This is a genomic window from Streptomyces sp. NPDC054796, from assembly GCF_053611545.1.
This window is the reverse complement of record NZ_JBSHAO010000003.1, coordinates 56,295-112,310: the sequence shown is the minus strand read 5'-3', so window position 1 is coordinate 112,310 and position 56,016 is coordinate 56,295. Positions and strand designations below refer to the sequence as shown.

At 70.9% G+C, this 56,016-nt stretch carries 52 protein-coding genes and 4 pseudogenes (2 of these 56 running past the window's edge); 31 read left to right on the top strand and 25 right to left on the bottom strand.

What is annotated here, in order from left to right; genetic code table 11:
• Positions 1–7, top strand: the final stretch of a protein-coding gene (locus ACWGJ2_RS03755; RefSeq protein ID WP_453344471.1) for an N-acetyltransferase family protein. Its footprint begins 431 nt before the window's first position; the window shows 7 of its 438 coding nt (coding positions 432–438); the start codon falls outside the window, past its left edge; the stop codon is at positions 5–7.
• Positions 8–83: 76 nt separating this feature from the next.
• Positions 84–383, top strand: a complete 300-nt coding sequence (locus ACWGJ2_RS03750) for a ribosomal protein L7/L12 (protein ID WP_453344304.1) — start codon at positions 84–86, stop codon at positions 381–383.
• A 51-nt stretch (positions 384–434) separates the two neighbouring features.
• On the opposite strand, the gene ACWGJ2_RS03745 is transcribed toward ACWGJ2_RS03750, so the two are convergent.
• Complete coding sequence (locus tag ACWGJ2_RS03745; RefSeq protein WP_453344303.1) at positions 435–1,031, bottom strand: winged helix-turn-helix domain-containing protein; 597 nt, start codon at positions 1,029–1,031, stop codon at positions 435–437.
• A gap of 96 nt (positions 1,032–1,127) precedes the next feature.
• Here ACWGJ2_RS03745 and def point away from each other — a divergent pair, with 96 nt between their 5' ends.
• Positions 1,128–1,790, top strand: coding sequence for a peptide deformylase (gene def / locus ACWGJ2_RS03740; protein ID WP_453344302.1), 663 nt, complete (start codon positions 1,128–1,130; stop codon positions 1,788–1,790).
• A gap of 139 nt (positions 1,791–1,929) precedes the next feature.
• The gene (locus ACWGJ2_RS03735; protein ID WP_453344301.1) at positions 1,930–2,943 is read left to right on the top strand and encodes a zinc-binding dehydrogenase; all 1,014 of its coding nucleotides are present in this window, start codon (positions 1,930–1,932) and stop codon (positions 2,941–2,943) included.
• 57 nt (positions 2,944–3,000) lie between these two features.
• Here the strand turns inward: ACWGJ2_RS03735 and ACWGJ2_RS03730 are convergent, their stop codons facing one another.
• Complete coding sequence (locus tag ACWGJ2_RS03730) at positions 3,001–3,486, bottom strand: carboxymuconolactone decarboxylase family protein (protein WP_453344300.1); 486 nt, start codon at positions 3,484–3,486, stop codon at positions 3,001–3,003.
• 185 nt (positions 3,487–3,671) lie between these two features.
• Between ACWGJ2_RS03730 and ACWGJ2_RS03725 the strand changes: the two genes are divergently transcribed.
• Complete coding sequence (locus tag ACWGJ2_RS03725) at positions 3,672–4,649, top strand: RNA polymerase sigma-70 factor (RefSeq protein ID WP_453344299.1); 978 nt, start codon at positions 3,672–3,674, stop codon at positions 4,647–4,649.
• A gap of 15 nt (positions 4,650–4,664) precedes the next feature.
• On the opposite strand, the gene ACWGJ2_RS03720 is transcribed toward ACWGJ2_RS03725, so the two are convergent.
• Positions 4,665–5,165, bottom strand: a complete 501-nt coding sequence (locus ACWGJ2_RS03720) for a DUF2000 domain-containing protein (RefSeq protein WP_453344298.1) — start codon at positions 5,163–5,165, stop codon at positions 4,665–4,667.
• A 68-nt stretch (positions 5,166–5,233) separates the two neighbouring features.
• Here ACWGJ2_RS03720 and ACWGJ2_RS03715 point away from each other — a divergent pair, with 68 nt between their 5' ends.
• A complete protein-coding gene (locus ACWGJ2_RS03715) occupies positions 5,234–5,791 on the top strand; it encodes an Lrp/AsnC family transcriptional regulator (protein ID WP_453344297.1) in 558 nt (185 codons plus the stop codon).
• Between the two features lie 49 nt (positions 5,792–5,840).
• Positions 5,841–6,590: a dienelactone hydrolase family protein gene (locus ACWGJ2_RS03710; RefSeq protein ID WP_453344296.1), complete on the top strand. Its 750-nt coding sequence runs from the start codon at positions 5,841–5,843 to the stop codon at positions 6,588–6,590.
• 44 nt (positions 6,591–6,634) lie between these two features.
• Here ACWGJ2_RS03710 and ACWGJ2_RS03705 read toward each other — a convergent pair whose 3' ends face one another.
• Positions 6,635–7,444 (bottom strand): SDR family NAD(P)-dependent oxidoreductase, encoded by an 810-nt coding sequence (locus ACWGJ2_RS03705; protein ID WP_453344295.1) that lies wholly within the window; start codon positions 7,442–7,444, stop codon positions 6,635–6,637.
• The gene (locus ACWGJ2_RS03700) at positions 7,441–7,758 is read right to left on the bottom strand and encodes a hypothetical protein (protein WP_453344294.1); all 318 of its coding nucleotides are present in this window, start codon (positions 7,756–7,758) and stop codon (positions 7,441–7,443) included. Before ACWGJ2_RS03700 ends, ACWGJ2_RS03705 begins: the two co-directional genes overlap by 4 nt.
• A gap of 70 nt (positions 7,759–7,828) precedes the next feature.
• Here ACWGJ2_RS03700 and ACWGJ2_RS03695 point away from each other — a divergent pair, with 70 nt between their 5' ends.
• Positions 7,829–8,701, top strand: coding sequence for a LysR family transcriptional regulator (locus ACWGJ2_RS03695; protein WP_453344293.1), 873 nt, complete (start codon positions 7,829–7,831; stop codon positions 8,699–8,701).
• A 65-nt stretch (positions 8,702–8,766) separates the two neighbouring features.
• Here ACWGJ2_RS03695 and ACWGJ2_RS03690 read toward each other — a convergent pair.
• A pseudogene (locus ACWGJ2_RS03690) lies at positions 8,767–8,895 on the bottom strand (AraC family transcriptional regulator); the annotation flags it as partial.
• Between ACWGJ2_RS03690 and ACWGJ2_RS03685 the strand changes: the two are divergent.
• The 4 genes and pseudogenes from ACWGJ2_RS03685 to ACWGJ2_RS03670 form a co-directional block, all read left to right on the top strand.
• Positions 8,885–9,271 (top strand): annotated as a pseudogene (locus ACWGJ2_RS03685) (alpha/beta fold hydrolase); the annotation flags it as partial. The pseudogenes ACWGJ2_RS03690 and ACWGJ2_RS03685 sit on opposite strands and share 11 nt — an antisense overlap.
• 171 nt (positions 9,272–9,442) lie before the next feature.
• On the top strand, positions 9,443–10,195 hold the full coding sequence (locus ACWGJ2_RS03680; protein ID WP_453344292.1) for an SDR family NAD(P)-dependent oxidoreductase: 753 nt from the start codon (positions 9,443–9,445) through the stop codon (positions 10,193–10,195).
• A 68-nt stretch (positions 10,196–10,263) separates the two neighbouring features.
• The gene (locus ACWGJ2_RS03675; protein ID WP_453344291.1) at positions 10,264–11,025 is read left to right on the top strand and encodes an SDR family NAD(P)-dependent oxidoreductase; all 762 of its coding nucleotides are present in this window, start codon (positions 10,264–10,266) and stop codon (positions 11,023–11,025) included.
• 101 nt (positions 11,026–11,126) lie between these two features.
• Positions 11,127–11,861: a dienelactone hydrolase family protein gene (locus ACWGJ2_RS03670; RefSeq protein ID WP_453344290.1), complete on the top strand. Its 735-nt coding sequence runs from the start codon at positions 11,127–11,129 to the stop codon at positions 11,859–11,861.
• A 117-nt stretch (positions 11,862–11,978) separates the two neighbouring features.
• Here the strand turns inward: ACWGJ2_RS03670 and ACWGJ2_RS03665 are convergent, their stop codons facing one another.
• Positions 11,979–12,440 (bottom strand): hypothetical protein, encoded by a 462-nt coding sequence (locus ACWGJ2_RS03665; protein ID WP_453344479.1) that lies wholly within the window; start codon positions 12,438–12,440, stop codon positions 11,979–11,981.
• Between ACWGJ2_RS03665 and ACWGJ2_RS03660 the strand changes: the two genes are divergently transcribed.
• Positions 12,327–12,722, top strand: a complete 396-nt coding sequence (locus ACWGJ2_RS03660) for a MarR family winged helix-turn-helix transcriptional regulator (protein ID WP_453344289.1) — start codon at positions 12,327–12,329, stop codon at positions 12,720–12,722. The genes ACWGJ2_RS03665 and ACWGJ2_RS03660 overlap by 114 nt on opposite strands.
• A 115-nt stretch (positions 12,723–12,837) precedes the next feature.
• Positions 12,838–13,401, top strand: a complete 564-nt coding sequence (locus ACWGJ2_RS03655) for a dihydrofolate reductase family protein (RefSeq protein ID WP_453344288.1) — start codon at positions 12,838–12,840, stop codon at positions 13,399–13,401.
• A gap of 92 nt (positions 13,402–13,493) precedes the next feature.
• Here ACWGJ2_RS03655 and ACWGJ2_RS03650 read toward each other — a convergent pair whose 3' ends face one another.
• Positions 13,494–14,078 (bottom strand): CGNR zinc finger domain-containing protein, encoded by a 585-nt coding sequence (locus ACWGJ2_RS03650; RefSeq protein WP_453344287.1) that lies wholly within the window; start codon positions 14,076–14,078, stop codon positions 13,494–13,496.
• A 51-nt stretch (positions 14,079–14,129) separates the two neighbouring features.
• Here ACWGJ2_RS03650 and ACWGJ2_RS03645 point away from each other — a divergent pair, with 51 nt between their 5' ends.
• Positions 14,130–15,623, top strand: coding sequence for an MFS transporter (locus tag ACWGJ2_RS03645; protein WP_453344286.1), 1,494 nt, complete (start codon positions 14,130–14,132; stop codon positions 15,621–15,623).
• A gap of 52 nt (positions 15,624–15,675) precedes the next feature.
• Entirely contained in the window at positions 15,676–16,797 is a 1,122-nt protein-coding gene (locus tag ACWGJ2_RS03640; protein ID WP_453344285.1) for an epoxide hydrolase family protein, read from the top strand.
• A 90-nt stretch (positions 16,798–16,887) separates the two neighbouring features.
• On the opposite strand, the gene ACWGJ2_RS03635 is transcribed toward ACWGJ2_RS03640, so the two are convergent.
• Entirely contained in the window at positions 16,888–20,565 is a 3,678-nt protein-coding gene (locus ACWGJ2_RS03635) for a replicative DNA helicase (RefSeq protein ID WP_453344470.1), read from the bottom strand.
• A gap of 742 nt (positions 20,566–21,307) precedes the next feature.
• Here ACWGJ2_RS03635 and ACWGJ2_RS03630 point away from each other — a divergent pair.
• Positions 21,308–22,693, top strand: a complete 1,386-nt coding sequence (locus ACWGJ2_RS03630; protein ID WP_453344284.1) for an MATE family efflux transporter — start codon at positions 21,308–21,310, stop codon at positions 22,691–22,693.
• A 139-nt stretch (positions 22,694–22,832) separates the two neighbouring features.
• Here ACWGJ2_RS03630 and rplI read toward each other — a convergent pair whose 3' ends face one another.
• From rplI to rpsF, 4 genes are all read right to left on the bottom strand, one after another.
• Positions 22,833–23,279, bottom strand: a complete 447-nt coding sequence (gene rplI, locus ACWGJ2_RS03625; RefSeq protein WP_453344283.1) for a 50S ribosomal protein L9 — start codon at positions 23,277–23,279, stop codon at positions 22,833–22,835.
• A gap of 19 nt (positions 23,280–23,298) precedes the next feature.
• Positions 23,299–23,535 carry a 30S ribosomal protein S18 gene (rpsR, locus tag ACWGJ2_RS03620; protein WP_003978893.1) on the bottom strand — a complete coding sequence of 79 codons (237 nt, stop codon included), beginning with the start codon at positions 23,533–23,535 and terminating at the stop codon, positions 23,299–23,301.
• Between the two features lie 68 nt (positions 23,536–23,603).
• Positions 23,604–24,179, bottom strand: coding sequence for a single-stranded DNA-binding protein (locus ACWGJ2_RS03615; RefSeq protein WP_453344282.1), 576 nt, complete (start codon positions 24,177–24,179; stop codon positions 23,604–23,606).
• Positions 24,180–24,273: 94 nt separating this feature from the next.
• Complete coding sequence (gene rpsF / locus ACWGJ2_RS03610; RefSeq protein WP_453344281.1) at positions 24,274–24,564, bottom strand: 30S ribosomal protein S6; 291 nt, start codon at positions 24,562–24,564, stop codon at positions 24,274–24,276.
• Between the two features lie 259 nt (positions 24,565–24,823).
• Here rpsF and ACWGJ2_RS03605 point away from each other — a divergent pair, with 259 nt between their 5' ends.
• From ACWGJ2_RS03605 to ACWGJ2_RS03595, 3 genes are all read left to right on the top strand, one after another.
• The gene (locus ACWGJ2_RS03605; RefSeq protein WP_453344280.1) at positions 24,824–25,126 is read left to right on the top strand and encodes a hypothetical protein; all 303 of its coding nucleotides are present in this window, start codon (positions 24,824–24,826) and stop codon (positions 25,124–25,126) included.
• Between the two features lie 211 nt (positions 25,127–25,337).
• Complete coding sequence (locus ACWGJ2_RS03600; protein ID WP_453344279.1) at positions 25,338–26,459, top strand: lipid II:glycine glycyltransferase FemX; 1,122 nt, start codon at positions 25,338–25,340, stop codon at positions 26,457–26,459.
• A gap of 72 nt (positions 26,460–26,531) precedes the next feature.
• Positions 26,532–27,563: an alanine racemase gene (locus ACWGJ2_RS03595; RefSeq protein WP_453344278.1), complete on the top strand. Its 1,032-nt coding sequence runs from the start codon at positions 26,532–26,534 to the stop codon at positions 27,561–27,563.
• Between the two features lie 101 nt (positions 27,564–27,664).
• On the opposite strand, the gene ACWGJ2_RS03590 is transcribed toward ACWGJ2_RS03595, so the two are convergent.
• The gene (locus tag ACWGJ2_RS03590; RefSeq protein ID WP_453344277.1) at positions 27,665–28,747 is read right to left on the bottom strand and encodes an inositol-3-phosphate synthase; all 1,083 of its coding nucleotides are present in this window, start codon (positions 28,745–28,747) and stop codon (positions 27,665–27,667) included.
• A gap of 53 nt (positions 28,748–28,800) precedes the next feature.
• Entirely contained in the window at positions 28,801–29,466 is a 666-nt protein-coding gene (locus ACWGJ2_RS03585; protein ID WP_453344276.1) for a helix-turn-helix transcriptional regulator, read from the bottom strand.
• 394 nt (positions 29,467–29,860) lie between these two features.
• On the opposite strand from ACWGJ2_RS03585, the gene ACWGJ2_RS03580 reads away from it, so the two are divergent.
• The 3 genes from ACWGJ2_RS03580 to ACWGJ2_RS03570 all read left to right on the top strand — a co-directional run bounded on the left by ACWGJ2_RS03580 (position 29,861) and on the right by ACWGJ2_RS03570 (position 35,737).
• Positions 29,861–32,527: a transglycosylase domain-containing protein gene (locus ACWGJ2_RS03580; protein WP_453344275.1), complete on the top strand. Its 2,667-nt coding sequence runs from the start codon at positions 29,861–29,863 to the stop codon at positions 32,525–32,527.
• A gap of 202 nt (positions 32,528–32,729) precedes the next feature.
• Complete coding sequence (locus ACWGJ2_RS03575) at positions 32,730–34,214, top strand: glycosyltransferase family 87 protein (RefSeq protein ID WP_453344274.1); 1,485 nt, start codon at positions 32,730–32,732, stop codon at positions 34,212–34,214.
• A 125-nt stretch (positions 34,215–34,339) separates the two neighbouring features.
• Positions 34,340–35,737 (top strand): MFS transporter, encoded by a 1,398-nt coding sequence (locus ACWGJ2_RS03570; RefSeq protein WP_453344273.1) that lies wholly within the window; start codon positions 34,340–34,342, stop codon positions 35,735–35,737.
• Between the two features lie 95 nt (positions 35,738–35,832).
• Here the strand turns inward: ACWGJ2_RS03570 and ACWGJ2_RS03565 are convergent, their stop codons facing one another.
• Positions 35,833–37,344: a CCA tRNA nucleotidyltransferase gene (locus ACWGJ2_RS03565; protein ID WP_453344272.1), complete on the bottom strand. Its 1,512-nt coding sequence runs from the start codon at positions 37,342–37,344 to the stop codon at positions 35,833–35,835.
• Positions 37,345–37,569: 225 nt separating this feature from the next.
• On the opposite strand from ACWGJ2_RS03565, the gene ACWGJ2_RS03560 reads away from it, so the two are divergent.
• From ACWGJ2_RS03560 to trxA, 7 genes and pseudogenes are all read left to right on the top strand, one after another.
• Positions 37,570–40,116, top strand: coding sequence for a DUF6049 family protein (locus ACWGJ2_RS03560; RefSeq protein WP_453344271.1), 2,547 nt, complete (start codon positions 37,570–37,572; stop codon positions 40,114–40,116).
• 37 nt (positions 40,117–40,153) lie between these two features.
• A complete protein-coding gene (gene murJ, locus ACWGJ2_RS03555; protein ID WP_453344270.1) occupies positions 40,154–42,646 on the top strand; it encodes a murein biosynthesis integral membrane protein MurJ in 2,493 nt (830 codons plus the stop codon).
• Between the two features lie 123 nt (positions 42,647–42,769).
• Positions 42,770–44,875: a hypothetical protein gene (locus ACWGJ2_RS03550; RefSeq protein ID WP_453344269.1), complete on the top strand. Its 2,106-nt coding sequence runs from the start codon at positions 42,770–42,772 to the stop codon at positions 44,873–44,875.
• Positions 44,876–45,177: 302 nt separating this feature from the next.
• Positions 45,178–45,855: pseudogene (gene sigM, locus ACWGJ2_RS03545) on the top strand (RNA polymerase sigma factor SigM); the annotation flags it as partial.
• Positions 45,852–46,937 carry an anti-sigma factor family protein gene (locus tag ACWGJ2_RS03540; RefSeq protein WP_453344268.1) on the top strand — a complete coding sequence of 362 codons (1,086 nt, stop codon included), beginning with the start codon at positions 45,852–45,854 and terminating at the stop codon, positions 46,935–46,937. The pseudogene sigM and the gene ACWGJ2_RS03540, both read left to right, overlap by 4 nt.
• A gap of 142 nt (positions 46,938–47,079) precedes the next feature.
• Positions 47,080–48,081: a thioredoxin-disulfide reductase gene (gene trxB / locus ACWGJ2_RS03535; protein ID WP_453344267.1), complete on the top strand. Its 1,002-nt coding sequence runs from the start codon at positions 47,080–47,082 to the stop codon at positions 48,079–48,081.
• 42 nt (positions 48,082–48,123) lie between these two features.
• A pseudogene (gene trxA, locus ACWGJ2_RS03530) lies at positions 48,124–48,474 on the top strand (thioredoxin); the annotation flags it as partial.
• A gap of 96 nt (positions 48,475–48,570) precedes the next feature.
• Here the strand turns inward: trxA and ACWGJ2_RS03525 are convergent.
• The 9 genes from ACWGJ2_RS03525 to rpmH form a co-directional block, all read right to left on the bottom strand.
• Entirely contained in the window at positions 48,571–49,188 is a 618-nt protein-coding gene (locus tag ACWGJ2_RS03525; protein WP_453344266.1) for a GNAT family N-acetyltransferase, read from the bottom strand.
• A 95-nt stretch (positions 49,189–49,283) separates the two neighbouring features.
• Complete coding sequence (locus ACWGJ2_RS03520; RefSeq protein ID WP_453344265.1) at positions 49,284–50,453, bottom strand: ParB/RepB/Spo0J family partition protein; 1,170 nt, start codon at positions 50,451–50,453, stop codon at positions 49,284–49,286.
• Positions 50,450–51,520 carry a ParA family protein gene (locus ACWGJ2_RS03515; RefSeq protein ID WP_453344264.1) on the bottom strand — a complete coding sequence of 357 codons (1,071 nt, stop codon included), beginning with the start codon at positions 51,518–51,520 and terminating at the stop codon, positions 50,450–50,452. The genes ACWGJ2_RS03520 and ACWGJ2_RS03515 overlap by 4 nt, the downstream gene beginning before the upstream one ends.
• A gap of 285 nt (positions 51,521–51,805) precedes the next feature.
• Positions 51,806–52,555: a 16S rRNA (guanine(527)-N(7))-methyltransferase RsmG gene (gene rsmG, locus ACWGJ2_RS03510; RefSeq protein WP_453344263.1), complete on the bottom strand. Its 750-nt coding sequence runs from the start codon at positions 52,553–52,555 to the stop codon at positions 51,806–51,808.
• Positions 52,552–53,079 carry a Jag family protein gene (locus ACWGJ2_RS03505; RefSeq protein ID WP_453344262.1) on the bottom strand — a complete coding sequence of 176 codons (528 nt, stop codon included), beginning with the start codon at positions 53,077–53,079 and terminating at the stop codon, positions 52,552–52,554. The genes rsmG and ACWGJ2_RS03505 overlap by 4 nt, the downstream gene beginning before the upstream one ends.
• 18 nt (positions 53,080–53,097) lie before the next feature.
• Positions 53,098–54,282, bottom strand: coding sequence for a membrane protein insertase YidC (gene yidC / locus ACWGJ2_RS03500; protein WP_453344261.1), 1,185 nt, complete (start codon positions 54,280–54,282; stop codon positions 53,098–53,100).
• Positions 54,283–54,285: 3 nt separating this feature from the next.
• Positions 54,286–54,576 (bottom strand): membrane protein insertion efficiency factor YidD, encoded by a 291-nt coding sequence (yidD, locus tag ACWGJ2_RS03495; protein ID WP_453344260.1) that lies wholly within the window; start codon positions 54,574–54,576, stop codon positions 54,286–54,288.
• Entirely contained in the window at positions 54,573–54,947 is a 375-nt protein-coding gene (gene rnpA, locus ACWGJ2_RS03490; protein WP_453344259.1) for a ribonuclease P protein component, read from the bottom strand. Before rnpA ends, yidD begins: the two co-directional genes overlap by 4 nt.
• Positions 54,948–54,969: 22 nt before the next feature.
• Positions 54,970–55,107 (bottom strand): 50S ribosomal protein L34, encoded by a 138-nt coding sequence (gene rpmH / locus ACWGJ2_RS03485; protein ID WP_016906158.1) that lies wholly within the window; start codon positions 55,105–55,107, stop codon positions 54,970–54,972.
• A 431-nt stretch (positions 55,108–55,538) separates the two neighbouring features.
• Between rpmH and dnaA the strand changes: the two genes are divergently transcribed.
• A protein-coding gene (gene dnaA, locus ACWGJ2_RS03480; RefSeq protein WP_453344258.1) for a chromosomal replication initiator protein DnaA crosses the window boundary here: on the top strand, positions 55,539–56,016 show its beginning. It continues 1,427 nt past the right edge of the window; only the first 478 of its 1,905 coding nucleotides appear in the window; its start codon is at positions 55,539–55,541; the stop codon falls past the right edge of the window.

Genomic DNA, 56,016 nt, shown 5'->3' with positions numbered 1-56,016 from the left:
GCTCTGAGCGCGCACCACGGCTCCGCCCCGTACGTCACGACACGTCACGTCACGTCACGTCAGCCCGATGAGGATCACGCCCCATGGACAGCACACTCGCGGTCGTACTCGCCATCGCCGTCGTCGGCTTCGGTCTCGTCCTGGGCGGCATGGAGAACCAGCGGCGCCGTACCGACCGCCGCATCGCCCGCACCGAGCGCAGGCTCGACCAGGCGCTGAGCCACCTGGGCATCGACGACTCCGACCCGCGCCTCCAGGAGGTGCGCGAACTGGCGCTGAGCGGGAAGAAGATCAAGGCGATCAAGCGCTACCGCGAGGTGACCGGCGCGGATCTGGTCGAGGCCAAGGAAGCGGTCGAGCGCATCCCCGGCGTCCCCCGCTGACCTTCGGTCAGGGCACCGGGCACGAGAGCCCGCGCTCCCTCGGCCACTCCCTCAGCCCTGGCCCTGCTCAGCCTCGTCCGCCTCGTGCGGCAGCAGCGGGAACAGGCGGCTGATGAGGGCCACGGGTCGGGCGTCCTCGGGCCGGGCCAGGGGGCGGTGTTCGCGGTCCTGGTAGGGGGCGAGCGCCCGTCGTACGGCGTCCGCGACCCGCCCCATCTCCTCGGGCGTCAGATAGGCGACGGCGCTGAACGCCTCGTCGCGACGCCACTCCGGCGGCGCCTCCGCACGCTGCGCGAGCCAGCGCTGCCAGCTCTCGTCCTCCAGCCCCCGCGCCAGATCACCGAGCCCGTCGCCGCCCACACCCGTCGTCGCTGCGCCGCCGTCCCGCCGCCGCAGCCGCCAGGGCCGCGCGCGGCCTCCGTTGTGCGGGGCTTCCTCGATGTACCCGTGCCGCGCGAGCTGGCGCAGGTGGAACGAGCAGAGCCCGGAGCTGTATCCCAGCCGCCCCGCGGCCTCGGTCGCCGTGACGGCGCCGACCTCCGCGAGCAGGTCCAGCAGCGCGGTGCGGACCTCGTGCTCGGGCAGCCCATCGCCGACGCCTGTACCCGTACCGGCCTCGGGAGAGGTGGAGAGGTCGTCTTCAGTCACTTTGCAAAGTCTGCTACTTTGCAAAGCCCTTGGCAAGCCGCCGAGGCACATGAGGCGTATGAGACGTACGAGACATGTACGGAAGGGGAGCCAGCCATGTCCGCTCGTCGAGAGCAACCGCGTCCCGTCGACCGCCGGGTCCGCGTACAGGGCCGCCCCGTCGACGCGTACCCCGCGCTGCCCCCGGAGGCGGAGCGCGGTTCGGTGCGCCGGATCACGGAGGTGGGCGAGGAGGTCCTGAGCCGCCCGTGCCGGGAGGTGACCGCGTTCGGGACCCCGGAGCTGTCGGCGCTGATCGACGACATGTTCCTGACGATGCACGTGGCCGACGGCGCCGGGCTCGCCGCCAACCAAGTGGACGTCGGCCTGCGGCTGTTCGTCTACGACTGCCCGGACGACGACGGGATCCGGCACGTCGGTCACCTCGTCAATCCCGTGCTGGACCCGCCGGAGCCGGGCAGCCGCCGCCTCGTCGACGAGTTCGAGGGCTGCCTGTCCGTGCCCGGCGCGGCCATGACGGTTCCGCGCACGGACCGCACCGTCGTGCGCGGCCTCGACAAGCACGGCGAACCCCTCGTCATCGAGGGGACGGGGTACTTCGCGCGGTGCCTGCAACACGAGGTCGATCACCTCCTCGGCCACACCTACCTCGACCGGCTCTCGAAGCGGGACCGCAAGGACGCGCTGCGGCAGATGTCGGACCGCCGTGACGACGTCTTCGCGCGACGCGCGACCAAGGCGACGGCCCTGGGCCACTGACCCCGGCCGCCGAGAGGACTCCGCTCCGGCCGCTCCGGAATACCCGGCTCCGCGCGGGGGTTCAGGTGAGGCGCCCCCAGGGCCCCTCCCGAGCACGGGCGCGCGAACGAAGACCGCGCGAGCGAAGACCAGGTGAGAGATGAAGTCCGTCGTCCGGACAACGGCCGGTGACCCCGACGTCCTGCGGCTCGTCGAGCGGCCCGTCCCCGAGCCGGGCCCCGGCGAGGTACGGGTCCGTGTGCGCGTCTCGGGCGTCAACCCCACCGACTGGCGCACCCGCAGGCGTCCACTGGCGCCCGGCATCGACGAGCAGGTGCCCCACCAGGACGGCGCCGGGGTCATCGACGCCGTCGGCCCGCGGGTGGACCCGGCGCGGGTCGGGCAGCGGGTGTGGATCTGGGAGGCCGCGTGGGAGCGGCCGTGGGGCACGGCGCAGCAGTACACGCTCGTCCCCGACGCGCACGCCGTCGCCCTCCCCGGACACGCCTCGTTCGCGCTCGGCGCGGCCCTGGGCATCCCGGCGCTGACGGCGCACCGCGCGCTGACCGTCCAGGACCGCGGCCCCGGACGGCTCGCGCCCGGCAGCCTCGACGGCGCGACGGTGCTGGTGGCGGGCGGTGCCGGGGCTGTCGGCAACGCGGCCGTGCAGCTCGCGCGCTGGGCCGGGGCACGCGTGGTCACCACCGTCAGCGGCCCAGCCAAGGCGGCACTGGCGCACGCGGCCGGTGCGCACCACGTCGTCGACTACCGCGCGCAGGACGCGGCCACGGAGATCCTGGCCTTCGCGCCCGGAGGCGTCGACATCGTCGTGGAGGTCGCGCCGGGCGCCAACTCCGCGCTCGACCTCGCGGTGGCCGCGCGGGGCGCCGTGGTGGCCTACTACGCGGGCGGCGAGGACGAGCACCTGTCCGTCCCGGTGCTCGCCACGCTGTCGGCGAACTTGCGCTGGCAGAGCGTCTTCGTCTACACCGTGCCGGACGCGGCGAAGCGGCAGGCGGTCGCCGATGTCGCGGCGGCCGTGGAAGCGGGCGCGCTGCGCGTCGGCGAGGAGGCCGGGCTGCCGCTGCACCGGTTCCCGCTGGAGCACGCCGTCGAAGCGCACACCGCGCTGGAACAGGGCGTCGTCGGCAAGATCCTGCTCGACGTGCCCTGACGCCGACGGGGGGTCGGGCCCGGCCCGGACCGGGCCGGATCCGACCAGGTTGCCCCGTCAGTCGAGCAGCTCGGCGAACATGCCGGGCTCGTAGGAGCCTCCCCGCTGGTGCACGATCACGGCGAGCCGGTTGGCCGCGTTGATCATGGCGACCAGGCAGACGAGCGCGGCGGTCTGGTCGTCGTCGTAGTGCTTGCGCACCTGGGCCCAGGTCTCGTCGGACACGCCCTGGTGCGCGTCGGCGATCCTGGTGCCCTCCTCGGCGAGCGCCAGCGCGGCCCGCTCGGCCTCCGTGAACACCGTCGCCTCGCGCCAGGCGGCGACCAGGTGGAGCCGCACCGGGCTCTCCCCGGCGGCCGTGGCGTCCTTGGTGTGCGCGTCGATGCACCAGCCGCAGCCGTTGATCTGGCTGGCGCGCAGCGCCATCAGCTCCTGCGTGGACTTCGGCAGCGTCGACTGCTGGATCGGCATGCCGGCGTTGGCGAACCGCTTGCTGAACTTCTTGCCGAGCTCGTTCCCGAACATGTTGAACCGGGCGTCCATGGCGTCGTCCTCACTCGTGGTCTCCTACGGGACGAACACGAGATGCCGCGCCGCCGCCCCCTGTGACGGGTCGCCCGTGTGACGTGCGCCACCGCGCAGGAGTGTCACAACGGCACGGGCACCGGCGTCTTGTGCGCGTGACAGCGCGCGTGACAGCGCCGGGAGCGAGCGGACAGGGGCAGCCGATGAGGAACGCACACGGGGAGCGCGAGGAGCACGGGCGGCACGGGGAGCGCACGGGGCCTGCCGACGACGGACGCGCGGACACCGGAGGCGCCGACTCGGCCACCGAGACGTTCGTCGCCCACCGCAACCTGCTCTTCACCGTCGCCTACGAGATGCTCGGCTCCGCCGCGGACGCGGAGGACGTCCTCCAGGAGACCTGGCTGCGGTGGGTGGGCGTCGATCTCGAAACGGTGCGGGACCGGCGCGCGTACCTGGTCCGGATCACCACGCGCCAGGCGCTGAGCCGCCTCCGCACCCTCGGCCGCCGCAAGGAGTCCTACGTCGGCCCCTGGCTTCCCGAGCCGCTGCTCACCGCGCCCGACGTGGCCGAGGACGTCGAGCTGGCCGACAGCGTCTCGATGGCCATGCTCCTGGTGCTGGAGACGCTCGCCCCGACCGAGCGCGCCGTGTTCGTGCTGCGCGAGGTGTTCGACCTCGCCTACGACGAGATCGCCGAGGCCGTCGACAAGAACCCGGCCGCCGTCCGGCAGATCGCCCACCGGGCGCGGGCACACGTCGCGGCGCGCCGCCCGCGCGGAACCGTCACCCCGGCCGAGGCCAAGCACGCGCTCGACGCGTTCCAGCGGGCGACCGAGACCGGCGACCTCCAGGGCCTGCTCGACATCCTCGCGCCGGAAGTCGTCTTCCTCGGCGACGGCGGCGGCATCAAGCAGGCGCTCCCCCGCCCCGTCGTGGGGGCCGACAAGGTGGCCCGCCTGCTGGCCAACGGGCTGAGCAGGCTCTCCGTGGTGGGCTCGCTGCGCCCGGCCCAGGTCAACGGCTACCCGGCGCTGACCCTCCACGTCGACGGCGAGATCGACACCGTCGTGGCGCTGCGCGTCGACGACGGCCTCGTCACCGGCCTCTACGCCGTGCGCAACCCCGAGAAGCTCTCCCACATGCGACGCGCGACCACCCTGCGCCGCGCCGCCCCCTGAGTCAGGGGCGTCGGATCACGGCATGAGGGGGAGCTTTCCGACGATCTTGTCGACGCGGTTACGGGGGCCGACGATGCTGATCGCGCAGTAGTCCAGGTCCTCCGTCCGGCTCTTGCCCACCTCGTCGGCGAAGTCGTTGTAGACGCGGGTGCTCTGGGCCGCGACGGGGACGTCGGCGACGAAGGTGTCGGCGCGGGAGGCCGCCTTGGCGCGGAGAGTGCGCAGCGTGGCGGCGTCGGCGGTGAGCACCGAGCAGCCCGTCCAGGGCAGCCCCGGGTGCACGGTCCCCTCCCCGTCGGCCACCCCGTGGCCCAGCAGCCCAGAGACCGCGGCGACCGTGGGCGCCGCGGCGCAGATGGCGGCGTTGGCAGCGCGCCCGGACGGCAGCGCGGTGTCGACGACCACGACCCACTTCAGCCGCACCTGGCGGGTGGAGAGGCCGAAGTCCAGCTCCTCGGGCGCGAAGCCCACCGATGTCGTCGCACCAGACGCGTTCTCCACGGACTCGACAGACATGCGCTCGCTCCTACGGGTCATTCTTTCGTGCGTTCTTGGCCGCCGAGGCTAGGCAGGAGTCCGGCTCCATGCACCGGCGACCGCACATCATTCGGCGTACAGTCGGTTCTGTGGAACTTGATGCGCTGGACCTGGCCCTGCTGCGGGAGCTTCAGAACGATGCACGGCAGACCAACCGCGACCTCGCCGCCAAGACCGGGGTCTCGCCCTCCACCTCGCTGGAGCGGGTGCGGCTGCTCCGCGAGCGCGGCGTGATCACCGGCTACCACGCGGCCCTGGACCTCGACGCGGCAGGCCGTCCCCTCCAGGCCCTCATCTCGGTACGCATCCGGCCCCCGGCCCGCGCCGTCATCGAGGGCTTCCGGGAGTGGGCGGCGCGGCTGCCCGAGGTGATCGGCCTGTTCGTCACCTCGGGCAGCCACGACTTCCTCCTCCACATCGCCGTACCGGACGTGGACGGTGTGTACGCCTTCGTCATCGACCGGCTCACCGAACGCCGCGAAGTCGCCGACGTACAGACCACGATGGTCTACGAGCACGTCCAGTCCCGCCGCATCGAGCCGACGGGCCCCGCACGCGCCCACCCCCGTGCCGGGAGCCCCGGGAACATCGCGGGAGGCGGATGAGTTGCGAGCTGGAGTCAGTCGCCCCTCGTCAGCCCAGGAAAGGAAGAACGTGCCCACCACGTCACTGCGGATTCCCACCCCGGACGGCCAGGCCGACGCCTTCGCCGCCTACCCCGACGGGGGCGAGCGGCACCCGGGCGTGCTGCTGTACCCGGACGCCTTCGGCGTGCGGCCCGTGCTGGAGAGGATGGCCGGTGAGCTGGCCGGGCACGGGTACTACGTACTCGTCCCCAACCTCTACTACCGGCACGGCCCGGCACCGGTGGTCGAACTGCCCGAGCACATCGGTGAAGAGGCGCGGCCCGAGGTCTTCGCCCGGCTGATGCCCCTGATCGAGGCGCACACCGCCGAGCGCGTCCTGCGCGACGCCGACGCCTACCTCGACTTCCTCACCGCCAGGGCCGAGGTCTCGGACGGGCCCGTCGGCGTGACCGGCTACTGCCTGGGCGCGGCGCTGGCGCTGCGCACCGCCACCGCCCACCCCGGCAAGGTGGCCGCCGTCGCCGGATTCCACCCCGGCCTCCTGGTCACCGACGCGCCCGACAGCCCGCACCGCTCCGCCCACCGGCTCACCGCCGAGGTCCACCTCGGCCTCGCCGAGGGCGATCTGACGCCCGAGGCCCTGGCGGAGCTGCGCAAGGAACTGGACGCCGCGGGCGTCGGCTACACGACCGAGGTCTACCCCGGCACCGTCCACGGCTTCACCATGTCGGACACCGACGCCTTCGACGCCTCAGGACTCCAGCGCCACTGGGACCGCCTGCTCCCCCTCCTCGCCCGCACCCTGGGCAACGGCTGAGGGCGGCCGGACCCGCCCGCCCTCACGCCGCCCTCACTCCGCTCTCATGCCCGCCGTCCGCCGTCGACGGACATCGCGATCCCGGTGACGTAGGAGGCCGCGTCCGAGCAGAGCCAGACCGCCGCTGCCGCGGCCTCGTCCGGCGTGGCCATCCGGCCGAGCGGAGTGCTCGCCTCCTGCGCCGCGATCATGTCGGTACCGGCCGCGACCCGTTCGAAGCCGGGTGTGCGGGTCGGCCCTGGGCAGACGGCGTTGACGCGGATGCCCCGCGGCGCGTAGTCCACGGCGGCCGTCTTGGTGAGGCCGACGATGCCGTGCTTGGCGGCGACGTAGGCGGGCGCTGTCGGGATCGCGTACAGGCCGCCGTTGGACGCGATGTTGACGATCGCGCCGCCGTCCTTGAGCAGGGGCAGTTCGTACTTCATGCACAGGAAGGTCCCGGCCAGGTTGACGTGGACCACGCGCGCGAACTCGTCCAGGGGCATCTGGTCGAGCCGCCGGTGGAGCGAGGCCAGACCGGCGCTGTTGACGGCGAAGTCGAGGCCGCCGTACGCCGAGCTGGTGCGCTCGACGGCCGCCCGCACGGAGCCCTCGTCGGCGATGTCGACGGTGACAGCCAGCGCTTCCCCGCCGTCCTTCCTGATCAGCTCGACGGTCTCGGCAGCCGTGCCGCCGTCGATGTCGAGCACGGCGACGGCGGCGCCGCTGCGGGCGAGCCCCAGCGCCGCCGCGCGGCCGATCCCGCTGCCGCCGCCGGTGACCAGCCCCGCCTTCCGGGAGACGTCACTCGTGTCCGGGGAAACGCCGCCCGCGTTCGCGGAAACGTCGCCCGCGTTCCGGGGTACGCCGCTCATGCCAGCGGCTCGTGGTTGGCCCAGGCGACCTTGTACGGGTGCCGCGACTGCCAGCGCTCGATGACCTCGTGCAGCCCTGGCGCGGCGAACGCCTTCGTCAGCGCGTCGGTGTCGGCCACGTCGACCCGCACGATCGCGGTCGCTATCAGCGCCGGAACGGCCTCCTCGCCGGGGACGGGAAGGTGGCGCCGGGCCTCGAAGGACCGGACGAGGCCGGTGTCGAGCATGGTCTTTTCGATGTCCGCGAGGTATTGGCCGAGCGTGGCATCCGGCAGCGGCTGGTCAAAGGAAACGATCATTGTGTGCTGAATCATGTGGCAATTCTTGAGCGCGCACCCCGTCGGAGTCCAAGACCCGTTCGTTCTTCAGCGATAACCTACAGGCATGGCCGAACTGGAGACCCGCGAGCTGGAATACTTCCTCGGCGTCGCCGAAGAACTGCACTTCGGCCGGGCGGCGGCCCGGCTCTCGATCGCCCAGCCCGCGCTGTCGAAGGCGATCCGGCGGATCGAGACCCGGCTCGGCGTCCCCCTGTTCATCCGCTCCAGCAGACACGTCGAACTGACCCCGGCGGGGGAGGCGTTGCGGGAACACGGGCGGCACGCGCTCAACGCGGTCGGCGCCGCCGTCCAGAGCGCCCGTCGTGCCGCTGATCCCCGGGGCCATCTGCGGCTCGTCCTCAAGCCCGGCGGCGACGCGGGCCTGCTGTCCCCGATCCTGGCCGAGTACGCGCACGAGCACGAAGCGCGCCGGGTGGACATCCTCTTCAGCGGCCCCGCCGACCGCGCGGACTTCCTGCTCGGCGGCCGGGCCGACGTCGGCCTGCTCTACGTGCCGTTCGACGCCCTCGAAGGGCTGGCCCACGAGACGCTGCACGCGGAGGACCGCGTGGTCATCGTCCCGTCCGGGCACCGGCTGGCCGGGCGCGCTTCGGTACGCCAGGCGGACTTGGAGGGCGAGACGCTGCCGCGCTGGAAGGGGGTGCCCGGGGTCCCCGGGGACCCCGGGGGTGACGGCGACGGGCCCGAGGTCGCCGACGTCGTCCAGCTCCTCCACATGATCAGGGTGAGCCGGATGGTCGGGGTGCTTCCGCGTTCGCTGGTCGAGCCGGTCCCGCCGGGGCTGGTCCGCGTCCCGGTGACCGACGCGCCGCCCAGCCGCCTCGTGCTGGCCTGGAACGAGCAGGACCGTCGCCCGATGGTCGCGTCCTTCGTGGCCGCCGCGCTCAGGTCACGGGCGGCGGCCCGGAACAGCTGAGGCGCGCGGTCAGCGGCCGGCGTCCAACGTCCGGTCGTGAGCCGTGGGTTGTGCGTGGGTGACCGTCAACCTGTCGGCCACGCGCGGTCGTCGACGGTCAGAAACGGCTCGCCCACGACGGCCGTCGGCGTCGCGCCGGTGAACTCCATGACGTCCCGGTGCAGATGGGACTGGTCGCAGTAGCCGCCGTCCGACGAGCAGATCCGCCGCTTCGCGGACCCCGCATTCCGCGAGGGATACCGCGTACCGCGGGAACTCGTCGACGAGCTGCGCGGCATGTCCTACCGCGCGATCGGCGCGGCGATGCAGGCGTACACCGCGTATCTGGAACAGCGGACGCTCCCGGACAGGCTGACGGACCTCGGCAAGCCGCTGCATGTGATCTTCGGCGGCCAGGTCCGCAGATGGCGGCCCTCGTCAGCGGCCGACTACCGCGTCGTCCCGGGCGCGACGGTCGAGTGGCTGCCCGGTGCCGGGCACACGCCCATCCTGGAGGAGCCGCAGCGGACCGCCGCGCTTCTGCTGGCCTTCACCAGGGGCCGCCCCGGCCCGGCGCCCGGGACCACTTGACGCTCCACCCGCTCGCCCGCCTGCCCGTGCCCGCCTGCCTGGGTGTGCCGCACCCAGGCAGTACGCGTCCTGGTTACGGGGCCCTGACCTGCGCAGACTCGAAGCGCAAGGCATCGCATCGAGCCCGCGAGAGCACAGGCAGGGCCAGGAACAGGGACGGGAACCAGAACCATGAGTCAGCAAGATGGCGTGCGCGGCGCGACGGCCCTCGTCACCGGCGCCGCACGCGGCGTCGGCCGGGCGACCGTCGCGTGGCTGCACGAGAACGGGGCCCGAGTGGTGGCCGAGGACATCCGGCCCGAGGTGGAGCGGCTGGCAGCCGAGTTCCCCGGAGTGGCCACCGTGACCGGGGACGTCGCACGCGAGGAGACCGCCGTACGCGCGGTCGGAACGGCACTGGAGCGCTTCGGCAGGCTCGACATCCTCGTCAACAACGCGGGCCGGACGCTGAACAAGCCGCTCACCGAGACCACAGCGGAGGACTGGGACGACGTCCTGGCCGTCAACGCCCGGGGCCCGTTCCTCCACGCCCGCGAGGCGTTCCGGGCCATGCGCGAACAGGGCGGCGGCGGCACGATCGTCAACGTCGGCTCCTACACATGCACGGTCGCGCTGCCCGAAGGGTCGGCCTACACCGCCTCGAAGGGCGCCCTGGCCCAGCTCACGAAGGTCATCGCCCTCGAAGGCGGACCCCACGGCATCCGGGCCAACACCGTGGCACCCGGCGTGATCGAGACCGACCTGCTCGACAGCATCCGCGAGGACAGCCGCGCCTACCTGCGCTCCTTCGGCGACGCGCACCCCCTGGGGCGGGTGGCCCAGCCCGAGGAGATCGCCGAGGTCATCGGCTTCCTCGCCTCCGCCCGCTCCAGCTTCATGACGGGCGCCGTCGTCGCGGCGGACGGCGGCTTCACCGCCGCCTGAACCGCCACACACCCCACACCAAGCACCAAGCACCAAGCACCAAGCACCACTGAACGAATGGACCCCTCATGAGCAGCCGTCTGCACGACAAGGTCGCACTGATCACCGGAGCGACCGGCGGCATCGGTTCGGCGACCGCCGAACTCTTCGCACGCGAAGGCGCACACCTCGTCGTCACCGACACGGCCCCGCGGCCGCTCGCGGAACTGGAGACCCGGATCGGGCGCGGGCGACACGGCGGCGAGGTGGTCACCGCCGTCCACGACGTGGCGTCGGCCCAGGCGTGGGACGACGTGCTCACGACCGTGCGCGAGCGCTTCGGCAGGCTCGACATCCTCGTCAACGTCGCGGGCGTCGTCGACTGGAGCGGCGTCGAGGCCACCGACGAGCTGACCTGGAACCGCGTCATCGACGTGAACCAGAAGGGCACCTGGCTCGGCATGAAGGCGGCCATGCCGCTGCTGCGCGCGAGCGGTCGCGGATCGGTGATCAACACGTCCTCGGTCATGGGGCTCATCGGCGGAGGAGGCGCCGCCGCGTACACGGCGTCCAAGGGCGCCGTGCGGCTCCTGTCGAAGACCGCGGCGGTCGAGTACGCGCGCGACAACGTGCGGGTCAACTCCGTCCACCCCGGAGTGATCGCCACACCGATGATCCAGGACATCCTCGACGAGGAAGGCGACCAGCAGCCGGACATCGTGCGCACCCCCATGGCCCGCGCGGGCCGGGCCGACGAGATCGCACCGGCGATGCTCTTCCTCGCCGGCGACGAGTCCTCCTTCGTCACCGGCTCCGAAATCGTCGTCGACGGCGGCCTCACCGCACACTGACACACCGGCACACCCGCGCCCAACCGGCGCCCACCGGCGAGCTGTTCCGCCGACGGTGAAGTCCGGCCCGCGCAGGCCCGTCGCTCACTACTGTCCAGCTCATGACGACGACGGTCACCACACGCACGGTCGAATACCCGGCCGACGGCCTCACGATGACGGGGCACCTCGCGCTCCCGGCCGGTACCGGCCGTCGGCCCGCGGTCCTGATCGGACCCGAGGGAGTGGGGCTCAGCGATGTCGAGCGCCGCCGGGCCGAGGCTCTGGCCGAACTGGGCTACATGGCGCTGGCCTTCGACCTCCACGGCGGGCGCTACCTGGAAGACCCGGAGGAAATGCTGGCCCGTTGCATGCCGCTGCTCGGCGACCCCGGCCGGATGCGGGACATCGGCCACGCGGCGCTCGACGTACTGCGCGCCGAACCCCGCACCGACCCCGACCGGATCGCCGCCATCGGCTACGGCACCGGGGGCGCGGTCGCGTTGGAACTCGGGCGCGACGGCGTCGATCTGCGCGCGATCGCCACCGTCAACGGGCTGATCACGGGCCGGCCGGGCGAGGCGGCACACATCCGCTGCCCGGTGTGGGCCGGAGTCGGCTCGGAGGACCCGATCATGCCGCCCGCGCAACGGGACGCGTTCACCGCCGAGATGCAGGCCGCGGGCGTCGACTGGCGCCTCGTGGTCTACGGCGGAGCGCTGCACGCCTTCCACCACCCGACGGTCGGCCACACCGTGCGTCCCGGCGTCGGCTACCACCCGCGGCACGCCGAGCGAGCCTGGCGCGACATCGTCGGCCTGCTCGCCGAGTGCCTGTGCCCGCCCGCGGCGGAGTGAGCGGGCGCGACGGACTCGCGCGCACGGTGCGCCTGCGGGTTCTCACGGCCGAGGCCGACGACTGGCCGTTGCGGCGGGACGTTCGTCTCGCCGCGCTGGCCGAGGCTCCGCTCTCCTTCACGTCCCGGATCGAGGACTGGCACCGGGGTGGGGAGGAGCGGTGGCGCCCGCGAGCCGGGCTCGGACGAGTACGCCGACGGTCCGGACGGCGATCATGGCCAGGACCATGAGGACGAAGGCGGTGCCGTACGTGGCGGCCGGAACCTGGTGCTGGACCGAGAACGTCGCGAGGGCGTCGGTGAACCAGTGGGTGGAGCCGTAGGCGGAGCCCAGGCGCAGGGCCATCGCGGCCGTCCACAGTGCGGCGTAGGGCCAGCCCGCGACGGTGACCAGGCGCGAGTCGGCCGGGTCGCGGCGGACCTGGATCAGCTCGGCCGACGCCTGGCCGAGATCGCCCTCGAAGACATGGACGCCGACGCACCCGAACTCGCCCCCGGCGAATTCCTGGTCCTCCAGTACCTCTTCCTGAACGGCCGCAGCGCCGTGGGCGACATCGCCAAGCGCTCCGGCCTGGCCCAAAGCCGCGTCTCCACCAGCGTGCGGGCCCTGGTGGGACGCGGCTGGGCCACCACCGCGGCCGACCCCTCCGACGGCCGCAAAACACTGGTCGACGTCACCGAGACCATCCGTGCCGCCGGTCAGCAGCGCCGGGCCGGACGCGCCGACAAGGCCCTGACCAACGCCCTGGCCGGAGCGGACGACAAGGAGCGGGCCGACCTCATCGCCGCGCTCGAACGCCTCCGCCAACTCCTCGTCGCCGGCCGCACACAGCGCCGGTTCCCGGACACGGTCACCCCCTGAACCGCCCGGTATCCCTTGAGGACCGCGTGCGGGCGCAGATCGCGCACCGACGAATTTCCCGCGCCGCGCCGGTCCGTACGCGTAGGACCGACCCGACTCACGGAAGGCTGGCGCCATGCGGAAACTGAGCTACGGCATGAACGTGTCCCTGGACGGCTACATCGCCGCGCCCGGCGACGACATCGGCTGGAGCGTGCCGAGCGACGAGCTGTTCCAGTTCTGGTCCGACCAGCTGCGGGCGACCGACCTGTCGCTGTACGGGGGCAAGCTGTGGCGGACGATGAGCGCCCACTGGCCGACCGGCGACCAGCAGCCCGACGCCACCCCGGCGGAGATCGAGTTCGCGCGCCGCTGGCGGAACATGTCGAAGGTGGTGTTCTCCTCGACGGTCGACGAGGTCGACTGGAACACCCGCCTGGTCACCGGCGACGCGGTCACCGAGATCACCCGGCTCAAGGCCGAGGACGGCGGCCCGATGGACATCGCCGGCGCGACGCTCGCCGGGGCGGCCATGCGCGCCGGGCTGATCGACGAGTACGTGCTGGCCACCGCACCGGTCCTGGTGGGCGGCGGCACCCCGTTCTTCACCGCGCTGGACAGCTGGGTGAACCTGAACCTGGTCGAGTCCCGGACGCTTCCCTGCGGCGTGATCCTGACCAGGTACGAGACGAGCCGCTGAGCACCCGTCACACGTGCTCCACGCGTGTGACCGAAACGTCGAGCCCGGTGTGCTGCTCCTCGGAGCCGGCCTGGCAGGTCAGGTGCCGGTGCTCAACGCGGGCTGCGCCGGCTCCGGTAGGCCTCGACGCTGGCCCGGTGCGCGCAGGTCCGGGTGCAGTACTGCTTCGAGCCGTTGCGCGAGAGGTCCACGAAAGTGGCCCGGCAGGTCGGCCCGGCACATACGCCGAGACGAGCGGGACCGAGCGTGGCGATCACGGAGGCCAGTGCACTGAGCGTGGTCGCGGCGAGGTGCGCCGAGCAGCAGCCGGTGTCGGAGGCCACCTCGGTCCACCAGCGGTCGTCCTCGTGGCGCAGTACCGGGGTGGCGCGGCTGCGGCGCAGACCGTCGTTGATCAGAGCCGCGGCTCCGACCGCGTCCGCGTTCGCCCGTTCGAGCACCTCACGCAGCGTCTCGCGCAACGCGCGGACTTCCGCCAGGTCGGCGCGGGTGAGACGCCGCGGACCGGCCCCTTGGTTCGCGGCCGAACTCGGAGGCTCAGCCGCGGGATGGCCGTCAAGGAAGTCCCGGAGCTGCTCGACGGTCTCGAGCGCGTCCTCTCCCTTGATCGGCCTCAAGGTGTTGGCCAGGTCGACGGCCGTCTGGACCACCAATGGGCTGTAATACGCATCCCGCATTTGACGTGTCTCCTCACCGCTCCATAATGTGACACTCAAAGGAGCTTTAGCGTGTCACACACTACCCGGCAGGGGACGACGCCGCAGACCATCCCGTCCGGAGGGGCCCCGGCACCGGAGCGAACCGACACCCCGGACGGGCGTCGGCTGGGGCTGACTCTGGGAATGCTGGTGCTGCCGATGTACGTGGCGCTGGGAGCGCCGTCGGTGGCCCTGCCGGCCATCACCCGCGCACTCGCGGTGCCGTTCGGGGCCACCGCATGGATTCTCGCCGCGTGGTCGCTGACCTCCGCGCTCGCGATGCCGGTCGCGGGTCGGCTCATGGTCCGCTGGAGCCCCTTCCAGGTCCTCGTCGCCGGGGTCGTGGCGCTCGCCGCGGGCTCCGCGCTCGCCGGAGCCGGGCCGGCACTGTCCGTCGTGATCGTCGGCCGACTGATCGGCGGCGCCGGGGCGGGCGCGACCGTGATCGCCGTCTTCGCCGCGGCCACCGCCCTTCCCAGGCGGCAACGGATCCGCGCCCTGGGAATCATCGCGGTCGCCGGCGCGACGGCGTCGGGGTGCGGGACGCTGCTGGGCGGGGCGGTGACCGCATGGCTCGGGTGGCGTGCCGTGCTCGCGATCCCGGTCCTCGCGCTGCCCCTCCTGCTGGCCGCATTGCCGAGCAGGCGCGCGCTGACGCGGAGCGGCAGCGGCAGCGGCAGCGGCAGCGGCAGCGGCAGCGGCAGCGGCAGCGGCAGCGGCGAGGGGAACGGCTCGACCGGGCGACTCGATATCGTCGGCGCGGCCGTGCTGTCGGTACTCGCCGGCTCCTTGATCACATTGCTACAGGCACACTCGGTCGGCCTGCCCGCTCCGGTCACGCTCGTCGTGGCTGCCGCCGGGGCACTCGCCGCCGCGGGACTGTGGTGGCGCCTGCGAAGCACGCCCGACGGGTTCGTGCCTCGGCGGGTGATCGCATCCCGCGGCTTCCTGGCGTCCGGGCTCATCGGCGGGACCGTCTTCGCCGGCTACTACGGGGTGCTGTTCCGCGCCCCGTCCCTGATCGAGCAGGCCACGGGCGGTGGCCCTTTGGAAGCCGGCGTGCTCCTGGTCCCGGCCGCCGCCTGCTCGGTGCTGGCCGGGCGGCTGGTCGGCGCCTTGACCGACCGGTTCACCGGCTGGCAGGTGTCGGCCGGGCTTGCGGCACTCACCGTCGTCGGCGTGCTCGTGGTCGCGGTCTTCAACGGGCCGGTCCCCATCGTCGTCGGCACGGCGTCGACCGTGTGCGGGTTCGCCGGCACCCAAGCCGTACTGGTGAGCCTCGCGCCGGACCTGGTCGCCGCGGACGACCGCGACACCGCACAGGGTCTGCTCAACTTCATGAACGCCCTGGGTGGCGGGATCGGTCCGGCCGCTGTCGCGGGTCTGTCCAGCATCGCGCCGGTGCCGGTGGCCCTCGCCGTGCTCGCGGCACTCCCCCTGGCCGGACTCGTCCTCAGCCTGACCCGGCGCCCTGCCGCCGGCCGCAGCGCCCGACCCGACGCCACGCGTGGGAGCCCGCGATGACGGTCCACCCGCATCTGATCCGACAACGCCTTGACCAGTAAGGAGCCTTGCCATGTCCGCCGAGCCGTTCGAGGTCAGCATCACCGAAGCCGAGATCGCGGACCTGCGGGAACGATTGCGACGGACACGGTGGCCCGAGCGCGAGCCGGTGGACGACTGGTCACAGGGTCTGCCACTGGCGTACGCGCAGGAGCTCTGCCGCAGCTGGGCCGAGGACTACGACTTCGGGTTCGCCGAGCGGCTGAACGCGTTCCCGCAGTACCGCGACACGATCGACGGGCTGGGCATCCACTTCCTGCACGTCCGCTCGCCGGAGCCGGACGCGTTCCCGCTCGTGCTCACGCACGGGTGGCCGGGTTCGGTGCTCGAGTTCCTGGAGGTCCTCGGCCCGCTCACCGACCCGCGCGCGCACGGCGGTGACCCGGCGGACGCGTTCCACGTGGTCGCGCCGTCGTTGCCCGGGTACGGCTGGAGCGACAAGCCGTCGACGACCGGATGGGGCATCACTCGCACCGCGCGCGCCTGGGACACGTTGATGGTCTCGCTGGGGTACGAACGGTACGGCGCGCAGGGCGGTGACTGGGGTTCGGCGGTGTCCGCGGCGCTGGGCGAGGTGGCGCCCGAGCGGGTCGCCGGCGTGCACCTGAACCTGGGATCCGTGGCGGCGGGCACGTTCGACGACCCGACGCCCGCGGAGCTGGCGAATCTCGAGGCCGAGAAGGAGATGCGGCGCACCGGCCGGGGGTACTCGGCGATCCAGGCGACCCGGCCGCAGACGCTCGGCTACGGCCTCACCGACTCCCCGGCGGGGCAGGCCGCCTGGATCGCCGAGAAGTTCTGGGCGTGGACGGACAACGACGGCCATCCCGAGGACGCGTTGTCGCGGCAGACGATCCTCGACGAGATCTCGGTCTATTGGTTCACCGCGTCGGCCACGTCGTCGGCGCGCCTGTACTGGGAGAGCTTCGCCAACTTCCGGGACAAGGTGACCGCGCCGTCCGGGCTGTCGGTCTACCCGCGCGACATCACCCGCCCGTCGAGGCGGGAGGCCGAGCTGCGGTTCACCGACCTGCGCTGGTTCGAGGAGCTGCCGCACGGTGGCCACTTCGCCGCGCTGGAGCAGCCGGAGTCGCTGGTCAAGCAGGTGCGCGGGTTCTTCCGCCTGTTCCGCTGACCGCCCGTGCCACCCCTGGGTCACCGACGAATCACGTGGTGGGGCGGTGCAACGGTCCGACACGAAGCCTGAGAACCTACAGCGGCCCCGTCACGTCTGAGCCATGTCCACAAAGCGGGAGTAGTGGCCCTGGAAGGCGACCGTGATCGTGGCCGTCGGGCCGTTACGGTGCTTGGCCACGATCAGGTCCGCCTCGCCCGCACGGGGCGACTCCTTCTCGTACGCGTCCTCACGGTGCAGCAGGATCACCATGTCCGCGTCCTGCTCGATGGAATTGTGGATATGGATGCCGTTCGCGACGAAGTTGTGCGTGCCGAGAACGGTCGCGTCGTAGACCTCCTGCTCGCCCAGGCTCTCGATGGCGACGACCTTGTCCCAGTAGACGTCGCTCGTCGCCAGAAGCTCCAGCTCCTGGCTCTCCAGAAGTTCCGCGACCCGGCCGAGACGGCCCCGGCTCGGTGACCCGTTGTAGAGAGCCGCACCGCAGTACCGCGTACCGAGATCGGCCTGGAATGCCCGTGTGGTCACCGACTTCTCGCGCATCAGCTCCCGCACCGCGCCCCACACGTCCTTCGGCACCGTGTCGACGTTGGTGTTCGCCACAACGTCGCGCAGCCGCTCCTCGGCGGCGATCACATGCCGGGCGCGATCGCCGTGCACCCCGACCTCGGACAGGAAGCGCCGCTGGTCCTCCACGCCGGACACGTCCACCGTCCACTGGGGCCTGCCCGCCGTGTTGCCCACGCGCCGGACGCGGGCCCGGATGTCCACCCGCAGCATCAACTGCTGGAGATCCCGGGCGAGCCGCTCACTCGTCGTCGCGTAATACACCCGCACCGCACCGGACTTGGCAACGGTCACCGAGCCGTCCGTCGCCCACAAGTGCCGCAGGAACAGCCGTACCTGATCGTCGGGCAGGCCCTGCACCCGCTCCGGCAGGAACTTCTCGTGCGCGCGCTTCCCGTACAGCCCCATGCCGTCCAGCCATTCCGCGACGGGATTCCGGCGGCCGTGGGTGAGGCGATGAGGCGCGGGCAGATAGACGTGCCACCACGTCTCCTGCTGGCTCCGCCTCGGCGTGATACCGAAGTGGGCCGCAGCCTCCTCCACCGCGCGAAGACTGGCCTCGTCGTTGCTGATGTAGTGCACAGGCTGACGCGGGGCCACACAGCCGTCGCCCAGCATGTGCGCCAGCATGACGACTTCCGCTTCCGGGAGGCGCACGGTCTCGGTGGGAGCATCCGTACGGCGCGGCACCGCGACCCGCGAGCCTTCGGCCAGCTCCCCCAGCGGGGTCCAGCCGTCATACGTCAGGAACGGGTGATTGGCCGTCGCCTCGATTTCCCGGCCCGAGGCCAACCGCAGCCGGAAGACCTCCTTCCGACCGCTGGGAAAGACGTGCGTCATGGTCCTTTTGACCATCCGGAGCCGCTCGTCCAGGGACCAGACCGGGATATCGCGCTCGCCGCTCTCCAGCAGCTCACCCATCGTCACCTCGGCACCGGTGTCCGCGCGCAGGACACGCGTACCCGCCGTGACACAACCCGATTCACGCAGGTCGGAGACCATCGGCTTCTTGTCGGTGCGCTGCTCGGGCCCACGGTTGAGCTGCGAGAGCGCGATCACCGGAACCTCCAGCTCCTTCGCGAGCAGCTTGAGGTTACGGGACATCTCCGAGACCTCCTGCTGACGGCTCTCGGGGCGCCGGGAGCCGCCCGTCTGCATGAGCTGGAGATAGTCGATGACGATGAGCTGGAGATCGTTGCGCTGCTTCAGACGGCGGCACTTGGCGCGGATCTCCATCATCGACAGGTTCGGCGAGTCGTCGATGTAGAGCGGCGAGTCCGTGACCCCGGGCATCTGCCGCGCCAGCCGCGTCCAGTCCTCGTCCGTCATCGACCCGGACCGCATATGGTGCAGCGCCACCCGCGCCTCCGCCGAGAGGAGCCGCATGGCGATCTCGTTGCGGCCCATCTCCAGGGAGAAGATGACGCTGGGCATGTTGTGCTTGATGGAGCAGGCGCGGGCAAAATCCAGGGCGAGCGTGCTGTTGTGGGTCGGGATCATCGACCGCGTGGCCAGGTACAGGTGGTCCGGGTTGTCGACCTGGACACAGCGGACGGGAACGCTCGGCAGTGGCCGCACGTCCGTGATGAAGCGGGAGCGGGTGCGCGGGTGGTTGTCCCGGCCGTACTCCTTGTGGGCGAGGCGCTTGCGCTCCAGGTGGAAGACCTCGTCGGACGTGGTGAAGGTGACCGTGTACACCGTGGAGATCTCCTCGGACCTCCCCTTCACCTGCCGCGTGGACCAGCCGCAGCGGTAGCCGAGGCTGACGAGCAGTTCCCGGAAGTCCTCGGCCAGCCGTCGACTGGTCACGGCGAAGCTGACGTACCCCGACCGGTCGGCGGTGCCGTCCGTGTCCATCAGCCCGGCGAGCAGGGCGCGGCGCTGGGCGAGGGAGCCGCGCAGATACGCCTGCGGGATGTGCTTGTCCCCCAGCACGCCCATGGTGCGGAGGGCCGCCTGAAGGCTTCCGTTCCGCCTCAGGCACGCCTGGCAACGCGGCGGAGAGACCGCGGCCCAGCACTTCTCGCCGCAGACGGCGCAGGGCCGCTCGGCGGGCTTCGTGGGCCGTTCCGCGAAGCGGATGCCGTAGCTCGCCGACGTGCCCACCTGACGTGTGGCGAAGCCGTCCGCCTCGATCCGCATGAGGATCTCGGGGTCGACGGTGGTGATGCGGGCGGCGTCGCTGTGGCCGTCCCCGAGCCACGCGCCGAGTGTGTACGGCGGCACGGGAAGCTCCCGCTCCGGCAGTTCCAGCGGGGCGGCGTTGTGCACCGAGTGGTTCAGTCGCCGGTCGGCCGTGGCGCAGCGCAGAGTCTCGGCGATCTCCCGCGTGGTCTTCACCGAGGGGAAGGCGGTCTGCGCCCGGCTCCGCCCGCCGGCCGCCTCGTGCGCCGAGCGGCGCGAGGCACGCGTGTCGGTGAGCCACTGGTGCTCCGCGTCGGCGATGACGGTCGTGCCGTCGTCGAACGTCACCTCGTAGCAGGGGCGGTCACGCAGCACGTCCGTGGCAGCCGTGATCCGGGTCGGCTTCCCGTCGGCGTCGAGCAGCAGGTCACCGACCCGCACCTCGCCCATGGTGGTCCACCCGGTGGGGGTGGGCAGCGGGGTGTCCAGGGCGAGGGCCTTCCCCATGGCGGGTCGGGCCGCGATGACGATCATCTGGCCCGGGTGGAGGCCGTTCGTGAGGGAGTCCAGGTCCGTGAAGCCCGTCGGGACGCCCGTCATCTGGCCGCTGCGCGAGCCGATCGCCTCGATCTCGTCGAGCGCGCCCTCCATGATGTCGCCCAGCGGGAGGTAGTCCTCCGAGGTGCGCTGCTCGGTGACGGCGTAGATCTCGGCCTGGGCGGAGTTGACGATGTCGTCGACGTCGCCGTCGGCCGCGTACCCCATCTGTGTGATCCGCGTGCCCGCCTCGACCAGGCGGCGCAGGACGGCGCGCTCGTGGACGATCTCGGCGTAGTACTCCGCGTTGGCCGCCGTGGGGACCGTCTGGACGAGGGAGTGGACGTATCCGGGGCCGCCGACGCGGCCGATCTCGCCGCGCTTGGTCAGTTCGGCCGTGACCGTGATCGGGTCGGCGGGCTCGCCCTTGGCGTAGAGATCGAGGATCGCCTGGTAGACGGTCTCGTGCGCGGGGCGGTAGAAGTCGTGGCCCTTGAGGACTTCGACGACGTCGGCGATGGCGTCCTTGGACAGCAGCATGCCGCCGAGCACGGACTGCTCGGCCTCCAGGTCCTGCGGGGGCACGCGTTCGAAGCCGCTGGGGCCGCCGGGGCCGTCCATGCCGCGGTCGTGGCGGTCGGACTGGCCGCCGCCGCGCCGCTGCCGGGCCGACGGGAAGCGCTCGCCGGGTCCCTGGCCTCCGCCACCGCCAGGTCCTGGCCCTGGTCCCGGCCCCGGAGCGAGGTCGGCGTCGAGATCGGCCATCCAGGGGTCCTCGACGTGTTCGGGCTGCTGAGTCACCCGGCCACCTCCTCCTGTCCGGCGATCGCGCACGCCCGGACCTCGCCGCAGTGCCCCTCTTTCTTACGGCACGCCTCTGACAATGGAGCGCCCGACTCCGCTTACGGCGCGTCGAGTCCGCGGTGAAGAAGAGGGGAACGTGGGGTGGGCGCTGCACTACGGTAGGGCCGTGGCTGACGTCAGCCAATCTGGTTATCCACAGGGTGGTGTGGACGAGTGACCTCTTCCTGTGGAGAAGCTGGCCAAAGCTGTGCATGAGGCGGGGGACAGCGCTGTGGAGAAGTCTGTGCCCTCTCCGAAAAGCCGTCTCTGACCTGCGAAGACGGCATCCACTCCCTGTGCGGGAAAAAAACTTCGCGACTCGGGCCGAACTCCTCCCCCGATCACCGCGCACGGCCTCCGGCGACCCTTCATGCCCACATCACCGTAATAGACAGTGGCGCCTTGCGACTATTACCTGTGGATGCTTGGATCGGAACCCATGAACGACCACTCCGTGACCCGGCGCGCCCGCCGCCCTCACCGCGACCGGCCGCCCCGCGCCGGGCGCCCGTCGGCCCGGCGCCACGACCGCGAGATCATCGCGCTCGCCCTCCCCGCCTTCGGCGCGCTCGTCGCGGAGCCGCTCTTCCTCATGGCCGACAGCGCGATCGTCGGCCACCTCGGCACCCCCCAGCTGGCCGGGCTCGGCGTCGCCGCCGCGCTGCTCCAGACCGGCGTCAACATCTTCGTCTTCCTCGCCTACGCCACGACGGCCGCCGTCGCCCGCCGCGTCGGCGCCGACGACCTGCCCGCCGCCATCCGCCAGGGCATGGACGGCATCTGGCTCGCGCTGCTGCTCGGCGCCGCCGTCATCGCCGTCGTGCTGCCCACGGCACCCGCGCTCATCGGCCTCTTCGGCGCCTCGGACACCGCGGCCCCGTACGCCGTCACCTATCTGCGGATCAGCTCCCTCGGCATCCCGGCCATGCTCGTCGTGCTCGCCGCGACGGGTGTGCTGCGCGGGCTCCAGGACACCAGGACCCCGCTGTACGTGGCCATCGGCGGCTTCGCGGCGAACGGCGTCCTCAACGTCGCCCTCGTCTACGGCCTGGGCCTGGGCATCGCCGGTTCGGCCTGGGGGACGGTCATCGCGCAGTGCGCCATGGCCGCCGTCTACCTCGTCGTGGTCGTGCGCGGCGCCCGCAGGCACGGCGCCTCGCTGCGCCCCGACGCCGCCGGAATCCGCGCCTGCGCCCAGGCGGGCGCGCCGCTGCTGATCCGTACGCTCTCGCTGCGCGCCGTCCTCATGATCGCCACGGCGGTCGCGGCCAGGCTCGGCGACGCCTCGATCGCCGCGCACCAGGTCACGCTCACGCTGTGGTCGCTGCTGGCCTTCGCGCTGGACGCCATCGCCATCGCGGGCCAGGCCATCATCGGGCGCTACCTCGGCGCCGGGGACGCGGAGGGCGCGCGGGCCGCCTGCCGCCGCATGGTCGAGTGGGGGATCGCCTCGGGCGTGGTGCTGGGCGCGCTGGTGGCGCTGGCACGGCCGCTGTTCATGCCCCTGTTCACCTCGGACGACGCCGTGATCGCGCAGCTCACGACCGTACTGCTGGTGGTCGCGGTGACCCAGCCCATCGCGGGAGTCGTCTTCGTCCTGGACGGGGTGCTGATGGGCGCGGGTGACGGCCCTTATCTCGCCTGGGCGATGCTGGCGACGCTGGCCGTCTTCGCACCGGTCGCGCTGCTCGTCCCGGTGCTGGGCGGGGGCCTGACGGCGCTGTGGTGGACGGTGGCCGGGCTGATGATGACAGTGCGCATGATCACCCTGTGGCTGCGGGCGCGCTCGGGGCGCTGGGTGGTCACGGGAGCGGTGCGGGCCTGACGGGGCTGACGGGGCACGGACCCACGTCGCGTACGGCCCCCGCACACGCCAAGGGCCGCACCCTTCGAAAAGGGTGCGGCCCTCACGTGCGTACCGTCGGCCGGGGCCGTCGGTGCCGGTCGACGTGCGTCGGGGCTGGTCAGCCCGCGACGACCTCGACGTCCAGCTTCGCGGCCACGTCGGCGTGCAGCCGGACCGAGACCTGGTGCGCGCCCAGGGTCTTGATCGGGGTGCCCACCTCGATGCGGCGCTTGTCGACCTCGGGGCCGCCCGCTTCCTTGATCGCCGAAGCGACGTCGGCGGGGGTCACCGAGCCGAACAGGCGGCCCTGGTCGCCGGCGCGGACCTTCAGGCGCACGTTGACGCCCTCCAGCCGACCCTTGACCTCGTTGGCCTGCTCGATCGTCGCGATCTCGCGGATCTTGCGAGCGCGGCGGATCTGCTCGACGTCCTTCTCGCCACCCTTGGTCCAGCGGATGGCGACGCCACGCGGGATCAGGTAGTTGCGAGCGTAGCCGTCACGGACCTCGACGACGTCGCCCGCGGCACCGAGGCCGGAGACCTCGTGGGTAAGGATGATCTTCATTGGTCAGTCACCCTTCCCTTTATCGGGCGGTCGAGGTGTAGGGCAGCAGCGCCATCTCACGGCTGTTCTTCACGGCCGTGGCGACGTCACGCTGGTGCTGGGTGCAGTTGCCGGTGACCCGGCGGGCACGGATCTTGCCGCGGTCGGAAATGAACTTCCGCAGCAGGTTCGTGTCCTTGTAGTCGACGTAGGAGATCTTCTCCTTGCAGAACACGCAAACCTTCTTCTTAGGCTTGCGAGCAGGCGGCTTCGCCATGTCTCTCTCCAGTGAGTTTCAAGAAGTGTGTAGCTGTCGAGCGCTGCCCCGAAGCCCGTGGAAACGGACTAGAAGGGCGGCTCGTCCGAGTAGCCGCCGCCGGAGCCGCCGCCCCAGCCGCCACCGCCGCCACCCTGGTTGCCGCCGGCCGGGGCGCCCGTGGCCCACGGGTCACCCGCGGGAGCGCCGCCGCCCTGCTGGCCGCCGCCGGGGCCCCCGCCCCAGCCGCCGCCACCCTGGCCGCCACCGCCGCCGAAGCCGCCGCCCTGACCGCCCCGGCCGCTGGTCTTGGTGACCTTGGCCGTGGCGTTGCGGAGGCTGGCGCCGACCTCGTCGACGTCCAGCTCGTAGACCGTGCGCTTGATGCCCTCACGGTCCTCGTACGACCGCTGCTTGAGGCGGCCCTGCACGAGGACGCGCGTCCCCTTGGTGAGGGACTCGGCGACGTTCTCCGCCGCCTGCCGCCAGACCGAGCAGGTCAGGAACAGGCTCTCGCCGTCCTTCCACTCGTTGGTCTGCCGGTCGAAGGTGCGCGGGGTGGACGCGACACGGAACTTCGCGACCGCCGCACCGGAGGGGGTGAAGCGCAGCTCGGGGTCGTCGACCAGATTGCCGACGACCGTGATGACGGTCTCGCCTGCCATGGGGAACCTCTCGGCGGGGTGCTGCTGGCTGCTAGTGGCTTCTGTGGCTTGCTGCTACTCGGTCCCTGGTACCGCTGAGCTGCGAAAAGCCTGCTCAGTGAGTGGAGGGACGGAGGACCTTGGTCCGCAGAACCGACTCGTTCAGGTTCATCTGGCGGTCGAGCTCCTTGACGACCTCAGGCGCGGCCTGGAGGTCGATGACCGAGTAGATGCCCTCGGGCTTCTTCTTGATCTCGTACGAGAGCCGACGACGGCCCCAGGTGTCGACCTTCTCGACCTTGCCTTCGCCCTCACGGACGACGGAAAGGAAGTTCTCGATCAGCGGGGAGACTGCGCGCTCCTCGAGATCGGGGTCGAGGATCACCATCACCTCGTAGTGACGCATGTGGAACCCACCTCCTCTGGACTCAGCGGCCACGGTCGTTCCGTGGCAGGAGGGTCGTGATGCGTACCGCACCGCGCGGACGTCCCGGGGGGACACGGCAGTGCAGACCGACCAGAGTACCCGCCCCCCGGCTTCCGGTTGAAATCCTGGTCCGAGTAGGCGCAATCTGGACTTCTCGGGTGTGACCGGGGTTACTCTTCGCCCCGTCCGCTCCGGGGGCCCCGGGGGCCCGCCCCGGGAGCGACCGCTGGAGGTCCGCATGGCGCAGGCAGTACGGCGTAACCCTCTCTCCGCTCTCCTCAACTCCGACGGCAAGGCCCATCCGGTCGAGAACACCTTCGCCGCCGCGACCCTCGTCCTGGGCCTGGTGGCCTTCGTCACCGCGATGTGGCACGGGCTGAACGTGATCAGCGCGTGGACGGGGCTGGCCGGGATCATCACCGGCGCTTGGGGCCAGTTCATCTCGGCGACGACCTCGGAGCGCTTCGTGCTGATCATCGGGCTCGGCGCCGCCGCGGTGGGCTTCTATCTCGGCATGGCGCACGGCGGGCTCTTCGGCTGAGGCGCCGGAGCGGGGCCCACGGACCGGGCCGACACCGGGCCGACGCCGGGCCGACGCATGGGCGACGGGTCAGGCTCAGCGGCGCGCGGTCCGGGGCCGTGTGCGTGCGGCCCGAACGGGACGGTGTGGGGCACAGTAGGCTTCCCGGCGAGCCTCCCCCAGAGCTTCGGCTGGGGGTGCCCGACACAGTACGCCGGAGGAGCGTCCCGCAATGAGCCTGACCCTGAGGACCATCAGCCGTGAGCAGCATCTGGCGTACATCCAGAGCCTGCCGTCGGCCAGCCACTGTCAGGTGCCCGCATGGGCGGATGTGAAGAGCGAATGGCGCTCGGAGAACCTGGGCTGGTTCGACGACAGGACAGGTGAGCTGGTCGGCGCCGGACTCGTGCTGTACCGCCAGTTGCCCAAGGTCAAGCGCTATCTGGCGTACCTCCCGGAGGGGCCGGTCATCAACTGGTTCTCGCCGAACCTGGAGGAGTGGCTCAAGCCGATGCTGGCGCATCTGAAGCACCAGGGCGCCTTCTCGGTGAAGATGGGCCCGCCCGTGGTGATCCGGCGCTGGGACGCCGCCGCGATCAAGAAGGGCATCCAGGACCCCGAGGTCACGCGGCTGCGGGACGTCGAGGCGACGCACATCGAGCCCCGCGCCTTCGAGGTGTCGGACAAGCTGCGCCGCATGGGCTGGCAGCAGGGCGAGGACGGCGGCGCGGGCTTCGGGGACGTGCAGCCGCGCTACGTCTTCCAGGTCCCGCTGGAGAACCGCTCGCTGGACGAGGTCCACAAGGGCTTCAACCAGCTGTGGCGCCGCAACATCAAGAAGGCCGACAAGGCGGGCGTGCGGGTCGTGCAGGGCGGGCTCGACGATCTGGACGACTGGCAGCGGCTGTACGAGATCACCGCCGAGCGCGACAAGTTCCGGCCGCGTCCGAAGGCGTACTTCGAGCGCATGTGGAAGGTCCTCAACTCCGAGGACCCGAACCGGATGCGGCTGTACTTCGCCGAGCACGAGGGCGAGCGGATCGCGGCGGCCACGATGCTGATCGTGGGCGGTCATGTCTGGTACTCCTACGGCGCCTCCGCGAACCACAAGCGCGAGGTGCGTCCGTCGAACGCGATGCAGTGGCGCATGCTCCAGGACGCCTACGCGCTGGGCGCGAGCGTCTACGACCTGCGCGGCATCAGCGACTCGCTGGACGAGACCGACCATCTCTTCGGCCTGATCCAGTTCAAGGTCGGGACCGGCGGGCAGGCGGCCGAGTACCTCGGTGAGTGGGACTTCCCCCTGAACAAGCTGCTGCACAAGGCGCTCGACATCTACATGTCGCGGCGCTGAGGCCCGGCCTCCGCGCCGCCTCGTCCCAGGGCCCGCCCCTCACATCCCGAACAGAAAGGTTCCGTACCGGCCATGGCGCTCACCCTCTACGTCGACACCGATCGCTGGCGGGCGCACCAGCAGTCTGTGATCCAGCGGTTCCCGGGGATCGTCCCGGTCTGCAAGGGCAACGGCTACGGGTTCGGCCACGAGCGGCTCGCCGACGAGGCCACCCGCTTCGGCTCGGACGTCCTCGCGGTCGGTACGACCTACGAGGCGGCCCGTACGAAGGACTTCTTCAGCGGTGACCTGCTGGTGCTCACCCCGTTCCGCAAGGACGAGGAACCGGTTCCGCTGCCCGACCGCGCTATCCGTTCGGTGTCCTCCGTGGAGGGCGTCGGGCTGATGCGCGGGGCGCGGGTCGTCATCGAGGTGATGAGCAGCATGAAGCGGCACGGTGTCACGGAGGCCGACCTGCCGAAGCTGCACGCCGCGATCGACGAGGTACGGCTGGAGGGTTTCGCGATCCATCTGCCGCTGGACCGCGCGGACGGCTCGGACGCGGTGGACGAGGTCATCGGCTGGATGGACCGGCTGCGCGCGGCGCGGCTGCCGCTGGACACGATGTTCGTGAGCCATCTGAAGCCGGACGAGTTCGCGCGGCTCCAGCAGCAGTTCCCGCAGACCAACTTCCGGGCGCGCATCGGCACCCGGCTGTGGCTGGGGGACCACGACTCGACGGAGTACCGGGGCGCGATCCTGGACGTGACGCGGGTGGCCAAGGGCGACAGGTTCGGCTACCGGCAGCAGAAGGTGGCCGGTGACGGCTGGCTCGTGGTCGTCGCGGGCGGGACGTCGCACGGGGTGGGCCTGGAGGCGCCGAAGGCGCTGCACGGGATGACCTCGCGGGCCAAGGGCGTGGCGCGGGCCGGTCTCGCGACGGTCAACAGGAACCTGTCGCCGTTCGTCTGGGCGGGCAAGCAGCGCTGGTTCGCCGAGCCGCCGCACATGCAGGTGTCGATCCTGTTCATCCCGGACGACGCGCCGGAGCCGAAGGTGGGCGAGGAGCTGCCCGCCATCCTGCGGCACACGACGACGATGACGGACCGCACGGTGGACCGCTGACGCGGTTCCTTACGCGGAGCACGCCCGCATACGGAAGGACCCCCGCGAGGCTCGCGGGGGTCCTTCCGTATGTGCGGCCCGTCAGGCCGGGTGGCCGTGGGTCAGCGGTCGACCTTGCCGTCGATGAAGAGCTGCACCTGCTCGCGCGCCTCGTCGTCGTAGAACTGCACGGGCGGGGACTTCATGAAGTACGAGGAGGCCGAGAGGATCGGGCCGCCGATGCCGCGGTCCTTGGCGATCTTCGCGGCGCGCAGCGCGTCGATGATGACGCCGGCGGAGTTGGGGGAGTCCCAGACCTCCAGCTTGTACTCCAGGTTGAGCGGCACGTCGCCGAACGCGCGGCCCTCAAGGCGGACGTAGGCCCACTTGCGGTCGTCGAGCCAGGCGACGAAGTCCGAGGGGCCGATGTGGACGTTGTCCTCGCCCATGTCGCGGTCGCGGATCTGAGAGGTGACGGCCTGCGTCTTGGAGATCTTCTTGGACTCCAGGCGCTCGCGCTCCAGCATGTTCTTGAAGTCCATGTTGCCGCCCACGTTGAGCTGCATGGTGCGGTCCAGGACGACGCCGCGGTCCTCGAAGAGCTTGGCCATGACGCGGTGCGTGATGGTGGCGCCCACCTGGGACTTGATGTCGTCGCCGACGATCGGGACGCCCGCCTCGGTGAACTTGTCGGCCCACTCCTTGGTGCCCGCGATGAAGACGGGGAGGGCGTTGACGAAGCCGACGCCCGCGTCGATGGCGCACTGGGCGTAGAACTCGACCGCTTCCTGGGAGCCCACCGGGAGGTAGCAGACCAGCACGTCGGCCTGCGCGTCCTTGAGCGCCTTGACGACGTCCACGGGCGCCGCGTCGGACTCCTCGATGGTCTGGCGGTAGTACTTGCCCAGGCCGTCGTAGGTGTGGCCGCGCTGGACCTGGACACCGGTCGGCGGCACGTCGCAGATCTTGATGGTGTTGTTCTCGCTGGCGCCGATGGCCTCGGCGACGTCGAGGCCGACCTTCTTGCCGTCGACGTCGAACGCGGCGACGAACTCGATGTCGCGCACGTGGTAGTCGCCGAACTGGACGTGCATGAGACCCGGGACCTTGCTGTCCGGGTCGGCGTCCTTGTAGTACTCGACGCCCTGCACCAGCGAGGCGGCGCAGTTGCCCACGCCTGCGATGGCTACGCGAACCGAACCCATTCCGGTTGCTCCCTGTGTGTTCTCGATGGGGTCCCGCTCGTCTGCGGGGCCTCTCAGGTGGTGTCGTCGGACGGATCCGGCGGGGTCGTACCCGGGTGCCGGGGCCCACCGCCCGTGTCTTCTGACTGGCGCTCGTCCGGCGCGTCCGCGCGCTGGTCGCGCCCTGCCCGCTCGCTCTCGATCAGCTCGTTGAGCCAGCGGACCTCGCGCTCCACGGACTCCATGCCGTGGCGCTGCAATTCGAGGGTGTAGTCGTCCAGGCGCTCGCGCGTACGGGCGAGGGAGGCGCGCATCTTCGCGAGCCGCTCCTCAAGGCGGCTGCGACGGCCTTCCAGTACGCGCATGCGTACGTCGCGCGAGGTCTGTCCGAAGAACGCGAAGCGGACGCCAAAGTGCTCGTCCTCCCAGGCGTCAGGACCTGTCTGGGAGAGGAGTTCCTCGAAGTGCTCCTTGCCTTCGGCCGTCAGCCGGTAAACGATCTTCGCCCGGCGTCCGGCGAGCGTCGCCGCGCGGGGGTCTTCCTGCGGGGGCGCGGGCTCCTCGATCAACCACCCCTGCTGAACCAGCGTCTTGAGGCAGGGATAGAGCGAGCCGTAGCTGAAGGCGCGGAAGACGCCCAGCGAGGTGTTGAGCCGTTTACGCAGCTCATAGCCGTGCATCGGCGACTCGCGCAGCAGCCCGAGGACGGCGAATTCGAGGATGCCGGAGCGTCTGCTCATGGTCCGCCTTCACCTCCGTAGCCACTGCCGTGTCCCGGTCCATCGTCGATGTATCGGGGTTTTATGTCGCGCTGATGTATCGGCTCGATACATCACGACGATAGGACGGGGGCGTGCGAACGACAAGGGGGAGCGTGGTGAGGGGATACACATCACTGATTCACCGCAGGCAACTTGAGTCAATTGAGGTGAATGTGGGTTAAGAAGGGTTTTGGAGCTGCGTAGTCTGTCCGCTGTGCAGACCACCACTGGGAACCGTGCGACGCGTGTGAGCGTCCTCGTCCTGGGTGCAGTGCGGTCGGTTCCGGGAACGTGGAGCGGCCGTACTCGGGGGGACCAGACGTCAACTGCCACCTTCAGGCGCGAGCGCCTGCCCGAGGAGTAGCTGTTCCACATGAGCGAGCACCGTCGAAAGCCGCCGCAGGGGCGCGGCCGACGCGCAGCGCAGCCGCCGTCATCCGGCCGCCGTGCCGCGTCGCCGCGAGGCGACACGGACTCCCCCGCCTCGTACGGCAGCCGCGCTGAAGCGCGCAAAGCGGCACAGCGCGGGGGCGGTCGCCGTCGCGCCGCGAACGCGAGCGCCGCGTCGGCCGCCGGGGCCGGGGCCGGAGCCGCCGCGGGAGGACGCGCCGCGGCCAGGGGAGGGCGCGGCCGAGGCCGTGGGGAGCCGCCCAAGAAGCGGTTCATCGACTACCCCCGTTCGGACAAGTACGGCGCCCGGCGCTGGGTCCCCTCCTGGAAACAGGTGCTGGGCTCCTGCCTGGCCTTCATAGGGCTGATCGTGGGCCTCTCCGGCATCGCCCTCGCCCTCGTGCAGGTGCCGGACCCGAACAAGGCGACCCAGCAGCAGAAGAACGTCTACTACTGGGCCGACGGCAGCCAGATGGTCGTCGCGGGCGGCGGTGAGCAGAACCGTCAGATCGTGCCGCTCTCCCAGATCCCCGAGTCCATGCAGAACGCCGTCATCTCCGCGGAGAACGAGACGTTCTACGAGGACAGCGGCGTCGACCCGATGGGCATCGCGCGCGCCGTGTTCAAGATGGCCACGGGCGGCGAGACGCAGTCCGGTTCGACGATCACCCAGCAGTACGTGAAGAACACGTACCTGGACCAGTCGCAGACCCTGACGCGCAAGGCCAAGGAGCTGTTCATCTCCATCAAGGTGGGGTGGTCGGAGGACAAGCCCGACATCCTCGCCGGGTACCTCAACACCGCGTACTACGGGCGCGGCGCTTACGGCATCCAGGCGGCGGCGCAGGCGTACTACCGCAAGGACTCCAAGGACCTGACGGCCAGCGAGTCCGCCTTCCTCTCCGCGACGGTCAACGGCCCGAACCTCTACGACCCGGCGGGCGGCATCGGTTCGGCGGCCACACCGGCGAAGAACACCAAGCGGGCCGAGGCGCGCTGGAAGTGGACGCTGGACCGCGAGGTGGCGACCGGCGCGCTGAGCAAGGCGGACCGGGCCAAGATCACCGAGTTCCCGATGCCCAAGCAGCCGAAGAAGTCGATGGAGCTGAAGGGGCAGACGGGTTACCTCGTCGACCTCGCCAACAACTACATCACCAACAACCCTGAGAGCGGCATCACCGACCGCCAGCTCAAGCAGGGCGGCTACAAGATCCACACGACGTTCGACAAGAAGCAGACGTCCCAGATGGAAAAGGCCGTCGCGAAGGTCAAGAAGGAGAACATCGACCCGGAGAAGCGCGACGTCGACAAGTACGTGCAGTTCGGCGGCGCTTCGGTGAAGCCGGGCGACGGTGCCATCACCGCGATCTACGGCGGCGAGGACGCGACCACGCACTTCACCAACAACGCCGACTACACCGGTGTCCAGGTGGGTTCGACCTTCAAGCCCTTCGTGCTGGCCGCGGCCATGCGCGACGGCGTGCGCGACCCCTCGGGCCCGGAGACGCAGCCCGCCAGCATGCGCACCCCGGTCTCGCCGAAGAGTGTCTACAACGGCAACAACAAGGTGAAGCTGCTCAACTACGACGGCACCACCTGGCAGGACAAGGACGGCGGCGAGTGGCTCCAGCGCAACGACGGTGACGAGGACAAGGGCCGCGTCAGCCTGCGCACCGCGATGCAGTTCTCCGTCAACACGCCCTACATCCAGCTGGGCATGGACGTCGGCATCGACAAGGTGAAGCAGGCGTCGCTCGACGCGGGCCTCAACGAGGACAGCCTCGCGCGCACCACCCCCACCTTCTCGCTGGGCACCTCGGCGCCGAGCGCGATCCGGATGGCGGGCGCCTACGGCACCTTCGCGAAGAGCGGTATCCAGGCCGAGCCCTACTCCGTGAACAAGGTGGAGCAGGACGGCGTCGTCAAGTGGAAGCACGAGAAGAAGACCGAGAGCGCCTTCGACTCCGCTGTCGCCGACAACGTCACCGACGTGCTGGAGACCGTGGTCAAGAGCGGCACCGGTTCAAAGGCCAAGGCCCTGGGTCGTCCGGCGGCGGGCAAGACGGGTACGACGGACGACAACAAGTCGGCCTGGTTCACCGGCTACACGCCGCAGATGTCGACGGCGATCGGCATGTGGCGGGTCAACGACAAGGCCAAGGTCCAGAAGTTCAAGAAGATGTACGGCGTGGGCGGCGAGGATTCGATCCACGGTGCGTCCTTCCCCGCCGACATCTGGACGCTGTACATGAAGGAAGCCCTCAAGGGCCAGCCGGTCAAGGACTTCCCGACGCCCGCGCCGATCGGCGAGAAGGTCTACGGCGACGGCGCCAGCCCGAGCCCGACGCCGACCCCGACCGAGACGGAAGAGGAGGAGGAGCCCTCCAAGTCCCCGACCCCGACCGAGTCGGAGACGTCCCCCTCCGGCTCGCCCGACCCCAGCGAGAGCTGCAAGTACCCCTGGGACTGCCAGGACGAGGGCCAGACCAGCGGCAACGAGGGCACCGACCAGGGCACTGATCAGGGCACCGACCAAGGCTCCGATCAGGGCAGCACGGCCGGTGACAGCGGCGGTGACACCGGCGATACCGGCGACACCGACGGCAACAGCATCTTCGGCCAGAACGGCAGCAGCCGCAGGGAGGAATAGCCGCGCGGAGAAACAGCCGCGAGCACCAGCGGCACGCGGTCCCCGAACGGGCCGCACGGGCGGACTTCCGCCCGTGCGGCCCGTTTCCCGTGTGCGGGCCGTTCCCCACGGGGAGGGTGCCCGTGGTCGCGGTCGCGCTGGTCGCGCTGGTCGCGCCCGGTGCCTCCGCGGGCGCTCAGGATGATGCGGCAGGATGTGCCCCATGACGAGCGCGCACCCCACGGACAAGGACACCGCTCCCGTACGTCCCACAGAGCAGGACGAGACCGCCGCCGCGGCCAGCGAGCTGATCGGCGGGCCCGTGGGCCGTCGCGCGCTCACCGGGGCCGGCTGGTGGACGCCGGTACGGGTCGTCGCCCTCGTGGCACTGGGCATGTACGCGCTGGGCATGGTGCAGAAGCTGCCCTGCTACAGCGGGAGTTGGTTCTCGGGGCAGACCAGCCAGTACGTACACGCGTGCTACTCGGACATCCCGCACCTCTTCGTGGGCCGTGGCTTCGCCGACGGGCTGATCCCCTACTTCGACCACATCCCCGAGAGCGTCTCGGGCGGCATGGACTACCTCGAATACCCCGTGCTCACAGGGTTGTTCATGCAGATCGCCGCCTGGCTGACGCCCGGTGGCGGCGACCTCCAGCACCAGGAGCAGCTCTACTGGCTGGTCAACGCCGGGATGCTGATGGTGTGCACCGCGGTGCTCGCCGTCTGCGTCGCCCGTACGCACAGGCGCCGCCCCTGGGACGGCCTCCTCGTCGCCCTCGCGCCCGCCTTCGCGCTCACGGCGACCGTCAACTGGGACCTGCTCGCCGTCGCCCTCACCGCCGCCGCGATGCTGATGTGGGCACGCGAACGCCCCCTGGCGGCCGGGGTGCTGATCGGGCTCGCCACAGCGGCCAAGCTCTATCCGGTGCTGCTGCTCGGCCCCCTGCTGGTGCTGTGCCTGCGCGCGGGCCGCTGGCGCGAGTTCGGCCGGGCGCTGGGCGGGGCCTTCGGGGCGTGGGCGTGCGTCAACCTGCCGGTGATGGTGCTGGCGCCCGAGGGCTGGTCGAAGTTCTACTCCTTCAGCCAGGAGCGCCCCGTGGACTTCGGCTCCATCTGGCTGATCATCTCCCAGCGCACCGGCAACCCCCTGGACGACGCCAACGCCTACGCGATGATCCTGATGGTCCTCGGCTGCGCCGGGATCGCCGCGCTCGCGCTCGCCGCGCCGCGCCGCCCGCGCTTCGCGCAGCTCGCCTTCCTCGTCATCGCCCTCTTCATCCTGACCAACAAGGTCTACTCGCCGCAGTACGTGCTGTGGCTGATCCCCCTCGCGGCGCTCGCGCGTCCCCGGTGGCGCGACTTCCTCATCTGGCAGGCGTGCGAGGTCATGTACTTCATCGGCATCTGGATGTACCTCGCCTACACCGGCAGCGGTGACAAGCACCAGGGCCTGCCCACCGAGGGCTACCAGCTCGTGATCCTCGTCCACCTGCTCGGCACCCTCTATCTGTGCGCCGTGATCGTGCGCGACGCGCTGCTGCCCGAGCGGGACGTGGTGCGCAGGGACGGCTCGGACGACCCCGGGGGCGGCGCCCTGGACCGGGCACCCGACGTGTTCACGCTGGGCCGGAGTGCCGAGCACGCGGGCACGGCCCACTTCGAGGGCAAGGGCACCTACGTCCGCTGGGGAACCCCGGCACGCTGAGTCCGGGCGCCCGCCGCCCCGGACCCGGACCCGGTCCCGGGCGCGGGGGCCGGGGGCCGGGGGCGATGTTTCACGTGAAACACGCGCCCTGTGTGAGGCGGCGCCGCGTGTGTGAAGCTGGGGCCATGAGCGCCGTCGGTGATCTCCGCACACTGCTGCACTTCCCCGGCTTCCGACGACTGCTCGCGGTGCGTCTCCTCTCCCAACTGGCCGACGGCGTCTATCAGGTCGCGCTCGCCGCCTACGTCGTCTTCTCGCCGGAGAAGGAGACCTCACCGGCCGCCATCGCCTCGGCCATGGCGGTGCTGCTCCTCCCGTACTCCCTGCTCGGCCCCTTCGCGGGCGTCCTCCTGGACCGCTGGCGACGGCGGCAGGTGCTGCTGTACGGGAATCTGCTGCGCGCGCTGCTCGCCGTGTGCACGGTCGCGCTGATGCTGGGCCCCGTGCCGGAGTGGCTGTTCTACCTCTCCGCGCTCGCGGTCACGGCCGTGAACCGCTTCGTCCTCGCCGGGCTCTCGGCCGCGCTCCCTCGCGTCGTGGACGAGGAGCGGCTGGTGATGGCCAACTCCCTCGCACCGACGGCGGGCACGCTCGCCGTGACAGCGGGCGCCGGGATCGCCTTCGTCGTACGCCTCGTCACGCCGGGCGCGGGCAAGGAGGCCGACGCGTCCGTCGTCCTCGTGGGCGCCCTGCTGTATCTGCTGGGCGGGCTCGCCTCGCTCCGTATGGCCCGGGACCTGCTGGGACCGGGCCCTGGGCAGGAGCGGCCCCGGCTGGCCCAGGCACTCTCCAGCACCGCGCGGGGCCTGGTCGCGGGGCTGCGCCACCTCACCGAGCGGCGCACCGCGGCGCTGGCGCTCGGCGCGATGACGGTGATGCGGTTCTGCTACGGGGCGCTGACGGTCATGGTGCTGATGCTGTGCCGGTACTCGTGGACCGACGGGGCCGCGGGGCTCGACGACATCGACGGCATCGACGAGGTGGGCGGCATCGACGAGGCGGGATCCGGAGCGGGAGCCGACGCCGGGGCCGGGGAGACGGCCGCCGCCGACGGGCTGAAGCTGCTCGGGCTCGCCGTGGGGGTCTCCGGGTTCGGCTTCTTCATGGCCGCCGTCCTCACACCCTGGGCCGTCGGGCGCGTGAGCCGGTTCGGGTGGCTGGCACTGTGCGCGGCCATAGCCGCCGTGCTGGAACCCGCCCTGGCGCTGCCCTTCGAACCGGTGCCGATGCTGGTGGCCGCCTTCGTGCTCGGCCTCGTCACCCAGGGTGCGAAGATCACGACGGACACGACCGTCCAGTCCTCCGTGGACGACGCCTACCGGGGCCGGGTCTTCTCCCTCTACGACATGCTCTTCAACGTCGCCTTCGTGGGAGCGGCGGGCGTCGCCGCGCTGATGCTGCCGCCGCACGGCCGCTCACCGGCGCTCGTGCTGACGGTGGCGGTGCTGTACGCGGCGGTCGCCGTCGCGATGTTTCACGTGAAACGGAGCGGAGTCAGGGCCCAGGACATCAGAACCCGCTAGGAGCCGTCAGGAGCCGCGAACCGTCAGGACCCGCGAGGAACCGTCAGGAGCCGTCCTCGTGTCCGGCCCACCACTCCTTGCCCCGCGAGGAACCGTCAGGAGCCGTCCTCGTGTCCGGCCCACCACTCCTTGAGCGCGGCCACCGCCTCGTCCCGCTCCATGGGCCCGTTCTCCAGACGCAGCTCCAGCAGGTGCTTGTACGCCTGCCCCACCTCGGGCCCCGGCGAAATGCCCAGCACCCGCATGATGTCGTTCCCGTCCAGGTCCGGGCGGATCGCGTCCAGTTCCTCCTGCTCCTGGAGACGCGCGATCCGCTCCTCCAGGCCGTCGTACGCGCGGGAGAGCGCACTGGCCTTCTTCTTGTTCCGCGTCGTGCAGTCGGACCGGGTCAGCTTGTGCAGCCGCGACAGCAGGGGCCCCGCGTCCCGTACGTACCGCCGTACCGCCGAATCCGTCCACTCGCCCGTACCGTAGCCGTGGAAGCGCAGGTGCAGCTCCACGAGCCGGGAGACGTCCTTCACCAGCTCGTTGCTGTACTTGAGCGCGGTCATCCGCTTCTTGGTCATCTTCGCGCCGACCACCTCGTGGTGGTGGAACGAGACCCTGCCGTCCTTCTCGAAGCGGCGCGTGCGCGGCTTGCCGATGTCGTGGAGGATCGCCGCGAGCCGCAGCGTCAGGTCGGGCCCGTCCTCCTCCAGGTCCATGGCCTGCTCCAGCACCGTCAGCGAGTGCTCGTAGACGTCCTTGTGCCGGTGGTGCTCGTCGCGCTCCAGACGCAGCGCGGGGATTTCCGGAATCACACGCTCCGCAAGCCCTGTGTCCACGAGCAGCCGCAGGCCCTTGCGCGGATCGGGGGAGAGCAGGAGCTTGTTGAACTCGTCACGCACGCGCTCGGCCGAGACGATCCCGATGCGGTCCGCCATGGCCGTCATCGCGGCGACGACGTCGTCCGCCACCTCGAAGCCGAGCTGCGCGGCGAAGCGCGCCGCGCGCATCATCCGCAGCGGGTCGTCAGAGAAGGACGCCTCCGGCGCTCCCGGCGTCCGCAGCTCCCTGCGCGCCAGGTCCTCCAGGCCGCCGTGCGGATCGATGAACGTCTTGGCGGGCAGCGCGACGGCCATCGCGTTCACCGTGAAGTCGCGCCGGACCAGGTCCTCCTCGATGGAGTCCCCGTAGGACACCTCGGGCTTGCGCGAGGTCCGGTCGTACGCCTCGGAGCGGTACGTGGTCACCTCGATCTGGAAGCTCTGCGGCGCCCCGCCCTCGGCTCCCTCGCCCGCGTCCTTGCGGAGGCCGACCGTCCCGAAGGCGATGCCCACCTCCCAGACCGCGTCCGCCCACGGGCGCACGAGCCGCAGCACGTCCTCGGGCCGGGCGTCGGTCGTGAAGTCCAGGTCGTTGCCGAGCCGCCCCAGCAGCGCGTCCCGCACCGAGCCCCCGACCAGGGCCAGCGTGAACCCGGCCGCCTCGAAGCGGCGGGCGAGATCGTCGGCCACGGGGGACACCCGCAGCAGCTCGCTCACCGCCCGGTGCTGGACCTCACTGAGCTGCTCCTGGGCGGCGGGAACTGGCTGTGTCAACTGGCTGTCTTCCTTGGCGTTCGGCACGACAGAACAGGGTACGTTGCCGCCTCCCGCGCGCTCGTACGACGGCCCTCGCGCGAGCGTGTGCGGCGGCACTCACGGGAGATGGCAGCATGTGGACCGAGCCGCGGCACTTCCACTGGTGAGGCATCGTTACCATCAGGGATTCAGAACCACCGGCACCCCACCTTCCAGAGCTTCCAGACCTTCCAGAGCTATCCACGACGACACGACGGGACGGACGAGCGCGTGGCCGAGGCGGCTGAGATTCAGGGCATCCCGACCGCTCCCCTCCGCCGGTGGCTGCGGCGCACCACGATCGCCCTCCTCGCCACCGCGCCCGTGCTGGGCGCCCTGGCGCCCCTCCCGGGCTCGGCGCCCGCCGCACACGCGGCACCCGCCGCCGCGCCCGCGACGCGCTCTGCGGACACCGAGGGCAGCGGTTCCCGTACGGCGGACCTGTCCGTGAACACCCTCACGCCCAGCACACCGGAGAAGGGCGACACCCTCACCGTCACCGGCACCGTCACCAACGACAGCAAGACGGCCATCACGGACGGCAGCGTCGCCCTGCGCATCGGCCCCAGCCTCGGCAGCCGGGGCGCCATCGGCCAGGCGGCCGAGCGTGAGAGCTATCTCTCCGGCGCCGACGGCAGCGAGATCGGCGGCAAGCGCGCGGAGAAGGTGGGCACCCTCCAGCCCGGAATCAGCCGCTCCTTCACGCTCAAGGTGCCCGTCAGCCAGCTCAAGCTGAGCCGCGACGGCGTCTATCAGGTGGGCGTCTCGCTGACGGGCAAGACCAGCAAGCGGCCCTACGACCAGCTCCTGGGCATCACCCGCAGCTTCCTCCCCTGGCAGGAGTCGGCGTCCCGCGAGAAGACGCGGATGACGTATCTGTGGCCGCTCGTCTCCACCCCCCACCTCACGGCGCGCACGGAGTCCGACGAGCAGCAGACCCCCGTCTTCCGCGACGACGAGCTCGCCCGCGACCTCGCGCCGGGCGGCAGGCTCCAGCAGATGGTGACGCTGGGCAAGGACCTCCCCGTCACCTGGGTCATCGACCCCGATCTGCTCGCCACCGTCGACGCGATGACGAAGCGCTACCGCGTCCAGGACGAGGACGGCGGCACCGTGGCGGGGAAGGGCCAGGAGTACGCGAAGCAGTGGCTCATGGACCTCCAGGACGCCGTGAAGGGCGAGGAGGTGGCGGCCCTCCCGTTCGGCGATCCCGACCTCGCCTCCCTCGCCCACCGCGGCAAGAGCGTCCCCGGCGCCCTCAGCAACCTCGGCCCGGCGACGGAGCTGGCCTCGGACACCGTCGAGACGATCCTGCACACCCGGCCCCGCACGGACTTCGCCTGGCCGGTGGACGGCGCGGTGGACTCCTCCATCGTCGACGTGGCCACCTCGGCGGGCGCGCACAACGTCATCGCGCGCGGCGACAGCATCCGCGACACGGCCCTCTCGTACGCTCCCACGGCCGCCCGGCCCATCGGGGGCGGCAACACCGCTCTCGTCGCCGACACGGGCCTCTCCAAGGCGTTCGCGGGGGACATGTCGCGCGCCGGTGCCTCCTCGAAGGCCGTGCAGCGGTTCCTGGCCGAGACGCTGGCGATCACCGCGCAGGCGCCCACGAAGCAGCGCAGCATCGTCGTCGCACCGCAGCGGATGCCCACCGCGTCCCAGGCGCAGGCCATGGCGACGGCGCTCAGCTCGCTGGACCAGAGCGGGCTGTGGACCGAGGGCCAGGACCTGTCGGACGCGGCGAAGGCCAAGCCCGACCCGAACGCCAACACCCGTGTCCCCGGCTCCGGTTCGTACCCCTCGGCGCTGCGCAAGCAGGAGCTGCCGACGGAGGCGTACGAGCGGGTGCAGCAGACCGAGGCCACCCTGGAGGACTTCAAGCAGGTCCTGACCCGCGGCGACCGCGTCGTCACCCCCTTCGGCACCGCCATAGACCGCGCGGTCTCCACCTCCTGGCGCGGCGACGCCAAGGGCGGCACCGAGTACCGCGAGTCGGTGCAGTCCTATCTGATCGGGCTGACGAAGAAGGTCCACCTCATCCAGAAGTCCCCGATCACCCTCTCGGGCCGCAGCGCGACGATCCCCGTCACGGTGCAGAACAACCTGGTGCAGGAGGTCGACGGGCTGGAGCTGCGCCTGAAGTCCAGTCGCCGCATCGGCCTGGACGTCGGCCAGAGCCAGCCGGTGAAGGTGGACGGCGGCCACAGCCAGTCCGTGAAGTTCACGACCTCCGCGAAGGCCAACGGCCGTTCGTTCGTCGAGGCCCAGCTCTACACCAAGGACGGCAAGCCCTACGGCAAGCCCATGCGGTTCCGGGTGAACGTCACCTCCATCACCTCGGCCGTCCTGCTCGTCATCGCGGGCGGCGTGCTGCTGGTGGTGCTGGCCGGGATCCGGATGTACACGCAGCGCAAGCGCAGGACCGGCCCGCCCGTCGACCCGGACGCGCCGCTTGAGCCCGCCGACTCCGGCTCCGGCTCTGACTCCGACGGTTCCGGTTCCGACGGCTCCGGTACGGACCCCGGCGCGGGTCCCGGTACGGACGGGCCGGGCGGCACGGGCGGTCCTGACCGCTCCGGCGGCTCCGGCGGTACCGGGGGCAGCGGCGGGGCCGGAACCGGCGCTCCGGACGGCAGGGGCGACGACCAGCGCGAGGACGAGGACCGGCGCCCCGAGCAGGACAAAGAGCACGCGGGTCACGGCTCGGACAGGGGCGACACCGGCCCGGAAAGCGGCGCCCGGTCGGCCGCGGGTGAGAAAGTGAACCGTTGAGCGAGCTGGGCGAGCAGGGGCAGGGGTAGAGGAAGCGATGAATGCGCCGTACGACGGTGACCGGGGCCGGACCCCGGGTGACGGCTCTCAGCCACCGGAGGACCCGTACGCACGGGACGCGTATCCGCGCGACCCGTACGAGGGCCGCGACGACCCGTCCACCGTCGAGCTGACCGGCGTCGACGGCCTGCTCGGCGGCGCGCCCGGCGAGGGCGACGGGAGCGGGGACGGCCGTGGCGGTCATGACGGCCAGGTGCCGCAGCCGCCCCAGTCCCCTCCGTCGCCCCAGAACGACGCCTTCGCGCACCTCTTCCGCGACCAGGGCCACGAGCCGCAGCACGCGCAGGGCGCGCCCCCGCACGCGCGGCAGCACACCCCGAACCCCCAGCAGCCTCCGCAGCCGCAGGCCCCCTCGCAGGCCCAGGCACCGCCCCCGCCACGGCCGCCCCACCAGCCGCAGCACCCGGACCAGGCAGGGCACCCCGGCCAGCAGGCGCAGCCCGCCTACGCCCAGCAGCAGGCCCCGCGGGCACAGGGAACGCAGCAGTCCCAGCAGACGCAGGCCATCCCGCACACACAGCAGACACAGCCCGCGCAGCAGCCGTTCGCGCCCCAGCAGTCGCACCAGCCGCCGCAGGGCCCGTACGAGCCGTCGCGGCAGCCCCAGCAACCCCACCAGCCGCAGCACCCCCCGTACGCCGCCTCCCCCCCGCCGCCCCGGCCCGAGGCAGCCCCGCCCATGGGCCCGCCCGCGGGTGCCGCGGCGCCCGGAGCCGAACCCGTCGGACAGCCCGTAGGACAGCCGGGCGGGGGCCCCTCGGGCCCCGCAGGCCCCCCGGGACCCGACGCGGCCCCGGCCGCTCCGCCCTCGTCCGACGGGGGCGGAGGAGGCGGCGGAGGCGGCGGCCTCCTGAAGTCCAGCGCCATAATGGCCGCGGGCACGATGGTGTCCCGCCTGACCGGCTTCGTACGGTCGGCGATGATCGTCGCCGCGCTCGGCGCAGCCGTCCTCGGTGACACCTACCAGCTCGCCATCACCGTGCCGACCATGATCTACGTGCTCACGGTCGGCGGCGGCCTCAACTCGGTCTTCGTCCCGCAGCTCGTGCGCGCCATGAAGGACGACGAGGACGGCGGCGAGGCGTACGCGAACCGGCTGCTGACACTCGTGGCCGTGCTCCTCGGTGTTCTCACCGTGCTGGCCGTCCTCGCGGCGCCGCTGCTGGTCAAGCTGATGTCGGTCAAGATCGCCGACAACCCGCAGGCGAACGAGGTCGCGGTCTCCTTCGTCCGCTACTGCCTGCCCACGATCTTCTTCATGGGCATCCACGTGGTGATGGGCCAGATCCTCAACGCGCGCGGGCGCTTCGGCGCCATGATGTGGACCCCGGTCCTCAACAACATCGTGATCATGTCGACGATCGGCATGTTCCTCTGGGTCTACGGCACCGCCGCCACCTCCCAGATGACCGTCGACTCCATCCCGCCCGAGGCCGTGCGCCTGCTGGGCGTCGGCACCCTGCTCGGTCTCGTCGTGCAGGCCCTCGCGATGGTCCCGTACCTGCGGGCCGCGGGCTTCAAGGTCCGGCCGCGCTTCGACTGGCGCGGGCACGGCCTCGGCAAGGCGGCCAAGCTCGCCAAATGGACGATCCTCTTCGTCCTCGCCAACCAGGCCGGCGTCCTCGTCGTCTCCCAGCTCTCCACCTGGGCGGGCGAGACCGCCTCCCAGGACGGCCACTCCGGAGCGGGCTACATCGCCTACTCCCAGGCCCAGCTCATCTGGAACATGCCGCAGGCGATCATCACCGTCTCGGTGATGGCGGCCCTGCTCCCCCGCCTCTCCCGCGCCGCCGACGACGGCGACACCGGCGCCGTCCGCGACGACATCTCGCACGGCCTGCGCAACTCCGCCGTCGCCATCGTGCCCATCGCCTTCGGCTTCATCGCCCTCGGCATCCCGATGTGCACCATGATCTACGGCTCCTCCGGCCTCGACGCCGCCCGTTCCATGGGCTACACGCTGATGGCCTTCGGCATCGGGCTCATCCCCTTCTCCGTGCAGTACGTGGTCCTGCGCGCCTTCTACGCGTACGAGGACACCCGCACCCCCTTCTTCAACACGGTCATCGTCGCCGCCGTGAACGCCGTCGCGTCCGCCGCGTGCTTCCTCGTGCTGCCCGCGCGCTGGGCCGTCGTCGGCATGGCGGCCTCCTACGGCCTCGCCTACGTCATCGGGGTCGGGGTCGCCTGGCGCAGGCTGCGCAGGCGACTGGGCGGGGACCTGGACGGCTCGCGCGTGCTGCGTACGTACATCCGCCTGGCGGGCGCCAGCGTCCCTGCGACCCTCGTCGCGGGCGCCGTGGTCTACGGAATCACCCAGGGCCTGGGCAGCGGCGTGCTCGGCTCGGTGACCTCCGTGCTCGCGGGAGGGATCGCATTGGGCGTTGTCTTCGTCCTAGCGGCGAAGCGGATGCGCATCGAGGAGATGACGGCGATGGTCGGTATGGTGCGCGCCCGGCTCGGACGGTAGTACGGAGCACCGGGTACAACCATCGACGGCCACCGTGTGTCGTGCATAGCGGCGGACTGTGGGCACAATTGTTTCCGGCTGTTTCGAAGAGTGGCTGCAACGGATGGGGAGGCAGGAACGACGGTGGCGGAACGGAGCACGGCTGCCGTCGACGTGGCCGAGACGAGCGGCGAGGATACGCCGCCGACCGCCCAAGGGGCCGGGGTCACGACCGACGGAGCGACGGACAGGCACAGCGGCGGCACCACGACCGCCGCTGACGCCCAGCACACCGGCACCAACGGCACGGCCACCTCGGAGAGAGACGGCGACGAGGCATCCCCCGAGAGCGAGGGCACAAAAGCGGACACCACCTCCGACACCACAGCCGAGGAAGCGCCCGACTCCCCCGACGAGGCCACCGGCACAGCCGTGAAGGCCCCGTCCCCCGACGCGAAACCGGACGGGGAGGCGGAAGCGCCCGAGGACAAGTCCAAGACCAAGGCCAAGGACGAGGACGAGGACGAGGACGAGGACGAGAACAGCGGGGCCAGGGCCAAGAGCACCGCCAAGGACCCCGTCAAGAGCCCCGCCAAGGACAAGCCCAGGGCCAAGACCGCGTCCTCCGACGGCGGGAAGCCTGACGGCGGCAAGTCCGACGGCGGCAAGAAGGCCACGGCCGAGCGCGCCGAGGCCACCTCGCCGACGCCCGAACCACCGGAGCTGCACAGCGGCCACAAGCTGGCCCGGCGCTACCGTCTGGAGGAGTGCGTCACCCGTCTGGACGGCTTCAGCAGCTGGCGTGCCGTCGACGAGAAGCTGCGCCGCGCCGTGGGTGTCCACCTCCTCCCCGCAGGGCACCCGCGCGCCCGCCGCGTCCTGTCAGCGGCCCGTTCCGCCGCCCTCCTGGGCGACCCGCGCTTCGTGCAGGTCCTGGACGCGGTCGAGGAGAGCGAACTCGTCTACGTGGTCCACGAGTGGCTGCCCGACGCCACCCCGCTGAGCGAACTGCTCGCCGCGGGCCCGCTGGAGCCCCACGACGCCTACCAGCTCGTCAGCCAGCTCTCCCAGGCCCTCGCCGCCGCGCACCGTGAGGGGCTGGCCCATTTGCGGCTGACCCCGGCCACCGTGCTGCGCACCGGCACCGGCCAGTACCGCGTCCGTGGGCTCGCCGTGAACGCGGCGCTGCGCGGCATCACCAGCGAGACCCCGCAGCGCGCTGACACCGAGGCGATCGGTGCCCTCCTGTACGCGGCGCTCACCCAGCGCTGGCCGTACGAGGAGGACGCGTACGGCCTCACCGGCGTCGGCACCCTCGCCAAGGGCACCCTCGTCGCACCCGACCAGGTGCGCGCCGGAGTGCACCGCGGCCTCTCCCAGCTCGCCATGCGCGCGCTCGTCAACGAGGGCGCCACCGCCTCCAGCCAGGAACAGCCCTGCGCGACGCCGGAGGAGCTGGCCAAGGCGGTCACCACGCTCCCGCGCATCCGTCCGCCGGAGCCCTCCTTCACCACGCCGCCGCCCTACCAGCGCACCACCTACCAGCAGGGTGCCTACGGCGCGGGCGGCCCCGGCGCCACCAAGCCGCCGGGCGGCGCCGTACGCGCCGGTGCGGCGGAGCCCCCGGCCGCGCTTCCCGGACGCACCGGGAAGGTACTCAAGTGGGGTGTGTCCGCGCTGCTGATCGCGGCGCTGGGGCTGGGCAGCTGGCAGATCGCCGACGCGCTCCTCAAGGGCGATCCGCCCACTTCTTCGGACAAGCCCTCCCCGGTCCAGGCGCACGAGAAGGCCCCCACAGGCAAGTCCGTCAAGATCGTGGGCGCGAAGGACTTCGACCCGGAGAGCAGCGACGGGCAGGAGAACCCCGAGGACGTCGAGGACGCCATCGACGGCAAGCAGGAGACGTACTGGCTCACGAGCAAGTACTACGGACGGCCCAACTTCGGGAACCTCAAGTCCGGCGTCGGCCTCATCCTCGACCTCGGGAAGCTCCAGCAGGTCAGCTCGGTCAAGGTCGATTTCATGGGCAAGACCTCGGCCGACTTCCTCGCGGCCCCCAAGGAGACCACGGGGATGCCCACGTCCCTCGGCGCGTTCAGCAAGGTCGCCAGCGGCTCGGGGGAGCACCTCACCCTCAAGGCCAAGAAGCCGATCAAGACGCAGTACGTACTGGTCTGGCTCACGAAGCTCCCGCTTTCGGACGACGGCAACTACCGTGGCCGGGTCACGGAGATCGAGGTGCTGAGCTAGGGGCCTAGGGCCAGGGGCGACGGCACCGGTACCCCTGTGGCATCTGACGCTGACGCTGACACCGACGGAGGCGCGATGAGAGAAGGGGTCCGGCGGTGAGCGGTGACCGCGGCGACGAGGCGATACGCCGCCGCGAGGAACAGTCCGAAGCGACCGCCCCGGACGGCACCGAGCACGGCGAGTACGGCGAGTCCGGCACCGAGGACGACGCACGCGAAGCGCCCGAGGGCGGCGGCGGTTCACAGCCTCCCGAGGGGCCGGGAAGGCCGGGGGGCCAGGGGCGCGGCGCGGTCACCACGGAGCACGCGGACGACCGCGAACTCCTCGCCCGCCACGTCGACGGCGACCCCGACGCCTTCGGCGAGATCGTCCGCAGACACCGCGACCGCCTCTGGGCGGTGGCGCTGCGTACCCTCGGGGACCGCGAGGAGGCGGCGGACGCCGTGCAGGACGCCCTCGTCTCCGCGTACCGCGCGGCGCACACCTTCCGCGGCCAGTCCGCCGTCACGACGTGGCTGCACCGCATCACCGTCAACGCCTGTCTGGACCGCGCGCGCAAGGCGGCCTCCCGCCGTACCGCGCTCACCGACGACACGGAGCGCCTGGAACAACTCCTGGAACCGCACGAGTCGGCCGCGGTGCCCGCCGAGCGCCAGGACCTCCACAGAGAGCTGATCGCCGCACTGTCCGAGCTTCCGGCCGAGCAGCGCGCGGCGCTCGTCCTCGTGGACATGCAGGGGTATCCGGTCGCGGAAGCGGCCCAGGTCCTCGATGTCGCCGTGGGCACCGTCAAGAGCCGCTGTGCCAGAGGACGCGCCCGGCTCCTTCCCCTGCTCACCCACCTACGCCCGAACGGGCCCGAGGGGGATAACTCGCCGCCCGGCGGGGGAAGGAACCGGACCCAGGGGACATCCGTCCCACCGCCGAGAGGCATCGCAGGATCGCCCGGAGCCGTGAAGGGAGGTGGAGGACAGACATGACATCCGCTCCTTTCGCGTCCGGCGCTTCCGGTACCGACGAACATCCGGAAGTCGCCGAGATCTCCGCGCTCACCGAGGGGCTGCTCCCCCCTGACCGCTCGACCCACGTACAGGCGCACCTCGTGGACTGCGAGCTGTGCGCGGACGTACGGGCGTCGCTCCACGAGATCCGCGACGCGCTCGGCACCCTGCCGGGCCCGGTGCGGATGCCCGCCGACGTGGCGGGCCGGATCGACGCGGCACTCGCGGCCGAAGCGCTGCTCGACTCGACGCCGCCGTCGCCGTCGCCGTCGCTGAACAGCGCTGTTTCACGTGAAACAGAAACAGGGACGGGAACAGAGACCAGGACCGAGCCGGGCACCCCCGTCTCCGTTTCACGTGAAACATCGGATGCGACGGATGCGCCACATGCGCGTGAAACGGCGGACCGCCACCCCGTAAGCGCCGCCACCGGTCGCTCCGCCGACCGCCCCGCGGGGCACTCCGGCGGTTCGACGGGACCGGGGCGCCGCGACGGCTCCCGCGGACCCCAGCGCCGCCGCCGCTGGCGCACCACCCTCGTCGCGGCTGTGGGAGTCGTCGGCGTACTCGGGATCGGCGGCCTGGTCGTCCAGTCGCTCGACTCGTCAGGGCAGGGTGCCTCCAGCGCGTCCAATGAGGGCAGCACGGACGCGAGGACCACGGCCGGCGCCGAGGACCAGGCGCTGAAGCAGCACGTGCAGACCCTGCTCGCGGAGAAGAGCCCGGCCGCCGAGTCGGCACCGGAGATCGACACCAAGCAGAGTCCCGCCACCCCGGACACCGGCGACAGCCCGATGACGGGCACCTCGGTCACCGTCCCCTCCTGTGTGCGCGAGGGCATCGCCCGCGTACGGGACGCGGACGCGTCGACGTCCGAGACCCCGCTCGCCGTCGACGAGGACGCCCGCTACAAGAAGGCCACCGGCTATCTCGTCGTCCTCCCCCACGCGGGTGGCGACGTCCGCAAGGTGGACGCGTATCTCGTGGACGCCTCGTGCGTCAGCGGCGAGGCGACGGGCCCCGGCGAGGTCCTGGTCCAGCGGACCTATCCGAAGAGCTGAACCCGCACCGTCCCCGCCCGACCGGCAGACCGCTGCCGTCGTGGCGCGGGGCGGGAATGTCTGCCCCTTAGGATCCGTTGGGTGGGGTGAACGCTTCATGCAGAAGCCCCCGGAACGCAGTCGGCAGACAAGGAAGGCTCCCGTGAGCGACGTCCGTAACGTGATCATCATCGGTTCGGGGCCTGCGGGCTACACCGCCGCGCTCTACACCGCCCGCGCGTCGCTGAAGCCGCTGGTCTTCGAGGGCTCCGTCACCGCTGGTGGCGCGCTCATGAACACCACCGAGGTGGAGAACTACCCGGGCTTCCAGGACGGCATCATGGGCCCGGAGCTGATGGACCAGATGCGCGCCCAGGCCGAGCGCTTCGGCGCCGAGCTGATCCCGGACGACGTGACAGGCGTCGATCTCTCCGGCCCGATCAAGACCGTCACCGACGGCGCGGGGAACGTGCACCGCGCCAAGACCGTGATCGTCTCCACCGGCTCCCAGCACCGCAAGCTCGGCCTGCCCCGCGAGGACGAACTCTCCGGCCGTGGCGTCTCCTACTGCGCCACGTGTGACGGCTTCTTCTTCCGCGAGCAGGACATCGCCGTCATCGGCGGCGGCGACACCGCCATGGAGGAGGCCACCTTCCTCTCGCGGTTCGCCAAGTCCGTGACGATCGTGCACCGCCGTGACACCCTGCGCGCCTCCAAGGCGATGCAGGAGCGCGCCTTCGCGGACCCGAAGATCTCCTTCGCGTGGAACAGCGAGGTCGCCGAGATCCACGAGAAGGACACCAAGCTCTCGGGGCTGACCCTCCGCGACACCGAGACCGGTGAGACCCGCGAGCTTCCCGTCACGGGCCTGTTCGTCGCCATCGGCCACGACCCCCGCGTGGAGCTGTTCACGGGCGTGCTCGACTTCGACGAGGAGGGCTACGTCAAGGTGGACGCCCCCTCCACCCGCACGAACGTCCCGGGCGTCTTCGCCGCCGGTGACGTCGTCGACCACACCTACCGTCAGGCCATCACCGCCGCGGGCACCGGCTGCTCCGCCGCCCTCGACGCCGAGCGCTATCTCGCCGCCCTCATCGACGGCGAGAAGACGCCCGAGCCCGAGAAGGCCGAGGAAGCCGCCGAGGAAGCCGCGGCAGCGGTCTGATCGAGCGCCACACTTTCGCCTACGCCCTCGCACGCATCACACAGGAAAAAGAGGAGAGCCACCATGGCCGGTGACACCGTGACCGCGACCGACGCCGACTTCGAGGAGGTCGTGCTCAAGAGCGACAAGCCCGTCCTCGTCGACTTCTGGGCGGCCTGGTGCGGCCCGTGCCGTCAGATCGCCCCGTCCCTCGAGGCCATCGCCTCGGAGCACAGCGACAAGCTGACCGTCGTGAAGCTCAACATCGATGAGAACCCGGCTGTCGCCGCCAAGTACGGCATCATGTCGATCCCGACGATGAACGTCTACCAGGGCGGCGAGGTCGTCAAGACCATCGTCGGCGCCAAGCCGAAGGCCGCCATCGAGAAGGACCTGTCCGAGTTCATCGGCTGACGCCTTCCTCGTTTCACGTGAAACGGGCCCGCTCTCTCCGGAGAGCGGGCCCGTTCGCGTAGCGACCGCATGGGTGGGGACAGACCGGAGGTGCCCTCACAGGGGCCGCAGCGCGGGCTCCTTCTGGACCGCTCCGAGCAGTTGGTCCAGCGCCCGCTCGACGTCCTCGCGCCACGAGACCGTCGAGCGCAGCTCCAGCCGCAGCCGGGGGTAGGCGTGGTGCGGACGTACGGTCTTGAAGCCCACCGCGAGAAGGTGATCGGCCGGGAGCACACACGCGGGCTCCTTCCAGCGCGCGTCCCCGAACGCCTCGATCGCCTTGAAGCCGCGCCGCAGCACATCCTTGGCCACCGTCTGCACCATGACCCGGCCCAGCCCCTGCCCCTGGAAGGACGGCTTCAGCCACGCGGTCATGAGCTGCACCGCGTCCGGCGAGACGGGGCTCGTGGGGAAGGCGAAGGAGCGGGGCACATAGGCCGGGGGCGCGTAGAGGACATAGCCGACGGGCTCCTCGTCCACATAGACGACGCGTCCGCAGGAGCCCCACTCCAGCAGCACCGCCGAGATCCAGGCTTCCTTCTCCAGCTCGGGCTGCCCCGTCTTCGCCGCCGCCTCACCGCTGACCGGGTCCAGCTCCCAGAACACACAAGCGCGACAGCGCTTCGGAAGGTCCGGAAGGTTGTCCAGCGTAAGCGGAACGAGCTGTCGCCCCATGGATCCATCGTATCCATGGGGCGACAGCTCTAAAGGTTCTTCGTATGCCTTCTTGTCCCTCCGGCCCTCTCCGTGCGCTCCGGGCTCTCCGGGCCTTACGGCTCCTCGGTGCCCTCGGAGTCCTCCTCCTCGGCCTCTTCTGAGAGCTTCTTCTCCAGCACCCGGCCCTCGCCCGGCGCGAGCTGGCCGAGGATGCGCTCCAGATCGTCTATCGAGGCGAACTCGACGACGATCTTTCCCTTCTTCTGCCCCAGGTCCACCTTCACCCGGGTCTCGAAGCGGTCCGAGAGCCGCCCGGCGAGATGGTCCAGCGCGGGGGAGACCCGCTTGCCCGCGCGCGGCCCCTTGGGCTTCGCGGTGCTCGACGGCTTGGAGCCCATCATCGTGACGATCTCCTCGACCGCCCGCACCGAGAGCCCCTCGGCCACGATCCGGTGAGCCAGCTTGTCCTGCTGCTCACCGTCGTCCACCGACAGCAGTGCCCGCGCGTGCCCCGCCGAGAGCACGCCGGCGGCCACCCGGCGCTGGACCGACGGCGAGAGCCGCAGCAGCCGCAGCGTGTTGGAGACCTGGGGACGCGAGCGTCCGATGCGGTCCGCGAGCTGGTCGTGGGTGCAGTTGAAGTCCTTCAGGAGCTGGTCGTAGGCCGCGGCCTCCTCCAGCGGGTTGAGCTGCGCCCTGTGCAGGTTCTCCAGGAGCGCGTCCAGGAGGAGCTTCTCATCGTCGGTGTCCCTGACGATCGCGGGGATGCGCTCCAGACCCGCCTCACGGCAGGCCCGCCAGCGGCGCTCGCCCATGATCAGCTCGTAGCGCTCCGGCGCCAGCTGCCGCACGACGACGGGCTGGAGCAGGCCGACCTCCTTGATGGAGGTGACCAGCTCCGCGAGCGCGTCCTCGTCGAAGACCTCACGCGGCTGCCGGGGGTTCGGCGTGATCGCCTCGAGCGGCACCTCGGCGAAGTGCGCGCCCGCTGCCGTCGCCTCCTCCCCGTGGGTCACCGCTTCGTCCGGCTCGGAAGGCTGCTGTGTTTCACGTGGAACGTCGTCCCTGCCGCCGCTGTCGGGAAGAGAGGTGACCTTCGCCGCCGCCACCCCGCGTTCCGGCGTCAGCACCGGAACCGAGGTGGGGGAGGTGGCACCGTTCGCCCCCACCGTCGGGGCCTCTTGCTGGCCGCCCCCGTCACCGGCCTTGGGCGCTGCGGGCCCGGGCGCTGCTGGGATCAGCGCGCCGAGCCCACGGCCCAACCCCCTACGTCGATCACTCACTGGGTACCCTCCGCCACGCTGCTGTGCTGATGTTGCTGTAGTGCCTGCGGCGACTGCTCAAGCTGCTGTCCGTTGGGGTCCCGCAGTGCGATCTCGCGGGCCGCCTCCAGGTAGGAGAGCGAACCGCTCGAACCTGGATCGTAGGTCAGGACCGTCTGCCCGTAGCTGGGAGCCTCGGAGATACGGACCGACCGGGGGATGTTGGTCCGCAGCACCTCCTTGCCGAAGTGGCTGCGCACCTCCTCCGCGACCTGGGACGCCAGCCTGGTGCGGCCGTCGTACATGGTGAGGATGATCGTCGAGACATGGAGATCGGGGTTGAGATGCCCCTTCACCAGATCGACGTTCCTCAGCAACTGCCCGAGCCCCTCCAGCGCGTAGTACTCGCACTGGATCGGGATGACCACCTCGGCGCCGGCGACCAGCGCGTTGACGGTCAGCAGCCCAAGGGAGGGCGGGCAGTCGATGAGGATGTAGTCCAACGGCTGCTCGTACGCCTCGATCGCACGCTGGAGACGGCTCTCCCGCGCCACCAGGGACACCAGCTCGATCTCCGCACCGGCGAGATCGATCGTGGCGGGGGCGCAGAAGAGACCCTCCACATCCGGCACCGGCTGGACGCAGTCGGAGAGCGGCTTGCTCTCGACCAGAACGTCGTAGATCGACGGCACCTCGGCGTGGTGGTCGATCCCCAGTGCCGTCGACGCGTTGCCCTGGGGGTCGAGGTCGACGACCAGGACCCGGGCACCGTGCAGGGCCAGCGAGGCGGCGAGGTTGACCGTGGTGGTGGTCTTCCCGACGCCGCCCTTCTGGTTGGCGACGATCATCACCCGTGTCCGCTCCGGCCGGGGGAGACCCTCACCTGCACGATTCATCGCCTCGACCGCCTGCTGCGCAGCGCGGCCGATCGGCGTGTCGTCCATCGGGGGCGGTGTTTCACGTGAAACATCCACCGATTCTGAACGGGGACCGGGGACCGGATCGGCCATCGGTCCCGCGATGTTGGCGTCGGACCGCAAGGGTTCACTCTCCTCGACATCAGGCTCGCTATGCACAGAGCCTGCCATGCTTTCGGTGTCGCGAACCAGCGAGCCCCGCTCTGTTGTGGATGAATCCACCCCAGAACGGGGCTCATGCGGCGGCTTCCTGTCGCGCGACCCTGCGGCGGCGCGACCGCGGCTGATGATTCCTTGCAGAAGTGAGCGGTGTTTCACGTGAAACACGATGCACGCGCACACGCCGCGCCCTGCTGCGACACTCCGCTTCGCGTAGTTTTAAGCGCTTTTATGGAGTAAGCGTCTCCCCGGGCAGAGGGCGGGCCGGCTCATGCCGCCCGCCACTCGCCACTCGGCTCAACGGCGGCGTCGACCGCCACGGGCCGCCCGGCCCGACCGCGCCGTCTTCTGCGCCTTGGCCCGCTTGGCCGCGAAGCGCACCCCTCCGGGGCTCTCCCCGACCTCGGCCCGTACGACCGTCGACAGCGGGTCCACGACCCCCTCGCCGACCTGGACGACCGACGTCTCCACGACCCCGAGCTTGTGCAGCGCGGCACGCGCGCCCTTCAGCTCCTCCTCGGCCGTGTCGCCCTTGATCGCCAGCATCTCTCCGTAGGGACGCAGCAGCGGCACGCCCCAGCCCGCCAGCCGGTCCAGCGGCGCCACGGCGCGCGCCGTGACCACGTGGACCGGAGGCAGCGTCCCCAGGACCTCCTCGGCCCTGCCCCGCACCACGGTGACGTGGTCCAGGCCCAGCAGCTCCACGACCTCCTGGAGGAAGGTCGTACGCCGCAGCAGGGGCTCCAGAAGCGTGATCTTGAGGTCCTCGCGTACGAGCGCCAGGGGAATCCCCGGCAGCCCAGCGCCCGACCCGACATCGCAGACCGCCACCGACTCCGGGACGACCTCCGAGAGCACCGCGCAGTTCAGCAGGTGCCGCTCCCACAGCCGCGGCACCTCGCGCGGGCCGATCAGCCCGCGCCGTACGCCCGCGTCGGCGAGCAGCTCGCCGAAGCGCACCGCCTCCGGCAGGCGGTCACCGAAGACCTTCCGGGCCGCCTCGGGCGCGGGCGGAAGCTCCGCTGATTCCCCTGGCTGCTCCGTCACGGCAGCACGACCACGCAGCGCTGCGGCTCCTCGCCCTCGGACTCGCTGCGCAGGCCCGCGGCCTTGATCGCGTCGTGGACGACCTTGCGCTCGAAGGGCGTCATCGGCTTGAGCTTCACCGGCTCGCCGCTGCCCTTGGCCTCCTCGGCCGCCTTGGCGCCCAGCTCGGCCAGCTCCTCGCGCTTACGGGCCCGGAAGCCCGCGATGTCGAGCATCAGACGGCTGCGGTCGCCGGTCTCGCGGTGCACGGCGAGCCGCGTCAGCTCCTGAAGCGCCTCCAGGACCTCGCCGTCCCGGCCCACCAGCTTCTGGAGGTCACGCGTCGCGTCGTCGCTGATGATCGATACGGCGGCGCGGTCGGCCTCGACATCCATGTCGATGTCGCCGTCCAGGTCGGCGATGTCGAGGAGCCCCTCCAGGTAGTCGGCAGCGATCTCGCCCTCCTGCTCGAGGCGGGTGAGCGTGTCGGTGCCCTCATCAGGGGCCACCTCTGCCGACGGCGTGGGAACAGTCGTGTCCGTCACGGCATGGACTCCTTCTTGCTACTTCTTCGACGGGTGCTTGGGACGCTGCGGGCCGCCCTTGCGCTGCTGCCCGGACTTCTTCTGACCGGACTTCTGCCCGGACTTCTGGCCCGACTTCTGCGAGGGCTTCTTGCCCTGCTGACCGCTCCCCTGGCCGGAGGAGGTGCCGCCGCCGGAGGCCGGCGAGTCGTCGTCGCTCTTGTCCAGGGACGTCTTCGCCACGCTGTCCTGGGGCTCAGCGGTACGGTCCGCCGCCGTACCGCCCGCGGCGGCGCCGGTCTGACGCTGCGACTTCGTCTGCCGCTTCGGCTGCTGGCGCTTGGCGCGGGCCGCCTCGACGGCCTCACGCGCCTCGACCTCCTTGGGGTCCTCCTTGATCTTGCCCGCCGCGATCAGCTTCTCCTGACGCTGCTTGTAGGCGAGGGAGCCCGGGGTCGGGTTGCGCTTGATCACGTACATCTGCTGCCCGAGGGTCCACACGTTGGTGGTCAGCCAGTAGACGAGGACACCAACGGGGAAGTTGATGCCGAAGACGGCGAACATGATGGGGAAGACGTACATCAGCATCTTCTGCTGCTGCATAAACGGCGTCTTCACCGTCAGGTCGACGTTCTTCGTCATGAGCTGGCGCTGCGTGTAGAACTGCGAGGCCGACATCAGGACGATCATGATGACCGTGACGACGCGGATGTCGGTCAGCGAGGCGTGCAGCTCGGCGGCCTTGCCCGCGCTGTCCATGAACTTCGCGGCGATCGGGGCGCCGAAGATCTGAGCGTTACGCGCGCTGTCCACCTGGTCGGCGGTGAGCACGCCGACCGGGCTGTTGCGCGAGATGTGGTTGAGCACCTGGAAGAGGGCGATGAAGAAGGGCGACTGCGCGAGGATCGGCAGGCAGCTGGAGAGCGGGTTGGTGCCCGTCTCCTTGTACAGCTTCATCATCTCTTCGGACTGACGCTGCTTGTCGCTCTTGTAGCGCTCCTGGATCGCCTTCATCTTCGGCTGGAGCGCCTGCATGTTCCGCGTCGACTTGATCTGCTTGACGAAGAGCGGGATCAGGCAGATCCGGATCAGCACGACCAGGAAGAAGATGGACAGACCCCAGGCCCAGCCCCCGTCCTCGTCGAAGACCAGGCTGAACAGCGAGTGGAACTGGACGATGATCCAGGACACAGCGTAATAAAGAGGACTCAGGATCGTGTCCACGAATCAGGCTCCTTGGGCGTTGGACTGGGTCCGGTGCTGCTGCCAGCGGGAGCGGATCCGCTGGTGCCATACCGGGTGCTTCCGGGCGGGGACATGGTCGACGCCACCTGGCGACCAGGGATTGCAGCGCAGGATGCGCCAGGCCGTCAGTGCCGTCCCTTTCACGGCGCCGTGCTGGTGGATGGCCGTGTAGCCGTAATGCGAGCACGACGGGTAGTACCGGCACACCGGCCCGAGCATCGGACTGATGGTCCACTGGTACAGCTTGATCAACCACAGCAGCGGGTACTTCATCGCGAAGGCCCTCCAAGCAGCCGCTGCAACGCGGTGTCCAGGTCGCGGGCCAGTTCATCATGGCCCGCCGCGCCCGCACCGGGCAGCGCCCTTACGACCACCAGGCTACCTGCGGGCAGGAGAGCCAGTCGGTCACGCATCAGATGACGCAGCCGCCGCTTCACGAGATTGCGGACGACCGCGTTGCCTATGGCCTTGCTCACGACAAAACCCGCACGGGCCGGGGGATCGTCTCCCCCCGCCGCGTGCGGGTCCCTGTCGCTTTGGCCGCGGAGGTGGACGACGAGGAGCGGGCGACCGGCCCTGCGCCCTCGGCGTACCGCGGCTGCGAAGTCCTCGCGCCGCCTCAGCCGGTTCTCGGTAGGCAGCACGTCATGGACCTGTGGTCAGGCTTCAGGCCGACAGACGGGCGCGACCCTTGCTGCGGCGGTTCGCCACGATGGCGCGGCCGGCGCGGGTCCGCATGCGCAGCCGGAAGCCGTGGGTCTTCGCGCGGCGGCGGTTGTTCGGCTGGAAGGTGCGCTTGCTCACTCGGGGGCTCCAGGAATGCTTCGTGTCACGTGATCGCCACGCGACAGGCTTGTGGGGCGTCGACAGGCTGTCACCGTGCGCCCACGAGTAGCTCGCAACGCCCGAGTGTGAACCGCTTCGTGATCCTCGAAGACTCGAAGAAGAGAGACTCGGGAATCTTTGCCCATCGGAGGCAGGCGGCAGCAGCCGTCGACAACTCGACCTGGTTACGGTACGCGCGGCTACGCCATCCGGTCAAACCGGAGCCGCCCGGGGTCACCCGCTACTGCACTCGTGCACAGCCTGTGGACAACGACTTGAATGGTGCACGTCGGCCTGACTACCGTGGCTGAACTTCCCATCCCTCACGACCGTCCCGAGAACCACACATTCGTGGGATCTGGTCGACTTCAGCGAAGATCCCCCCACCAAGCGAGTGAGAGAGCGTGCCCGTGGCTGACCTACCTGCCGATCTTGCCGCAGTGTGGCCGCGCGTGCTGGAACAGCTCCTCTCGGAGGGCCAGGGGGTAGAGGCGAAGGACCAGCGCTGGCTCCAGGACTGCCAGCCCCTGGTGCTGGTCTCCGGGACGGCGCTGCTCGGCGTGCCCAACGAATACGCGAAGGGCGTCCTGGAAGGGCGGCTCTCGCCCATGATCAGCGAGGCGCTCAGCCGCGAGTGCCAGCAGCCCATCCGCCTGGCGATCACCGTCACGGGCCCGGCCCCCGAGCCAGGCCCCGCGCCCGCGCCCACCCCTTCCGTACCGCAGCAGCACACCCCTGGCCCCCGCGACGGCGGCTACGAGGGGGGATACGACAGCGGGGGCGGGTACGACGGCTACGAGAACCGCGACATCCCCGCGGCTCGCCCCGCCTACCCCGACTACCCGCAGGCACCCCAGCCCCAGGGGCCCCCTCCGCAGCACACTCAGC

Coding starts and splice junctions, on each gene's coding strand:
- ACWGJ2_RS03750 (WP_453344304.1), top strand. CDS start 84: ATGGACAGCACACTCGCGGTCGTACTCGCCATCGCCGTCGTCGGCTTC.
- def (WP_453344302.1), top strand. CDS start 1,128: ATGTCCGCTCGTCGAGAGCAACCGCGTCCCGTCGACCGCCGGGTCCGC.
- ACWGJ2_RS03735 (WP_453344301.1), top strand. CDS start 1,930: ATGAAGTCCGTCGTCCGGACAACGGCCGGTGACCCCGACGTCCTGCGG.
- ACWGJ2_RS03730 (WP_453344300.1), bottom strand. CDS start 3,486: ATGGACGCCCGGTTCAACATGTTCGGGAACGAGCTCGGCAAGAAGTTC.
- ACWGJ2_RS03725 (WP_453344299.1), top strand. CDS start 3,672: ATGAGGAACGCACACGGGGAGCGCGAGGAGCACGGGCGGCACGGGGAG.
- ACWGJ2_RS03720 (WP_453344298.1), bottom strand. CDS start 5,165: ATGTCTGTCGAGTCCGTGGAGAACGCGTCTGGTGCGACGACATCGGTG.
- ACWGJ2_RS03715 (WP_453344297.1), top strand. CDS start 5,234: ATGCACCGGCGACCGCACATCATTCGGCGTACAGTCGGTTCTGTGGAA.
- ACWGJ2_RS03705 (WP_453344295.1), bottom strand. CDS start 7,444: ATGAGCGGCGTACCCCGGAACGCGGGCGACGTTTCCGCGAACGCGGGC.
- ACWGJ2_RS03700 (WP_453344294.1), bottom strand. CDS start 7,758: ATGATTCAGCACACAATGATCGTTTCCTTTGACCAGCCGCTGCCGGAT.
- ACWGJ2_RS03695 (WP_453344293.1), top strand. CDS start 7,829: ATGGCCGAACTGGAGACCCGCGAGCTGGAATACTTCCTCGGCGTCGCC.
- ACWGJ2_RS03680 (WP_453344292.1), top strand. CDS start 9,443: ATGAGTCAGCAAGATGGCGTGCGCGGCGCGACGGCCCTCGTCACCGGC.
- ACWGJ2_RS03675 (WP_453344291.1), top strand. CDS start 10,264: ATGAGCAGCCGTCTGCACGACAAGGTCGCACTGATCACCGGAGCGACC.
- ACWGJ2_RS03670 (WP_453344290.1), top strand. CDS start 11,127: ATGACGACGACGGTCACCACACGCACGGTCGAATACCCGGCCGACGGC.
- ACWGJ2_RS03660 (WP_453344289.1), top strand. CDS start 12,327: ATGGACGCCGACGCACCCGAACTCGCCCCCGGCGAATTCCTGGTCCTC.
- ACWGJ2_RS03655 (WP_453344288.1), top strand. CDS start 12,838: ATGCGGAAACTGAGCTACGGCATGAACGTGTCCCTGGACGGCTACATC.
- ACWGJ2_RS03650 (WP_453344287.1), bottom strand. CDS start 14,078: ATGCGGGATGCGTATTACAGCCCATTGGTGGTCCAGACGGCCGTCGAC.
- ACWGJ2_RS03640 (WP_453344285.1), top strand. CDS start 15,676: ATGTCCGCCGAGCCGTTCGAGGTCAGCATCACCGAAGCCGAGATCGCG.
- ACWGJ2_RS03635 (WP_453344470.1), bottom strand. CDS start 20,565: ATGCTGCTGTCCAAGGACGCCATCGCCGACGTCGTCGAAGTCCTCAAG.
- ACWGJ2_RS03630 (WP_453344284.1), top strand. CDS start 21,308: ATGAACGACCACTCCGTGACCCGGCGCGCCCGCCGCCCTCACCGCGAC.
- rplI (WP_453344283.1), bottom strand. CDS start 23,279: ATGAAGATCATCCTTACCCACGAGGTCTCCGGCCTCGGTGCCGCGGGC.
- rpsR (WP_003978893.1), bottom strand. CDS start 23,535: ATGGCGAAGCCGCCTGCTCGCAAGCCTAAGAAGAAGGTTTGCGTGTTC.
- ACWGJ2_RS03615 (WP_453344282.1), bottom strand. CDS start 24,179: ATGGCAGGCGAGACCGTCATCACGGTCGTCGGCAATCTGGTCGACGAC.
- rpsF (WP_453344281.1), bottom strand. CDS start 24,564: ATGCGTCACTACGAGGTGATGGTGATCCTCGACCCCGATCTCGAGGAG.
- ACWGJ2_RS03605 (WP_453344280.1), top strand. CDS start 24,824: ATGGCGCAGGCAGTACGGCGTAACCCTCTCTCCGCTCTCCTCAACTCC.
- ACWGJ2_RS03600 (WP_453344279.1), top strand. CDS start 25,338: ATGAGCCTGACCCTGAGGACCATCAGCCGTGAGCAGCATCTGGCGTAC.
- ACWGJ2_RS03595 (WP_453344278.1), top strand. CDS start 26,532: ATGGCGCTCACCCTCTACGTCGACACCGATCGCTGGCGGGCGCACCAG.
- ACWGJ2_RS03590 (WP_453344277.1), bottom strand. CDS start 28,747: ATGGGTTCGGTTCGCGTAGCCATCGCAGGCGTGGGCAACTGCGCCGCC.
- ACWGJ2_RS03585 (WP_453344276.1), bottom strand. CDS start 29,466: ATGAGCAGACGCTCCGGCATCCTCGAATTCGCCGTCCTCGGGCTGCTG.
- ACWGJ2_RS03580 (WP_453344275.1), top strand. CDS start 29,861: ATGAGCGAGCACCGTCGAAAGCCGCCGCAGGGGCGCGGCCGACGCGCA.
- ACWGJ2_RS03575 (WP_453344274.1), top strand. CDS start 32,730: ATGACGAGCGCGCACCCCACGGACAAGGACACCGCTCCCGTACGTCCC.
- ACWGJ2_RS03570 (WP_453344273.1), top strand. CDS start 34,340: ATGAGCGCCGTCGGTGATCTCCGCACACTGCTGCACTTCCCCGGCTTC.
- murJ (WP_453344270.1), top strand. CDS start 40,154: ATGAATGCGCCGTACGACGGTGACCGGGGCCGGACCCCGGGTGACGGC.
- ACWGJ2_RS03540 (WP_453344268.1), top strand. CDS start 45,852: ATGACATCCGCTCCTTTCGCGTCCGGCGCTTCCGGTACCGACGAACAT.
- ACWGJ2_RS03525 (WP_453344266.1), bottom strand. CDS start 49,188: ATGGGGCGACAGCTCGTTCCGCTTACGCTGGACAACCTTCCGGACCTT.
- ACWGJ2_RS03515 (WP_453344264.1), bottom strand. CDS start 51,520: ATGGCAGGCTCTGTGCATAGCGAGCCTGATGTCGAGGAGAGTGAACCC.
- yidD (WP_453344260.1), bottom strand. CDS start 54,576: ATGAAGTACCCGCTGCTGTGGTTGATCAAGCTGTACCAGTGGACCATC.